55 protein-coding genes, 4 tRNA genes and 2 pseudogenes (1 of these 61 only partly in view) are annotated in these 54,606 nt (G+C 72.8%); 29 read left to right on the plus strand and 32 right to left on the minus strand.

What is annotated here, in order from left to right; all coding sequences use genetic code 11:
- The coding region (locus tag AB0881_RS27855) for a tetratricopeptide repeat protein (protein WP_366621449.1) at window positions 1-814 on the plus strand (814 nt) is incomplete at its 5' end.
- A 22-nt stretch (window positions 815-836) separates the two neighbouring features.
- A complete protein-coding gene (locus AB0881_RS27860; protein WP_366621451.1) occupies window positions 837-2,015 on the plus strand; it encodes a hypothetical protein in 1,179 nt (392 codons plus the stop codon).
- Between the two features lie 67 nt (window positions 2,016-2,082).
- Here AB0881_RS27860 and AB0881_RS27865 read toward each other — a convergent pair whose 3' ends face one another.
- Both AB0881_RS27865 and AB0881_RS27870 read right to left on the minus strand, forming a co-directional pair.
- Complete coding sequence (locus tag AB0881_RS27865; protein ID WP_366621453.1) at window positions 2,083-2,742, minus strand: TrkA family potassium uptake protein; 660 nt, start codon at window positions 2,740-2,742, stop codon at window positions 2,083-2,085.
- Window positions 2,742-3,407 (minus strand): TrkA family potassium uptake protein, encoded by a 666-nt coding sequence (locus AB0881_RS27870; RefSeq protein WP_366621455.1) that lies wholly within the window; start codon window positions 3,405-3,407, stop codon window positions 2,742-2,744. The genes AB0881_RS27865 and AB0881_RS27870 overlap by 1 nt, the downstream gene beginning before the upstream one ends.
- A 187-nt stretch (window positions 3,408-3,594) precedes the next feature.
- On the opposite strand from AB0881_RS27870, the gene AB0881_RS27875 reads away from it, so the two are divergent.
- The 4 genes from AB0881_RS27875 to AB0881_RS27890 all read left to right on the plus strand — a co-directional run bounded on the left by AB0881_RS27875 (window position 3,595) and on the right by AB0881_RS27890 (window position 8,264).
- Entirely contained in the window at window positions 3,595-5,631 is a 2,037-nt protein-coding gene (locus AB0881_RS27875) for an APC family permease (RefSeq protein ID WP_366621457.1), read from the plus strand.
- A complete protein-coding gene (locus AB0881_RS27880; RefSeq protein WP_366621459.1) occupies window positions 5,624-6,925 on the plus strand; it encodes a class I SAM-dependent RNA methyltransferase in 1,302 nt (433 codons plus the stop codon). Before AB0881_RS27875 ends, AB0881_RS27880 begins: the two co-directional genes overlap by 8 nt.
- 135 nt (window positions 6,926-7,060) lie before the next feature.
- Window positions 7,061-7,510 carry a DUF4352 domain-containing protein gene (locus tag AB0881_RS27885; protein ID WP_366621461.1) on the plus strand — a complete coding sequence of 150 codons (450 nt, stop codon included), beginning with the start codon at window positions 7,061-7,063 and terminating at the stop codon, window positions 7,508-7,510.
- A 280-nt stretch (window positions 7,511-7,790) separates the two neighbouring features.
- The gene (locus AB0881_RS27890; RefSeq protein ID WP_366621463.1) at window positions 7,791-8,264 is read left to right on the plus strand and encodes a DUF4352 domain-containing protein; all 474 of its coding nucleotides are present in this window, start codon (window positions 7,791-7,793) and stop codon (window positions 8,262-8,264) included.
- A gap of 22 nt (window positions 8,265-8,286) precedes the next feature.
- Here AB0881_RS27890 and AB0881_RS27895 read toward each other — a convergent pair whose 3' ends face one another.
- The 4 genes from AB0881_RS27895 to AB0881_RS27910 are packed head-to-tail and all read right to left on the minus strand — an operon-like array spanning window position 8,287 to window position 11,748.
- A complete protein-coding gene (locus AB0881_RS27895) occupies window positions 8,287-9,468 on the minus strand; it encodes an ABC transporter permease (RefSeq protein WP_366621465.1) in 1,182 nt (393 codons plus the stop codon).
- Window positions 9,465-10,145, minus strand: coding sequence for an ABC transporter ATP-binding protein (locus AB0881_RS27900; RefSeq protein ID WP_366621467.1), 681 nt, complete (start codon window positions 10,143-10,145; stop codon window positions 9,465-9,467). The genes AB0881_RS27895 and AB0881_RS27900 overlap by 4 nt, the downstream gene beginning before the upstream one ends.
- Window positions 10,142-11,206: a peptidoglycan-binding protein gene (locus AB0881_RS27905; RefSeq protein ID WP_366621469.1), complete on the minus strand. Its 1,065-nt coding sequence runs from the start codon at window positions 11,204-11,206 to the stop codon at window positions 10,142-10,144. The genes AB0881_RS27900 and AB0881_RS27905 overlap by 4 nt, the downstream gene beginning before the upstream one ends.
- On the minus strand, window positions 11,203-11,748 hold the full coding sequence (locus AB0881_RS27910) for a hypothetical protein (RefSeq protein ID WP_366621471.1): 546 nt from the start codon (window positions 11,746-11,748) through the stop codon (window positions 11,203-11,205). Before AB0881_RS27910 ends, AB0881_RS27905 begins: the two co-directional genes overlap by 4 nt.
- A 198-nt stretch (window positions 11,749-11,946) precedes the next feature.
- On the opposite strand from AB0881_RS27910, the gene AB0881_RS27915 reads away from it, so the two are divergent.
- Together AB0881_RS27915 and AB0881_RS27920 are read left to right on the plus strand one after the other, a co-directional pair.
- Window positions 11,947-12,603 (plus strand): response regulator transcription factor, encoded by a 657-nt coding sequence (locus AB0881_RS27915; protein WP_366621473.1) that lies wholly within the window; start codon window positions 11,947-11,949, stop codon window positions 12,601-12,603.
- A 5-nt stretch (window positions 12,604-12,608) separates the two neighbouring features.
- Window positions 12,609-13,814 carry a HAMP domain-containing sensor histidine kinase gene (locus AB0881_RS27920; protein WP_366621475.1) on the plus strand — a complete coding sequence of 402 codons (1,206 nt, stop codon included), beginning with the start codon at window positions 12,609-12,611 and terminating at the stop codon, window positions 13,812-13,814.
- On the opposite strand, the gene AB0881_RS27925 is transcribed toward AB0881_RS27920, so the two are convergent.
- A complete protein-coding gene (locus AB0881_RS27925; protein WP_366621477.1) occupies window positions 13,801-14,580 on the minus strand; it encodes a class I SAM-dependent methyltransferase in 780 nt (259 codons plus the stop codon). The two genes, AB0881_RS27920 and AB0881_RS27925, sit on opposite strands and share 14 nt — an antisense overlap.
- An 88-nt stretch (window positions 14,581-14,668) precedes the next feature.
- Between AB0881_RS27925 and AB0881_RS27930 the strand changes: the two genes are divergently transcribed.
- Window positions 14,669-15,232 (plus strand): MarR family transcriptional regulator, encoded by a 564-nt coding sequence (locus tag AB0881_RS27930; protein WP_366621479.1) that lies wholly within the window; start codon window positions 14,669-14,671, stop codon window positions 15,230-15,232.
- The gene (locus AB0881_RS27935) at window positions 15,232-16,059 is read left to right on the plus strand and encodes an EamA family transporter (protein WP_366621481.1); all 828 of its coding nucleotides are present in this window, start codon (window positions 15,232-15,234) and stop codon (window positions 16,057-16,059) included. Before AB0881_RS27930 ends, AB0881_RS27935 begins: the two co-directional genes overlap by 1 nt.
- Window positions 16,060-16,083: 24 nt before the next feature.
- Here AB0881_RS27935 and AB0881_RS27940 read toward each other — a convergent pair whose 3' ends face one another.
- A complete protein-coding gene (locus AB0881_RS27940; RefSeq protein WP_366621483.1) occupies window positions 16,084-16,671 on the minus strand; it encodes a DUF1906 domain-containing protein in 588 nt (195 codons plus the stop codon).
- Window positions 16,672-16,755: 84 nt separating this feature from the next.
- On the opposite strand from AB0881_RS27940, the gene AB0881_RS27945 reads away from it, so the two are divergent.
- On the plus strand, window positions 16,756-17,682 hold the full coding sequence (locus tag AB0881_RS27945; protein WP_366621485.1) for an LLM class F420-dependent oxidoreductase: 927 nt from the start codon (window positions 16,756-16,758) through the stop codon (window positions 17,680-17,682).
- A gap of 51 nt (window positions 17,683-17,733) precedes the next feature.
- Here AB0881_RS27945 and AB0881_RS27950 read toward each other — a convergent pair whose 3' ends face one another.
- Entirely contained in the window at window positions 17,734-19,446 is a 1,713-nt protein-coding gene (locus AB0881_RS27950; RefSeq protein WP_366621487.1) for an MFS transporter, read from the minus strand.
- 62 nt (window positions 19,447-19,508) lie between these two features.
- Here AB0881_RS27950 and AB0881_RS27955 point away from each other — a divergent pair, with 62 nt between their 5' ends.
- Window positions 19,509-20,306 carry a TetR/AcrR family transcriptional regulator C-terminal domain-containing protein gene (locus tag AB0881_RS27955; protein ID WP_366621489.1) on the plus strand — a complete coding sequence of 266 codons (798 nt, stop codon included), beginning with the start codon at window positions 19,509-19,511 and terminating at the stop codon, window positions 20,304-20,306.
- Here the strand turns inward: AB0881_RS27955 and AB0881_RS27960 are convergent.
- Window positions 20,296-21,129, minus strand: a complete 834-nt coding sequence (locus AB0881_RS27960) for a TIGR02452 family protein (RefSeq protein WP_366621491.1) — start codon at window positions 21,127-21,129, stop codon at window positions 20,296-20,298. The genes AB0881_RS27955 and AB0881_RS27960 overlap by 11 nt on opposite strands.
- Window positions 21,130-21,209: 80 nt before the next feature.
- On the opposite strand from AB0881_RS27960, the gene AB0881_RS27965 reads away from it, so the two are divergent.
- Both AB0881_RS27965 and AB0881_RS27970 read left to right on the plus strand, forming a co-directional pair.
- Window positions 21,210-22,679, plus strand: a complete 1,470-nt coding sequence (locus AB0881_RS27965; RefSeq protein WP_366621493.1) for a 3' terminal RNA ribose 2'-O-methyltransferase Hen1 — start codon at window positions 21,210-21,212, stop codon at window positions 22,677-22,679.
- Window positions 22,676-25,241: pseudogene (locus AB0881_RS27970) on the plus strand (polynucleotide kinase-phosphatase). Before AB0881_RS27965 ends, AB0881_RS27970 begins: the two are co-directional and overlap by 4 nt.
- Before the next feature lie 86 nt (window positions 25,242-25,327).
- Here AB0881_RS27970 and AB0881_RS27975 read toward each other — a convergent pair.
- From AB0881_RS27975 to rox, 5 genes are all read right to left on the minus strand, one after another.
- The gene (locus tag AB0881_RS27975; RefSeq protein WP_366621495.1) at window positions 25,328-25,603 is read right to left on the minus strand and encodes a zf-TFIIB domain-containing protein; all 276 of its coding nucleotides are present in this window, start codon (window positions 25,601-25,603) and stop codon (window positions 25,328-25,330) included.
- 67 nt (window positions 25,604-25,670) lie between these two features.
- Window positions 25,671-26,546: a phosphotransferase gene (locus tag AB0881_RS27980; protein ID WP_366621497.1), complete on the minus strand. Its 876-nt coding sequence runs from the start codon at window positions 26,544-26,546 to the stop codon at window positions 25,671-25,673.
- Window positions 26,547-26,611: 65 nt separating this feature from the next.
- On the minus strand, window positions 26,612-29,272 hold the full coding sequence (locus tag AB0881_RS27985) for a PQQ-dependent sugar dehydrogenase (RefSeq protein ID WP_366621499.1): 2,661 nt from the start codon (window positions 29,270-29,272) through the stop codon (window positions 26,612-26,614).
- A 202-nt stretch (window positions 29,273-29,474) separates the two neighbouring features.
- A complete protein-coding gene (locus AB0881_RS27990) occupies window positions 29,475-31,040 on the minus strand; it encodes a phospholipase D-like domain-containing protein (protein ID WP_366621500.1) in 1,566 nt (521 codons plus the stop codon).
- A 46-nt stretch (window positions 31,041-31,086) separates the two neighbouring features.
- The gene (rox, locus tag AB0881_RS27995; protein WP_366621501.1) at window positions 31,087-32,484 is read right to left on the minus strand and encodes a rifampin monooxygenase; all 1,398 of its coding nucleotides are present in this window, start codon (window positions 32,482-32,484) and stop codon (window positions 31,087-31,089) included.
- A 193-nt stretch (window positions 32,485-32,677) separates the two neighbouring features.
- Between rox and AB0881_RS28000 the strand changes: the two genes are divergently transcribed.
- Window positions 32,678-34,825: a hypothetical protein gene (locus tag AB0881_RS28000; RefSeq protein ID WP_366621503.1), complete on the plus strand. Its 2,148-nt coding sequence runs from the start codon at window positions 32,678-32,680 to the stop codon at window positions 34,823-34,825.
- Here the strand turns inward: AB0881_RS28000 and AB0881_RS28005 are convergent.
- A complete protein-coding gene (locus AB0881_RS28005) occupies window positions 34,822-35,472 on the minus strand; it encodes a phosphatase PAP2 family protein (RefSeq protein ID WP_366621505.1) in 651 nt (216 codons plus the stop codon). The genes AB0881_RS28000 and AB0881_RS28005 overlap by 4 nt on opposite strands.
- Before the next feature lie 34 nt (window positions 35,473-35,506).
- A complete protein-coding gene (locus AB0881_RS28010) occupies window positions 35,507-37,123 on the minus strand; it encodes an AMP-binding protein (protein ID WP_366621507.1) in 1,617 nt (538 codons plus the stop codon).
- Between the two features lie 161 nt (window positions 37,124-37,284).
- Here AB0881_RS28010 and AB0881_RS28015 point away from each other — a divergent pair, with 161 nt between their 5' ends.
- The gene (locus AB0881_RS28015) at window positions 37,285-37,827 is read left to right on the plus strand and encodes an NUDIX hydrolase (protein WP_366621508.1); all 543 of its coding nucleotides are present in this window, start codon (window positions 37,285-37,287) and stop codon (window positions 37,825-37,827) included.
- On the opposite strand, the gene AB0881_RS28020 is transcribed toward AB0881_RS28015, so the two are convergent.
- Entirely contained in the window at window positions 37,817-38,011 is a 195-nt protein-coding gene (locus AB0881_RS28020) for a hypothetical protein (RefSeq protein ID WP_366621510.1), read from the minus strand. The genes AB0881_RS28015 and AB0881_RS28020 overlap by 11 nt on opposite strands.
- 10 nt (window positions 38,012-38,021) lie before the next feature.
- The gene (locus AB0881_RS28025; protein WP_366621512.1) at window positions 38,022-38,201 is read right to left on the minus strand and encodes a hypothetical protein; all 180 of its coding nucleotides are present in this window, start codon (window positions 38,199-38,201) and stop codon (window positions 38,022-38,024) included.
- An 88-nt stretch (window positions 38,202-38,289) separates the two neighbouring features.
- Between AB0881_RS28025 and AB0881_RS28030 the strand changes: the two genes are divergently transcribed.
- Window positions 38,290-38,742: a MarR family transcriptional regulator gene (locus tag AB0881_RS28030; RefSeq protein ID WP_366621514.1), complete on the plus strand. Its 453-nt coding sequence runs from the start codon at window positions 38,290-38,292 to the stop codon at window positions 38,740-38,742.
- Window positions 38,743-38,757: 15 nt separating this feature from the next.
- On the opposite strand, the gene AB0881_RS28035 is transcribed toward AB0881_RS28030, so the two are convergent.
- The 3 genes from AB0881_RS28035 to AB0881_RS28045 form a co-directional block, all read right to left on the minus strand.
- Window positions 38,758-39,291: a hypothetical protein gene (locus tag AB0881_RS28035; RefSeq protein WP_366621516.1), complete on the minus strand. Its 534-nt coding sequence runs from the start codon at window positions 39,289-39,291 to the stop codon at window positions 38,758-38,760.
- A 67-nt stretch (window positions 39,292-39,358) separates the two neighbouring features.
- Window positions 39,359-39,553 carry a DUF397 domain-containing protein gene (locus tag AB0881_RS28040; RefSeq protein ID WP_366621518.1) on the minus strand — a complete coding sequence of 65 codons (195 nt, stop codon included), beginning with the start codon at window positions 39,551-39,553 and terminating at the stop codon, window positions 39,359-39,361.
- Window positions 39,550-40,377 carry a helix-turn-helix transcriptional regulator gene (locus AB0881_RS28045; RefSeq protein WP_366621520.1) on the minus strand — a complete coding sequence of 276 codons (828 nt, stop codon included), beginning with the start codon at window positions 40,375-40,377 and terminating at the stop codon, window positions 39,550-39,552. Before AB0881_RS28045 ends, AB0881_RS28040 begins: the two co-directional genes overlap by 4 nt.
- Window positions 40,378-40,532: 155 nt before the next feature.
- Between AB0881_RS28045 and AB0881_RS28050 the strand changes: the two genes are divergently transcribed.
- Window positions 40,533-40,937, plus strand: a complete 405-nt coding sequence (locus AB0881_RS28050; protein ID WP_366621522.1) for an ATP-binding protein — start codon at window positions 40,533-40,535, stop codon at window positions 40,935-40,937.
- A 288-nt stretch (window positions 40,938-41,225) separates the two neighbouring features.
- Here AB0881_RS28050 and AB0881_RS28055 read toward each other — a convergent pair whose 3' ends face one another.
- Complete coding sequence (locus AB0881_RS28055) at window positions 41,226-42,269, minus strand: saccharopine dehydrogenase NADP-binding domain-containing protein (protein WP_366621524.1); 1,044 nt, start codon at window positions 42,267-42,269, stop codon at window positions 41,226-41,228.
- Between the two features lie 88 nt (window positions 42,270-42,357).
- Between AB0881_RS28055 and AB0881_RS28060 the strand changes: the two genes are divergently transcribed.
- Entirely contained in the window at window positions 42,358-43,272 is a 915-nt protein-coding gene (locus tag AB0881_RS28060; RefSeq protein WP_366621526.1) for an AraC family transcriptional regulator, read from the plus strand.
- Window positions 43,273-43,438: 166 nt separating this feature from the next.
- Window positions 43,439-43,870, plus strand: a complete 432-nt coding sequence (locus AB0881_RS28065; protein WP_366621528.1) for a nuclear transport factor 2 family protein — start codon at window positions 43,439-43,441, stop codon at window positions 43,868-43,870.
- Between the two features lie 288 nt (window positions 43,871-44,158).
- On the opposite strand, the gene AB0881_RS28070 is transcribed toward AB0881_RS28065, so the two are convergent.
- The 4 genes and pseudogenes from AB0881_RS28070 to AB0881_RS28085 form a co-directional block, all read right to left on the minus strand.
- Window positions 44,159-44,461, minus strand: coding sequence for a DUF4259 domain-containing protein (locus AB0881_RS28070; protein WP_366621575.1), 303 nt, complete (start codon window positions 44,459-44,461; stop codon window positions 44,159-44,161).
- 14 nt (window positions 44,462-44,475) lie between these two features.
- Window positions 44,476-44,634: pseudogene (locus AB0881_RS28075) on the minus strand (DUF4259 domain-containing protein); the annotation flags it as partial.
- Window positions 44,631-44,948, minus strand: coding sequence for a hypothetical protein (locus tag AB0881_RS28080; protein WP_366621530.1), 318 nt, complete (start codon window positions 44,946-44,948; stop codon window positions 44,631-44,633). The gene AB0881_RS28080 and the pseudogene AB0881_RS28075, both read right to left, overlap by 4 nt.
- Window positions 44,949-45,361: 413 nt before the next feature.
- The gene (locus tag AB0881_RS28085) at window positions 45,362-46,372 is read right to left on the minus strand and encodes an NADP-dependent oxidoreductase (RefSeq protein WP_366621532.1); all 1,011 of its coding nucleotides are present in this window, start codon (window positions 46,370-46,372) and stop codon (window positions 45,362-45,364) included.
- Between the two features lie 111 nt (window positions 46,373-46,483).
- Here AB0881_RS28085 and AB0881_RS28090 point away from each other — a divergent pair, with 111 nt between their 5' ends.
- Window positions 46,484-47,080 carry a helix-turn-helix domain-containing protein gene (locus tag AB0881_RS28090; protein WP_366621534.1) on the plus strand — a complete coding sequence of 199 codons (597 nt, stop codon included), beginning with the start codon at window positions 46,484-46,486 and terminating at the stop codon, window positions 47,078-47,080.
- Here the strand turns inward: AB0881_RS28090 and AB0881_RS28095 are convergent.
- Entirely contained in the window at window positions 47,077-47,235 is a 159-nt protein-coding gene (locus tag AB0881_RS28095) for a hypothetical protein (RefSeq protein ID WP_366621536.1), read from the minus strand. The two genes, AB0881_RS28090 and AB0881_RS28095, sit on opposite strands and share 4 nt — an antisense overlap.
- Window positions 47,236-47,633: 398 nt before the next feature.
- Between AB0881_RS28095 and AB0881_RS28100 the strand changes: the two genes are divergently transcribed.
- Window positions 47,634-47,849, plus strand: a complete 216-nt coding sequence (locus tag AB0881_RS28100; protein ID WP_366621538.1) for a sigma factor-like helix-turn-helix DNA-binding protein — start codon at window positions 47,634-47,636, stop codon at window positions 47,847-47,849.
- Window positions 47,850-47,899: 50 nt separating this feature from the next.
- Here AB0881_RS28100 and AB0881_RS28105 read toward each other — a convergent pair whose 3' ends face one another.
- Window positions 47,900-49,432 (minus strand): M28 family metallopeptidase, encoded by a 1,533-nt coding sequence (locus AB0881_RS28105; protein ID WP_366621540.1) that lies wholly within the window; start codon window positions 49,430-49,432, stop codon window positions 47,900-47,902.
- Window positions 49,433-49,729: 297 nt separating this feature from the next.
- Here AB0881_RS28105 and AB0881_RS28110 point away from each other — a divergent pair.
- The 5 genes from AB0881_RS28110 (at window position 49,730) to AB0881_RS28130 (ending at window position 50,520) form a co-directional block, all read left to right on the plus strand.
- Window positions 49,730-49,814: transfer RNA gene (locus AB0881_RS28110), tRNA-Ser, on the plus strand.
- Between the two features lies 1 nt (window position 49,815).
- A tRNA-Met gene (locus tag AB0881_RS28115) sits at window positions 49,816-49,888 on the plus strand.
- Window position 49,889: 1 nt separating this feature from the next.
- A tRNA-Arg gene (locus AB0881_RS28120) sits at window positions 49,890-49,962 on the plus strand.
- Between the two features lie 2 nt (window positions 49,963-49,964).
- Window positions 49,965-50,037: transfer RNA gene (locus AB0881_RS28125), tRNA-His, on the plus strand.
- A gap of 57 nt (window positions 50,038-50,094) precedes the next feature.
- Window positions 50,095-50,520 (plus strand): hypothetical protein, encoded by a 426-nt coding sequence (locus AB0881_RS28130; protein ID WP_366621542.1) that lies wholly within the window; start codon window positions 50,095-50,097, stop codon window positions 50,518-50,520.
- Window positions 50,521-50,542: 22 nt separating this feature from the next.
- Here AB0881_RS28130 and AB0881_RS28135 read toward each other — a convergent pair whose 3' ends face one another.
- Genes AB0881_RS28135 through AB0881_RS28145 form a run of 3 tightly spaced genes read right to left on the minus strand, consistent with a single transcriptional unit; the run spans window position 50,543 to window position 52,734 of the window.
- Window positions 50,543-50,773 carry a DivIVA domain-containing protein gene (locus AB0881_RS28135; RefSeq protein WP_366621543.1) on the minus strand — a complete coding sequence of 77 codons (231 nt, stop codon included), beginning with the start codon at window positions 50,771-50,773 and terminating at the stop codon, window positions 50,543-50,545.
- A 36-nt stretch (window positions 50,774-50,809) separates the two neighbouring features.
- On the minus strand, window positions 50,810-51,544 hold the full coding sequence (locus tag AB0881_RS28140; RefSeq protein WP_366621545.1) for a class II aldolase/adducin family protein: 735 nt from the start codon (window positions 51,542-51,544) through the stop codon (window positions 50,810-50,812).
- Window positions 51,545-51,546: 2 nt separating this feature from the next.
- A complete protein-coding gene (locus AB0881_RS28145) occupies window positions 51,547-52,734 on the minus strand; it encodes an amidohydrolase family protein (protein WP_366621547.1) in 1,188 nt (395 codons plus the stop codon).
- 92 nt (window positions 52,735-52,826) lie between these two features.
- Here AB0881_RS28145 and AB0881_RS28150 point away from each other — a divergent pair, with 92 nt between their 5' ends.
- Window positions 52,827-53,543 carry a helix-turn-helix domain-containing protein gene (locus AB0881_RS28150; protein ID WP_366621549.1) on the plus strand — a complete coding sequence of 239 codons (717 nt, stop codon included), beginning with the start codon at window positions 52,827-52,829 and terminating at the stop codon, window positions 53,541-53,543.
- Between the two features lie 272 nt (window positions 53,544-53,815).
- A protein-coding gene (locus AB0881_RS28155; protein ID WP_366621551.1) for a PRC and DUF2382 domain-containing protein crosses the window boundary here: on the plus strand, window positions 53,816-54,606 show its 5' portion. It continues 160 nt past the right edge of the window; only the first 791 of its 951 coding nucleotides appear in the window; the start codon lies at window positions 53,816-53,818; its stop codon lies beyond the right edge, outside the window.

Below are 54,606 nucleotides of genomic sequence, written 5' to 3' on the forward strand. Positions count from 1 at the left end.
CTGGGACGCCGACGCCCTGCCCGTCCCCGCGCCCGGCCCCCCGGCCCCGGGCGCGGGGAGCACCGCGGCCGCGACGCTGCGGGCGGCCGCGGAAGGGCTCCGGCAGGGCGATCACGAGGCGGTGCGGCTGCTGCTGAACGGGCTGACCGGGGACTGGCGGTACGACTGGTACCGCGGGATCGGCGCGCTGCTGGCCGGTGAGGTCGACGCGGCGGAACGGCACTTCGACCGCGTCCAGGGCCTGGTGCCGGGGGAGGCGGCCCCGCGGCTGGCCCGCGGCCTGTGCGCCGAGCTGCGCGGCGAGCACGCCGCCGCCGCGCGCCTCCACGAGAGCGTGTGGCGGACCGATCCGGCCCAGGCCGGCGCCGCGTTCGGGCTGGCCAGGGCCAGGTTCGCGCTGGGGGAGCGGGACGCGGCGGTGGCGGCGCTGCTCTCCGTCCCCGAGTCGTCCGGCCATCACGCCGACGCGCAGGCCGCCGCGATCGTGGCCGCGCTGGCGGGCCGCGACCCCGCCGGGATCGCCCCCGGCGAGTTGGTCGCGGCCGGCGAGCGGCTGGAGCGGCTCGGCCTCACCGGCGTACCGCACCACCGGCTGAGCGTGCTGATCCTGCGGACCGCGCTGGAGTGGCTGCGCACCCCGCCCGTGGCCGGGACCGCCGGCATGGTCCTCCTCGGGCGGCCGCTGACCCGGCGGGGCGTCCGGTACGGCCTGGAACGCGGCTACCGCGCGCTCGCCCGGCTGTCGGACCGCCGCCGCGACCGCGTCGCCCTGGTCGAACTGGCCAACGACGTCCGCCCCAAGACCCTGCTCTGACAGCCAGGGAGGCGACAGACCCGTGACCACGCTCATGCCCGTGACCGGGCTCGGCATACCGGACCCCGTACCGCCGCGCCGCCGCTGGAGCACGCCCCTGCGGCTCAAGGCGCTGACCGTGCTGGCCGTCGTGCTCGCCGTCGCGTTCGGCGCGCTCGTCTCGGCCACCGCCGCCGATCTGCGCGGCGGCCTGCGCCGCGGGGGAGCCCGGGAGGCGCCGCGGTCGCTGGCCGCCGCGGACCTCCGGATCCGGCTCGGCGAGCTGGACTCCGTGCTGGCCCCGCCGGTCTCGGCGGGTGCCCGCGACCGGGACGAGAACGCCCGCGTCCAGGCCCGGGACCGGTTCCAGCGGGCGCTCTCCCGCGCCAACGCGGACCTGCGGGAGCTGGCCGCCGCGCGCGCCGCCGCGGACGAGACGCGCACGCTCATGGACGGTCTCGGCCGCTACCAGGTCCTCGCCGCGGCCGCCGCCGGCGAGGGACGGGCGGCGGACCGCGCGGCGCGGCACCGGGAAGCCGCCGCCCTGATGCGGGAGACGCTGCTTCCCGCGGCGCGGCGGCTGGCCGACTCCGCGCACCGCGACCTCGACCGCACGTACCGGGAGACGCGCCGCAGCGCGTCGGGCACCGCCACCGCGGCGAACTGGCTCGGGCTCGCCCTCCTGGCGGTCCTGGGCCCGCTGAACGTGGCCCTCACCCGCCGCCACCGCCGCTTGATCAATCCGGCGGCCGCCGCGGCGTCCGTGCTCGCCCTCGCCCTCGTCGCGCAGGCGTCCGGCATGATGCGGACCCAGGCGGACGGGCTGCGCACGATCAAGGCGGGCCCGTACGAGGCGGCGCGGGTGTTCTCCGAGGTCAGAGCATCCGAACGGACCGGCGAGCCCGCCGCGCCGGGCTCCCCGGACCGGGCGGCGCGGCTGAAGGAGGCCTCGCTGTACACGGCGACGATCGCGAAGGACGTATCGGCCGCGGACGAGGAGTTCCTGCGCGCCCGCCGCCAGGACGGGACCGCGCAGGCATGGGAGGCGTACGACCGGCTCCTGGCCACCCTGACGGACGTCAACCGGCGCGACCTGGACCGGCGGGTCGGCGCCGGGCTGCGCGAGGCCGAGCCCTGGGTGACGCTCCCGCTCGGGGGCGCGGTCCTGCTGTCGGCGCTGCTGATCGCCGGGGTCCGCCCCCGGCTCGCCGAATACCGCTGAGCACGGGCCCGGCATGCGAACGCGCCGCCCCCGGCGACGGCCGGGGACGGCGCGGCGCACGCGCTTCTCAGCGGGGGCTGAGCAGTTCGGCCAGTTCGTCCTCCACGTCCTGGCTGGCCACGAACATCAGCTCGTCGCCCGGCTCCAGCGTGTCGTCGTCGGCCGGCACCAGCACCCGGCCCTCCCGCAGGATCGCCACCAGCGCCGTGTCGCGCGGCCAGCTCACCGACCCGACCCGCTCGCCGCCCAGCGGGGCGTCCTCCGGCAGCGTCAGCTCGACCAGGTTCGCCTCGCCCTGCCGGAACGTCATCAGCCGGACCAGGTCGCCGACGCTGACGGCCTCCTCGACCAGCGCCGACAGCAGCCGCGGCGTGGACACCGCGACGTCCACGCCCCACGACTCGTTGAACAGCCACTCGTTCTTGGGGTGGTTGATCCGCGCGACCACCCGCGGCACCCCGTACTCGGTCTTGGCCAGCAGCGACACCACCAGGTTGACCTTGTCGTCGCCGGACGAGGCCACCACGACCTGGCAGCGCTCCAGCGCCGCGTCGTCCAGCGAGGCGATCTCGCAGGCGTCGGCCAGCAGCCACTCGGCCCGCGGCACCATCTCGACCTTGATGGCCTTGGGGCTCTTGTCGATCAGCAGCACCTCGTGGCCGTTCTCCAGCAGCTCCTGGGCGATGGAGCGGCCCACCGCGCCGGCCCCGGCGATCGCGACCCGCATCACGCGTCCTCCTCAGTGCGCACCGCGACCGCGGCGTTGACCCGTTCGAGATCGCCGGCGCGGGCGATGATGTGCACGATGTCGCCGTCCTGGATCACGGTGTCGGAGTGCGGGACGACCGCCTCGCCCATCCGGGTCAGGAACGCCACCCGGGTGCCCGCCGCCTCCTCCAGCGCGGCGACCTTGTCGCCCACCCAGATCGGCCCGGTGTCCAGCTCGGCCAGCACCACGTCGCCGGTCGGGTCGCGCCACAGCGGCTCGGCGCCCTCGGGCAGCAGCCGGCGGAGGATCTGGTCGGCGGTCCACCGCACCGTCGCCACGGTCGGGATGCCCAGCCGCTGGTAGACCTCGGCGCGCCGGGGGTCGTAGATGCGGGCCACCACGTTGTCGACGCCGAACGTCTCGCGCGCCACCCGGGCGGAGATGATGTTGGAGTTGTCGCCGCTGCTGACCGCGACGAACGCCGACGCCTGCTCGATCCCCGCCTCGGCGATCACATCGCGGTCGAACCCGAACCCGGTGACCCGGCGCCCCCGGAACCCGCTGCGCAGCCGGCGGAAGGCCTCGGGGTTCTGATCGATGATCGCCACCGAATGGCCCTTGTCCTCCAGGATGTGGGCGAGCGTCGACCCGACGCGGCCGCACCCCATGATCACGATATGCACGCCCGTTCCTTCCCCGTTACCGCGGGACCGATGATCCTTGCCGGGCTGCAAAACTACACATCCGCCCAGGCAAGTTACTACCCAGCGGACCTGCGGCCTGCCCCTCCGGGCCTCCGCCGGAGGGGCTTTCGGGCCAGGCGGTGATCCGTTCGGGAGGCCGCCGGTACCAGGGGCTAGAGTCGCCTCCGTGTCGAAGGCCTCGGACCTAGCCAAACGCGCGGTGCTCGGGCGCGCCCTGCGCAGTGCCCAGCAGCACGAGCAGCTGCTCCCCAAGCGGATCGCGCTCCCGGTGTTCGCCAGCGACGCCCTGTCGTCGGTGGCGTACGCCCCGCAGGAGATCCTCATCACCCTGGGCGTCGCCGGGATCGCCGCGTACCACTTCACCCCGTGGGTCGCGCTGGCGGTCGTGGTCGTGCTGCTCACGGTGGTGGCCTCGTACCGGCAGAACGTCCGCGCCTACACCAGCGGCGGCGGCGACTTCGAGGTCGCCACCGAGAACCTGGGCGGCAACTGGGGCGTCGTCGTCGCCAGCGCCCTGCTGGTCGACTACGTCCTCACGGTCGCGGTGTCGATCTCCTCGGCGGTCGACAACCTCGGCGCGTTCGTGGGGATCGTCCGCGAGCACCAGGTCGCGTCGGCGCTGGTGCTGGTCCTGGTGATCACCGTGCTGAACCTGCGCGGGATCCGGGAGTCGGGCATCGCCTTCGCCATCCCGACCTACCTGTTCATGTTCGCGATCTTCGCGATGCTGATCTGGGGCTTCGGCCGGCTGGCCATGGGCGCCGACCTCAAGGCCGAGACCGCCGGCCTGGAGGTGCACGGCGCCGAGATGGGGCTGGGCGGCTTCGCGCTGGTCTTCCTGCTCATGCGGGCGTTCGCGTCCGGCTGCGCCGCCCTCACCGGTGTGGAGGCGATCAGCAACGGGGTGCCGGCGTTCCGCAAGCCCAAGGGCCGCAACGCCGCCGCGACCCTGCTCGCCCTCGGCGTGATCGCGATCACGATGTTCTCCGGCGTGACCGCGCTGGCCTACATCACCGACGCCAAGTTCGCCGACCCGTCCCACCACAGCACCCTCGTCGACCCGGCCACCGGGCAGGCCGTCACCCAGCAGGACCCGGTCATCGCCCAGGTCGCCCACACCGTCTTCAGCAACTTCACCCCGATGTTCGGGTTCATCACGCTGATGACCGCGCTGATCCTGGTGCTGGCCGCCAACACCGCGTACAACGGGTTCCCCGTCCTCGGGTCCGTCCTCGCCCAGAACCGCTACCTGCCGCGCCAGCTGCACACCCGCGGCGACCGGCTGGCGTTCAGCAACGGCATCATCATCCTGGCCACCATGGCCGGGCTGCTGATCTTCGCGTACGGTGCCGACGTCTCCCGGCTGATCCAGCTCTACATCGTCGGCGTCTTCGTCTCGTTCACCGTCAGCCAGACCGGCATGGTCCGGCACTGGAACCGGCTGCTGCGCACCGAGGAGGACCCGGCCGCCCGCCGGCAGATGCGCCGGTCCCGCGCGATCAACGCGTTCGGCCTGCTGCTGACCGGCACCGTGCTGATCGTCGTGCTGGTCACCAAGTTCACCCACGGCGCCTACATCGTCTGCATCGCGATGCCGGTGCTGTTCCTGCTCATGCGCGGGATCCGGCGGCACTACGACCGCGTCGCCGACGAGCTGGTCCCCTCCGGCGAGGACGTCGCCCTGCCCGCCCGCAACCACGGCATCGTGCTGGTCTCCCAGATCCACAAGCCGACCCTGCGCGCCCTGGCGTACGCCCGCGCGACCCGCCCGTCCACGCTGGAGGCCGTCACCGTCGCCGTCGACGCCAAGGAGTCCCGGCGCCTCCAGGAGGAGTGGGACGACCTGGACGTGCCCGTCCCGCTGAAGATCCTCGACTCGCCGTTCCGGGAGATCACCCGGCCGGTGCTGAACTACGTCAAGAGCGTCCGCCGCAAGAGCCCCCGCGACGTGGTGACGGTGTTCATCCCCGAGTACGTCGTCGGCCACTGGTGGGAGCACCTGCTGCACAACCAGAGCGCGCTGCGCCTCAAGGGCCGGCTGCTGTTCGTGCCCGGCGTCATGGTCACCAGCGTCGCCTGGCAGCTGCGCTCGTCCGACCGGCTCAAGGGCCGTCCCGAGCCGGTCGCGCCCGGCGCGTCCCGCCGCCCGCCGCGGGCGCCTGAACAGCCCCCGTCCGGCGGTATCGTTTCCGAACGTGAGTGAACCCGAACTGCTCGACCTCGAGGTCGGCAATGTCGCCAACGGCGGATTCTGCGTGGCCCGGCACGAGGGCCGGGTGGTGTTCGTCCGCCACGCCCTGCCCGGCGAACGGGTTCGCGCCCGCGTGACCGCCACCACCAAGAACTTCCTCCGCGCCGACGCGGTGGAGATCGTCACCGCGTCCCCGGACCGCGTCGAGCCCCCGTGCCCGTTCGCCGGGCCCGGCCGGTGCGGCGGCTGCGACTGGCAGCACGCCTCCCTCGCCGCCCAGCGCCGCCTCAAGGCCGCCGTCGTCGAGGAGCAGCTCCAGCGGGTGGCGGGGATCACCCGGACGGTCACCGTCGAGGAGCTCGACAACCCCGGGTCGCCGCCCGGCCTGGGCTGGCGCACCCGCGTCGAGTTCACCGCCTCGCACGGCGCCATCGGCCTGCGCAGGCACCGCTCGCACGACATCGAGCCGATCGACGAGTGCCTGATCGCCCACCCCGGCGTCGAGGCGATGGGCATCGAGCGCAAGCCCTGGCCCGGCGCCACGTCCGTCGAGGGCATCGTCTCCGCGACCACCGGCGACCGCCTCGTCGCCCTCAAGGGCTCCCGCAAGGCCCGCGTGCCGCGCCTCGACGTCCCCGTACGGCTGGCGCGCAAGGGCGCCGAGAAGACCCCGTACGTCCGCGAGGAGGCCGGCGGCCGCCTCTACCAGATCAGCGGCAGCGGCTTCTGGCAGGTCCACCCCGGCGCCGCGTCCGTCCTCGCCGACGCCGTCCTGAAGGCCCTGGACCCCAGGCCCGGCGACATCGCCCTCGACCTCTACTGCGGCGTCGGGCTGTTCGCCGGCCTCCTCGGCGAGCGGGTCGGCTCCGACGGCCTCGTCGTGGGCGTCGAGTCCGACGCCCAGGCCGTCCGGGACGCCAAGTTCAACCTCCGCGACCTGCCGCACGTCGCCGTCGAGCGCGGCCAGGTCGAGGAGGTCCTGCCCGACCTGGAGTTCGGCGTCGCCGACGGGACGGGCCGTACGCAGACCAAGCGCGGCGGCGGCCACCACCGCGGCACCCGCGTCCGCGGCGCCGACATCGTCGTCCTGGACCCGCCCCGCGCCGGCGCCGACCGCGCGGTCGTCGACCAGGTCGCCAGGCTCGCCCGCCGCAAGATCGCCTACGTGTCCTGCGACCCCGCCACCCTGGCCCGCGACCTCGCGTACTTCAGCGAGCGCGGCTGGACCCTGGAGACCTTCCGCGCCTTCGACGCCTTCCCGATGACCCGGCACGTCGAGTGCCTCGCCACCCTGGTCAAGGGCTAGATTTTGCCCGCCGGGCCGGGCCTGCGGTCGTAGACTCGGCCGTAAGGACACATCCAGACCCGCAGCGCCGCACGGTCCCGGCCGGCCCGTCCCGCCGCCTCCCCGCCAGGTCATCACCGATGACGGGGGACACCCATGCGTACCATCCTGACCGGACTCGGCCTCCTCGGCGCCCTCACCTTCACCGGCTGCGCCGTGGAGACCGAGCCCACCGAAGTCCAGTCCGCGGGCGACGAGGCCAAGCCCGCGGAGAAGGTCCCGGTCAAGCTCACGGCCGAGAAGACGGCGTTCGAGCCGAGCGCCATGAGCGACGGCGGGGACTACACCTGCGCCAAGGTCACCGTGACGAACCGGACCACGAAGAACCTGGACGTCAACCCGCTCGACTTCGCGCTCACCGGCGCCGACGGCACCAAGCACGACATCGGCTCCGCCTTCGGCGTGCACGAGGACGAGATCGCGGCCGTCACCCTCGCCCCGGAGGAGAAGGCCACCGGCGCGGTCTGCGCCCCGGGCCACTTCACCCCGAAGACCGTGACCTTCGCTCCGGGCTTCGCCGAGAAGGCCCGGGCCGAGGTCGCCTGATCCCGCCCACGCGAGGCCCTCGCGTCCTGAACGAGGGCCTCGCGCCCGCACACGGCGGCGCACTGATCATCTAGTTTCACAGCCCAAATTTCTGTGAATCCAGTAAACCTACCTAGCTTCGGGTGCGTCTCACTCCTGTAGGCCTCGGGCTGCGCGTCCGAGGCGCCTGCGACCCCAGACTTGTTGATTGAGTTCACATCAACACCTAGGATGTGATGACTCGATCAACCATTGCTGTGCTGAGCGGGCTCGTGCACATTCATTCCCCACAGGAGAACCCATGCGTCTCATCACCGTCACCATCGGCCTGCTCGCCGGCATCGCGCTGACCGCCTGCGAGGTCCCGGCGGAGGAGCCGGTCGCCGTCCAGCCCGCGGACGAGAAGGGCGGCGGGACCAAGGGCGCCACGCCCGCGAAGAAGGTCCCGGTCAAGATCTCGGCCAAGCGGACCACCGCCAAGGCCAGCGTCCTCGGCGGTGGCGGCGCGCTGTCCTGCGTCAAGGTCACCGTCGTCAACCAGCGCAAGGGCAACCTGGAGGTCAACCCGCTGTACTTCTCCCTGGTCGACACCAAGGGGGAGAAGCACGATGTGACGGACGCGCTCGCCGAGTACGAGGGCCAGGTCCCCACCACCACGCTCGCCCCGGGCGAGAAGGCCAGGGGAACCGTCTGCGGCAAGGGCAGGTTCACCCCGAAGATCGTCGCGATGACCGACGAGCTGCTCCAGGAGCAGGCCCGCGCCGAGGTCTCCTGAATCGGCGGCACCGTCAAGCGGGTCACGGGGTGTTGAGGGCTTCGGTGGGGGAGAGGCGCGCGGCCCGCAGGGCCGGGTAGAGGCCCGCCAGCGCGCCGATGAGGAGGGTGGCCAGCAGGCCGCCCGCCATGGCCCACGGGGGGACCACCGTGGGCCACCCCTGGCTCACCGCGTACACGGCGGTGACCAGCGCGCCGAGCGCGACGCCGCCCATCCCTCCCAGCGCGGCCAGGAGCTGGGACTCGGTGAGGAACTGGAGCCGGATCTGGCCCCTCGTGGCGCCCAGCGAGCGCCGCAGCCCGATCTCCGAGCGGCGTTCGAGCACGGAGATGACCATGGTGTTGGCGACGCCCACGCCGCCGACCAGGAGGGCCACGCCGCCGAGGCCGAGGAGGAGGCCGGTGAACGCCTCGTCCGTCGCGTTCCGCGCGGCGAGGGCGTCCGAGGGGCGGCTCACCTCGATCTCGTTGGGCGACTCCGGGTTGGCGGTGGCCGCCAGGAGGCCGCGGACCTTCTCCACCGAGTCCTTCTCCGCGCGGGTGTACACGGTGGTCGGATGGCCGTCGAACGACAGCCGCGCGGTGGCCGCGTCCCAGCCGACGAGGGCGGCGGCGTCGAGTTCGGGCGCCAGCGCGCTGGGCGCCAGGACGCCGACGACGGTGAACCACTGGCCGCCCAGCCACACCTGGACGCCGGTGCCCGCGACGCCGAGCCGGTCGGCGGCGGACGTGCCCAGGACGACGGCCGGGTAGCGGCTCGTGCCCGGGTTGAGCCAGGCGCCCGCGGCGATCTCCAGCCCGACCGTGCGGGGAAGGTCGAGGCGCGCGGCCAGGACGGAGATGCCGCCGCTCTCCCCGGCCGGGATCCGGTCGTTGCGGTAGACCTTGGCGTCGAGCCTCCCGGTGGCGGACGCCGACTCGACCTCCGGGATCCGCGCGATCATGCCGGCGGACTCGGCGGGCAGGGACGTCGCGTCCCCGAACAGGTCACGGCCCGGCGCGACGGTCAGCAGGTTGGTGCCGAGCCGGTCCAGGGTCTCCTGGAGCTGGGCGCGGCTGGACGTGGAGATGCCGACGACGCCGATCATGGCGGCGATGCCGATCGCGATGCCGAGCGCGGACAGGAAGACGCGCAGCGGACGGGAGCGGAGTCCGGCGGCGCCGACGCGGAGGACGTCCCGCGGGGCGAGCCTGGCGGCGTTCACCGGGCGGCTCCCGCGTACGCCTCGACGATCCGGCCGTCGCGCATCCGCACCCGGCGGGGGAGCGTGGCGGCGATGTCGCGGTCATGGGTGATCACGATGACCGTGGTGCCGTGGTCCGCGAGCTCGCGCAGCAGGTCCAGGACGCCCGCGCCGGACGCCGAGTCCAGCGCCCCGGTCGGCTCGTCGGCCAGCAGCAGCGCGGGCGAGCCGGCGACGGCGCGGGCGATCGCGACGCGCTGCTTCTCGCCGCCCGACAGCTGGTGCGGCCGGTGGCCGAGGCGGTGGCCGAGGCCGACGCGTTCGAGGGCCTCCCGCGCGTGCCGGCGCCGCGCCGCCAGGGGCTCGCCCGCGTACAGCAGGCCGTCGGCGACGTTGTCCAGGGCCGGGACGCCGGCGGCGAGATGGAACTGCTGGAAGACGAACCCGATCCGGCGGGCGCGCAGCGCGGACAGGCGCCGGTCGGACAGCCGGGAGACGTCCTGCCCCTCGATGAGGACGGTGCCCGACGCGGGCCGGTCCAGCGTGCCGATCATGTGCAGCATCGTCGACTTCCCCGAGCCGGACGGGCCCACGATCGCGAGCGGCCCGCCGGGCTCGACGGTGAGCGAGACCGCATCCAGGGCCGTCACGCCGGGATAGGTCCGGGTGACCTCGCGGAGCTCCACGACCGGGGTCATGCCGGCACCCCCACCTTCATGCCCTCGGCGAGACCGGCCCCCGAGATCTCGACCCTGCCCTCGCTGAACGCGCCCGTCTCGACCGGAACGGTCCGGGCGCGCCCGTTCTCGACGACCTGGACGGAGTAGCCTCCGCCCGGCCGGGCCAGCAGCGCCGCGATCGGCACGGCGAGGACGTCCGCGTGCCGCCCGGCGGTCAGGTGGACCTCGACCGGCGCCTTGTCGTACGTGCCGAGCGCGCCCTGCCCGCGCACCGCGACGGTGACCGCGACGGTGGTCGGCTCGTCGCCCCGCCCTTCCTTGGCGACCCTGCCCACGCCGGTGATCGTGCCTTTGGTGGTCGCGCCGTCCGGCAGCTCGATCGTCACTCCGGCGCCCTCCTTGGCGAGCCGCTGGTACTGGACGTCGAGGTCCACGCTCACCTTGCGGGTCGTCCCGGTGTAGGTGAGGATCGCGCCGCCCGCCCGGTCGCCGACGGCGGCCTTGCGCTCGGCGACCCGGATCTCGCCGGGCACGACGAGCACCGAGCCGGGCGCGACCTTGCCGGTCTCCGGAAGCCCGAGGTCCTCCTGCCAGCGGCGTACGGCGGCGGCCGTGGCGGCGCCGTAGTCCTCGTCGACGGTGAAGCCCGTGTAGCCGAGGGCGCGGAGGTTGCGTTCGAACTGCCGCACGTCCGGTCCCTCGGTGCCGCCGGCGAGCGTGCGGTAGAGGGGCAGCGGCCCGTACAGCAGCGGCACCGGCCGGTTGTCGATCTTGTACGCCCACCGGCCGCGGGCGACGGCGGTGCCCGCCCGCGCCAGCCAGGTCACCGTGCCGCCGGTCCCGCTCACGGTACGGGCGGTGCCGTAGCCGAGCGTGCCGTCCACCGTCCGCGTCTCGACCAGCGTCGTCCGCTCGATCGGTGCGGTGGCGGGCGGCAGCGCGCCGCGGGCGGCGGGGGCCTCGCCGCCCCCGCCGAGCCCGGCGGTCGCCAGGCCCGCGCCGGCGGCCACCACGACGCCCGTCGCGGCGAACACGGTGGCCCGTGTCGTGGCCCGTGGTGTGGCCCGCGTCCGCCTCACTCGCCGCTCCTGCCGCTGAGGCCGGGGCCGTCGCCGTCGTCGTGCCTGGACTCCAGCCGGCCGCCGCCGTTCTTGTTGCAGATCTTGTCGGCCTTCCTGAACGTGGCGCTGCCGGGATCGAGGCCCCCGCCGCCCTTGCGCCCCTTGATCTGGATGCCGCCCGTCTCGGGATCGGGGTCGGGGAAGTCCGGGACGCCGTTCTCGCGCATGCACTTGGACATGGCGCGCGCCTCGGCCATCCGCTTCGCGTCCGGCTTGGGCAGCTTGCCGCCGTTGGGCATGAGCTTGCGGCACTTCTCCTCGGCGGCTTTCAGCCTGTCCTCGCCGGGCTTGCCGCCGGTCACCTTGACCTCGACGCGGCCGTCCGCCGACGGGTCCGGCATGTCCACGCCGTTCGCCCGCATGCACTTGGCGTACTCGCGCATCCTGGCGCCGTCGTCCGCGGCCTTCTTCGTACCCTCGCCGCCGCTGCCGCCGCCTCCGCAGGCCCCCAGGGCCAGCGCCGGGAGCAGCAGCAGCGCGATGAGCGCGTGTCGTCGCATGAACCGGTCTCCGTGTCCGCCACGCCGCCGGGACGGTCCCGGCGGGCGAGCAGAAGTCCAGCCGCCGGCCGGTAACCCCGGCGTAACCGCTCCGGGTTATGCGGGCGTTACGCCCCTTGGTCCAGGCTTGGGCGGCGGACGGCGAAAACGCGCCGGGAACGACGCGCGGGAACGACGCGCGGGGAACGGGGTGCGGGCATGCGGGTACTGGTCGCCGAGGACGAGCGGATGCTCGCCGACTCGGTCGCCGAGGGGCTGCGGGCCGAGGCGCTGGCGGTGGACGTGGCCTACGACGGCGACGCGGCCCTCGAACGGCTCGGCGTGAACGACTACGACGTGCTGGTCCTGGACCGCGACCTGCCGGTCGTGCACGGCGACGACGTGTGCCGCGCGGTCGTGGAGTCCGGCGCGCCGGTGCGGATCCTGATGCTCACCGCCGCCGGCACCGTGCCGGCCCGGGTGGACGGGCTGCGCCTGGGCGCGGACGACTACCTGACCAAGCCGTTCGCGTTCGAGGAGCTGGTGGCGCGGATCCACGCGCTGGGCCGCCGCGCCCGCCCCGCCGACCCGCCGCTGCTGGAGCGGGCCGGGATCCGCCTGGACCCCGCCCGCCGCGAGGTCTACCGGGACGGCCGGTACGTGCACCTGGCGCGCAAGGAGTTCGGGCTGCTGGCGGAGCTGCTGCGCGCGGGCGGCACCGTCGTCCCGGCCGAACGGCTGCTGGAGAAGGTGTGGGACGAGCACACCGACCCGTTCACCAACACCGTCCGCGTCACGCTGATGAAGCTGCGCCGCAAGCTCGGCGACCCGGCCGTCATCGAGACCGTCCCGGGAGCGGGGTACCGGATCCCGTGATCCCCATGATCAACGCCGAGCGGCTGCGCCCCACGATCCGGGTCCGGCTCACGCTGCTGTACGGGGGGCTGTTCATCGCCGCGGGCGTCGTCCTGCTGGCGCTGACCTACCTCCTGGTCCAGAACAACCTCCGCGACCACGGCGAGCCGGGGGCGTCGTTCACCCAGGTGGCCGGCGAGCCGCCGAAGGGCTCCCTGACCGCGCCGCCCCCTCCCGAGGACGAGATCAGCGCGGGGCAGGTGCGCGGCGTGCTCGTCGAGGGCCGCAAGAACTACCAGGAGGAGACGATGCGGTCGCTGCTGACGCAGGGCGGCATCGCGCTGGGCGTGGTGAGCGCGGCCGCGCTGGCGTTCGGCTGGCTGCTGGCCGACCGGGTGCTGCGCCCCGTGCACGCGATCACCGACACCGCCCGCCGGGTGGCGCACAGCCACGACCTCACCGAGCGGATCGCGTACGACGGGCCGCGCGACGACGTCAAGGAGCTGGCGGACACGTTCGACACCATGCTGGAACGGCTGGCGCGCGCGTTCGACGGCCAGCGCCGCTTCGTCGCGAACGCCTCGCACGAGCTGCGCACCCCGCTGGCGATCAACCGGACGCTGGTGGACGTCGCGGTCCGCCGCCCCGACGCGACCGAGGACGTCAAGCGGCTCGGGGAGTCCCTGCTGGTCGTGAACGGGCGGCACGAGCGGCTGATCGACGGGCTGCTGACCCTGGCCGGCGGCGAGAACGCCGTCGCCGACGCGGGCCCGCTCGACCTCGCCGACGTCGCGCGGCACGTCCTGGACCAGGCCGCGGCCGAGGCCGCCGCCCGTGACATCGCCGTCCACCGCGAGACCGGCTCCGCTCCCGCCACCGGCGATCCCGTCCTGGTCGAACGGCTCGTGCAGAACCTGGTGGAGAACGCGGTCCGCCACAACCACGACGGCGGCGAGGTCCGCGTCACCACCGGCACCCGGGACGGGTGGGCGGAGCTGGCGGTCGCCAACACCGGGCCGGTGGTGCCGCCGTACGAGGTGGAGACGATCTTCGAGCCGTTCCGCCGCCTCCGGCAGGACCGGGTGCGCTCCGACCGCGGCTCGGGGCTGGGCCTGTCGATCGTCCGCGCCGTCGCCACCGCCCACCACGGCCGGGTCACCGCCGAACCGCGCCCCGGCGGCGGGCTGGCGGTGACCGTCCGGCTGCCCGCCCGGGCGGCTAGCCCGCCGTGACGCGCAGCTTGGACTGCTTGTGCTTGTTGCCCCGCTCCCAGTCGTCCATGAACCGCGCCTCCAGCCCGTGCCGCTCGGCGAGCGCGACCAGCGTGGCGGTCCGGTAGTAGAAGTCCTCCCGCAGGACGTGGTGCTCCTGCCCCTCGGTGCGGTTGAACGTGAAGTCGAAGAACCCGCCCGGCGCCAGGATCCGCCCGACATGGGCCAGGCACTCGTCGACGACGGTGATCGGCGAGTGGGAGAAGACGCTGTGCGCGTGCACGACGTCGAAGTGCCGCTCCGGCAGGAAGTCGAGCCGCAGGTCCCGGACCGGAGTCAGGTGGGGGAGCCGGTCCTGGAGCTTGTACGCCGCGACCGTGTCCTCGGCGGCGAACAGGATGTCGGGCGAGATGTCCACGCCGTAGTAGTTGCCGGGGTCGAGATGCTCGATGAACAGCCGGCCCGCGCGCAGGTTGCCGCAGCCGATCTCCAGCATCCGGTGCGACGGCCGCAGCCCGTGCTCCACCAGGTAGTCGAACTGGAGCCGGCCGATCGCCGCCCACCGGTCGTGGTCGGCCGTGCCGACCGCCCCGTACGGGCTGCGCGCCGCGTCGGAGCGCATCACCGACCGGTAGTACGCCACATGGTCGCGGGCGCGGGCGCGCAGCCACGTGTCGCGGGCGAGGCGCCGCGCGTACGGGACGATCCGCTCCGGGTTCCGCGCCGCATACCGCAGCTGGTACGCCAGCCGGGCGCGGTCCCTGCTCATCCGGTTCTTGAGCTCCATCGTCCCAGTCAAGGTCGGCCGGGGGCCGCCCGCAAGACTCCGGACGATTCGGGCGTTTCGGCGCCGTTCTCTCGGTCATGCATGACTCATGCATTCCGACCGCACCGATCGCCCGCACCGCCCGCACCGCCCGGATCACCCGGACCGCACGGCCAACCTCCTCGGTGCCGCCGCCCTCGCCGTCACCGACCTCGTCCTCGCCGCCGCCCGCGCGCGGGGCGTCGGGCCGAGCGCCGCCGCGGCCCTGGTCGTCCTGTCCGCCGCGCCCGGGATCACGGTCACCGAGCTGGGCCGCCGCGTCGGCCTGTCGCAGTCCGCCGCCGTCCGGATGGTCGACGGCCTCGCCGCGGCCGGGCTGGCCGAGCGCGGCGGCGGGCCGGGCCGCTCCGTCGCCGTACGCCTCACCGCCGGGGGCCGCACGTCCGCGGCGGACCTGCTCGCCGCCCGCGAGGCCGTACTGTCCGACGCCCTCGCGGACCTGTCCGAGGAGGACCGCGAGGCCCTCACCGGACCGCTGTCGCGGCTGCTCGCGAGCCTGTACGGCCGGATCGGCGACACCGAGCTGATCTGCCGCCTCTGCGACCGCGGCCGCTGCACGACCGGCGCGCCCTGCCCCGTCGGCGCCGCCGCCCGCGCGGCCGGGGACCGCTGATGGGCGCCGCGCTCGCGCTGGCGTCGGCGGTCCTCTACGGGGCCGCGGACGTCGCCGGCGGGCTGCTGTCGCGGCGGGCCGCCGCCGTGGCCGTGGCGCTGTGCGGGCAGCTCGGCGGGCTGCTGTTCACGCTCGCCGCCGCGCCGCTGTTCTCCGCGGGCGCCCCGTCGGCGGCGGACCTCGCGTGGGGCGCCCTGTCGGGGGTCGGGACGGGGCTCGGCATGGTGTTCCTCTACCGCGGGCTGGCCCGGGGCGCGATGAGCCTGGTGGTGCCGGTCAGCGCGGTGAACGGGCTCGCGGTGCCCGTGCTGGCCGGGGTGGTGCTGCTCGGCGACCGGCCGTCGGCGGCGGCCTGGCTGGGGGTGGCCGCCGCGGTGCCCGCCCTCTGGCTGGTGTCGCGGGACGGGTCGGCCGGCGGGGACGCGACGCGCGCCGCGACCCTGGACGCGCTCGTCGCGGGCGCGGGCATCGGCGTGCAGTACCTCGCGCTCGCCCAGGTGGAGGCGGGCTCCGGCCTGTGGCCCGTCGTCGCGGGGCGGTGCTCGGCGGCGCTGGTCGTCCTTCCCCTGCTGCGCGGCGCGCGGTGGCCGCCCGCGCGGCTCCTGGCGCCGGCGGCGCTGACCGGCGCGCTGGCCGCGCTGGCGCTGGCCTGCTACATGCTGGCGGCGCGCATGCAGCTCGTCACCGTCGCGGTCGTGCTGTCGTCGCTGTACCCGGTGATCCCCGTCCTGCTCGGGATCACGATGCTGCGCGAACGGCTCGGCCGGGCGCAGGCCGCCGGGCTCGCGGGAGCCGCGGCCGCCGTCGTCCTGCTCACGGCGGGCTGACGCTCCTTCAGGCCGGCCGTAGGGTCAGTCGTTCAGGCGCCACTGGCCGTAGTCGTCCCGGGTGGCCCGGTTGTGGTCCACGGAGACGCCGCCGATCTCGTGGCCGTTGGAGTACTGCTGGATATGGGCGCGCTCGTCCCACTTCCCGTCTGACCAGGCGTAGGTCTGCCAGGCCCACTCCGCCTTCCCGGCATCCAGCACGCGCTTGGTGGGGCCGTATCCGGCGTACACCCCGACCCGGTCGCGGCCGAGGACCTCGGCGGCGCCGTCGAGGTAGGCGTCCACGGCCTCCTGGTGGTGGGGCTGGGCGTCGAAGTCGACGGCGAAGTAGACCGGGCGGTCGTCCGGCATCCCGATCTCCCCGGCCTGCCGCCCGGCGTGCCGGGCGTCGGCCGCGCCGCCGCCGCGGCCGGACAGGGCGCGGCGGGCGGTCGTCTCCCACACCACGACCAGCGCGATGCCGGCCGCCGACAGCTTCCCGGCCTCCTCGCGGGTGAGGTTCTTGCCGGTGGTGTCGTGCGACAGGTAGCGGCACACGAACGCGACGTCCTTCTCCTTCAGCGCGGCCGGATCGGGGCGGCCCCATGAGTAGTCGACACCGAAAATCGTCATGGCCCCATTCAAATCGTGATGACCTCGTCACGGTATGCACTTGGGCGATACTTGAGCGTGCGGCGGGCGTGGTTCGATGGTCCCATGCGTCTACGGATCTTCACCGAGCCCCAGCAGGGGGCCAGTTACGAGACATTGCTCAAGGTGGCCAAGGCCACGGAGGAGCTGGGCTTCGACGCCTTCTACCGCTCCGACCACTACCTCAAGATGGGGGACGTCTCGGGCGAGCCGGGCCCGACGGACGCCTGGATCACGCTGGGCGCGCTGGCCCGCGAGACCAGCCGGATCCGGCTCGGCACGCTGATGACGGCGGCCACGTTCCGGCTGCCCGGGCCGCTGGCGATCGCGGTCGCGCAGGTGGACCAGATGAGCGGCGGCCGGGTCGACTTCGGCGTCGGCACCGGCTGGTTCGACGCCGAGCACACCGCGTACGGGATCCCGTTCCCCAGCCTGAACGAGCGGTTCGAGCGGCTGGAGGAGCAGCTGGAGATCGTCACCGGGCTGTGGCGGACGCCGGCCGGGCAGACCTTCGACTACGACGGCCGGCACTACCGGCTGGCCGACTCGCCCGCGCTGCCCAAGCCCGTACGGCCGGAGGGGCCGCCGGTGCTGATCGGCGGGACCGGCGCCAAGCGCACCCCGCGGCTGGCCGCCGCGCACGCCGACGAGTACAACGTGCCGTTCAACCAGGTGGACGACACGGGCCGGGCGTTCGACCGGGTCCGCGCCGCCTGCCGCGAGGCGGGCCGCACCAAGCCGATGGTGTACTCGGCGGCGCAGGTGGTCTGCTGCGGGCGGGACGAGGCCGAGATCGCCCGGCGGGCGGACGCGATCGGCCGCGAGGTCTCCGAGCTGCGCGACAACGGGCTGGCCGGCACGCCGGCCGAGCTGCAGGACAAGATCGGCAGGTTCGCGGAGCTGGGCGCCGAGACGCTCTACCTCCAGGTCCTCGACCCGCACGACCTGGACCACCTGGAGCTGCTGGCCACCGAGGTGATGGCCAAGCTGTGACGCGCGCCGCCGCGGGCCGCCCCCGGACGGGACGGCCCGCGGCGCTCCGCGTCACGCCGAGGCCGGGTGCGGCTCGGCCGGAGCCTCCGCCGCCCCTTCCTCCTCGGGACGCGCATGGCGGGGGAGCAGGAAGGCCAGCACGAAGGTCAGGCCGAGCAGCCCCACCTCGACCCACAGCGTGATCTTCATGGCGGCGCCGAACCCGGTCGCCGCCGCGTCCCGCCCGGCGTTCTCCACCGCCTGCCGCACGGCGGCGGCCGAGGCGGCGGGCACGGCGGCCATGGCCGCGCCGGTCTCCCGTTCCGCCCTGGCGCAGGAGGCCGGGACGGCGGCGGGGTCCTCGGCGGTCGCGCGCTCGCGGGCGCAGTCGCCGAGGGCGCGCACCAGCCGGTCCTGGACGGGCGCCGCCACCCCGGCCGCGGTGAGCCGCTCGCGCAGTTCGGGTGCGGCGCGGTCGGCGGCGGTGCCGACCTGGCCGCCGAGCAGGCCGAACAGGATCGTGCCGAGCACGGCCGCGCCGAGCGCCGAGCCGAGCTGCTGGACGGCGGTGAGCGTGCCGCCCGCCGAGCCGGTCTCCTCCGGCTCGACGCCGCTCAGCACGATGTCGAAGAACGGGGCCATCAGCAGCCCCATGCCGAGCCCGGTACCGAGCAGCGCCGGGGTGAGCTGCCAGGGGCTCACCGCGTTCCCCGCGATCTCCAGGGTGAGCACCACCCCGGCGACCCCGGCGGCCATCGCGAGCGCGCCGATGTGGATCACCGTGCGGCCCAGCCGGGCCAGCGCCTGGGCGAGGCCGAACCCGAGGACGATGCCCACCGACCAGGGGATCTGCGCCAGCCCGGCCTTCAGCGGCGAGTACCCCAGGCCCATCTGCGTGTACAGGGACAGCACGAGGCCGAACCCGGCGAGCGCGCAGAAGAACGCCAGGCCCATGAGGAGCCCGCCGGTGAACGCCCGCTTGCGGAACAGCGCGGGCACCACGAGCGGGTCGCGGCCGGACCGGTGCCGGCGGATCTCGTACCGGGCGAACAGCCAGAAGACGGCGGCGGCCGCGGCCATCATCGCGAACGTCCACACCGGCCAGTCCAGCTCCCGGCCCTGGACGAGCGGGTAGACCAGCAGGGCGGCGCCGGCGGACGCGAGGGCGGCGCCGGTCAGGTCGAGCCGTTCGGCGCGCTCGGCCCGGCCCTCGGGGAGGAACCTCAGCCCGGCGAGCACGGCGGCGGCGCCGAGCGGCAGGTTGATCAGGAAGATCATCCGCCAGCCGGTGCCGAAGAGGTCGGCGTCCACCAGCCAGCCGGCCAGCACCGGGCCGCCGACCGAGGACAGTCCCATGACCGGCCCGAACAGCCCGAACGCGGCGGCCATCTCCTTCGGCGGGAACATCTGCTTGATCAGCCCGATGCCCTGCGGCAGCAGCAGCGCGCCGAACAGGCCCTGCAGCATCCGGGCCCCGACGAGCATCCCGGGGCTCACCGCGATGCCGCACAGCAGCGAGGCGAGCGTGAACCCGCCCGCGCCGATCAGGAACATCCGGCGGCGGCCGTACAGGTCGCCCAGCCGCCCGCCGGTGATCAGGCCGACCGCCATGGCGAGCGTGTAGCCGGCCGCCAGCCACTGCATGGTGCCGACCGAGCCGCCCAGCTCGGCGCGGATGGACGGGGCGGCGATGTTGGTGATCAGGGCGTCCAGCATGTCCATGACCTCGCCGGCCAGGATCACGAACAGCGCGGCCCAGCGCCATCGGTAAGGGGAGGTGGTCATTCGCGGCTCCAATGACGAACAGTGTTCGTTGACGAACAACGTTCTACGTAGGAACAGTGTTCGTGTCAAGTACGATGTTCGTCGACAGGACGGCCGAGAGCGGAGGAGGCGCGGTGGGCGACGCGAGCACGGAACTGCCGGTCCCGCCGTGGCGCAAGCCGCGCAAGAGCGGCCGGAGCGCGGCCGCCAGGCGCCCGCTGACCAGGGAGCTCATCGTCGAGGCCGCGCTCCGGGTGCTGGACGCCGAGGGCCTGGACGCGGTGACCATGCGCCGGGTCGCGCAGGAGCTCGGCACCGGCCCGGCCTCGCTGTACGCGCACTTCGCGAACAAGGACGAGCTGCTGGAGGAGATGCTCGACCTGATCGCGGCGGAGATCACCCTCCCCGAGCCGGACGCGGCCCGCTGGCAGGAGCAGGTCAAGGAGGTGGCGCGGGAGATCCGCGAGGTGTGGCGCGGCCACCGGGACATCGCCCGCGCCTCATTGGGGACGATCCCCACCGGGCCCAACCAGCTGCGCATCGCCGAGGGCCAGCTCGCGATCATGCGGGCCGGCGGGGTGCCGCCGCGGATCGCCGCGCTGGCGCTGGACTCGCTCGGCCTGTTCATCGACGCCGACGTGATCGAGGGCGCGATGATGGGCGAGAAGGGCGCCACGAACGAGGAGGCGCACGCGAACGTCGCCGTCTACCTCGACCAGGTCAGGCAGTACTTCACCGCGCTGCCGGCCGAGCGCTACCCCAACCTGGTCGCGATGGTGGACGAGCTGATGCGGGCCGGCGACGACGAGCGCTTCGAGTTCGGCCTGGACCTCTTCGTGCGCGGCATCGCCTCGCACGCCCGGGGGATCGTCAGCGGGTGAGGCCGGGGAACCCGGCGAAGACCTCCTCGAACGCGACCTGCCGGGGAGCGCCCGCGGCCGTGTCCCACACGGCGAAGACGACGTGCTCGAACACGCCCGCGTACTCGTCCCGCAGCGGCTCGGCGAACGCCTCGGCCACCTCGCGCGGGTCGTTGCGGAAGACGCCGCAGCCCCACGCGCCCAGCACCAGCCGCCGGTGGCCGTGCGCGAGCGCCGCCGCGAGCACCTTACGGGCGCGCCGCCGCAGCGCGTCCGGGAGCAGCTCCAGCTTCGTCGGGTCCTTGATCGCGCCGCGGTTGGGCGCCGCCGAGGTGAGGAAGGCGACCTCGTACGGCTCCTCCAGCAGCCGCCCCGCGTCGTCGCGGAACACCGGCACGCCCGGCGAGTAGATCATGTGGTCGCTGTAGAGCAGATCGCGCTGCTCGCGGTGGAAGTCGTAGAACGCGCGCGCCGACAGCAGCGAGGTGTACAGCCCGGACGAGCGGGCCAGCCCCTCCTCCTGCGCGTGCGCGCCATTGAGGAATCCGCCGCCGGGATTCTTCGCGGACGCGAAATTGAGCGCGAGCGGCACTTCGGCGCCGTCGCCGCCCAGCCGCCGCGCCGCCGCCAGCGTCGTCTCGCCGGTGACCTCGATCCGCGTCTCGCCGCGCTCGCCCGAGGGCGCGGACTCCAGCTCGGACGGGGTGTGAAGGACGGTCCCGCGCACCGCGCGGTCCAGCACCCCGGTGATGTCGACCGTACGGCCGGAGGGGGCGGTGTAGGTCCCGCGCTCCAGGATGGCCACGGTCTCCTGCGCGGTAGCGCGCCTCGGATGTCTGCTCATTTCCCGTGAATTGTGGCGGCCGCCGGCGGGCCGCGCCAAATCCTTTTCGGAAACGGTGCCCATTCCGCCACACTGTGGGCGTGCTTTTGACCATCACCACGACGGCGGCCCCCGCGGACGACCTCGGATTCCTGCTGCACAAGCATCCCGATCGCGTGCAGGCGTTCTCGCAGTCCTTCGGCACCGCCCACGTCTTCTATCCCGAGGCCGGCCGGGAGCGCTGCACGGCGGCGCTGCTGCTCGACGTCGACCCGGTGGCGCTGGTGCGCACGCGCGGCCGCAACACCCCCGACTTCTCCCTCGGCCAGTACGTCAACGACCGGCCGTACGCGGCGTCGTCCCTGCTCGCGTCCGCGATGGCGAACACGTTCCGGACGGCCATGCGGGGCCGCTGCGACGCCCGCCCCGAGCGGGCCGCCGCGCCGATCCCGCTGGAGATCACGCTGCCCGCGCTGCCCTGCCGGGGCGGCCCGGAGCAGGCGGAGCGCTTCTTCGCGCCGCTCGGCTGGCGGGTGGACGCGGCGCCCGTTCCGCTGGACGCGGGGTTCCCCGAGTGGGGCGCCTCGCGGTACGTGACGCTGCGGCTGGCCGGCGAGGTGCGGCTGGCGGACGCGCTCAACCAGCTGTACGTGCTGCTGCCCGTCCTGGACGATGCCAAGCACTACTGGATGGCGCCGGACGAGGTGGACAAGCTGATCCGCGCGGGGGAGGGCTGGCTGGCCGCGCATCCGGACCGGGCCGCGATCACCCGCCGGTACCTGGCGAACCGGCGCGGGCTGGTGCGCGCCGCGCTCGGCCGGCTCGCCGACTCCGACGACTCGCCCGAGGACGCCCTGGACCGGGACCCGCTGGAGGAGGAGCCGCCCCCGGCCGACCCGACCGCGGCCGAGCCGGGCGCCGCGCCCGAGCCCGAGCCGGGGACGGAGGCCGCGCCGCCGCCCGTGCCGCTGGCCGAGCGGCGGATCCAGGCCGTCCTGGAGGCGCTGCACGCGGCGGGCGCGGCACGCGTCGCCGACCTGGGCTGCGGCACCGGCAAGCTGGTCGCCCGGCTGAAGCAGGACCCCCGCTTCACGAAGATCACGGGGGTGGACGTGTCGTACCGGGCCGTCCAGATCGCGAACCGGCGCGGCCGGCCCGACCGGTACGGCCCCGACCGGGAGCCGCGGGTGGAGATCCTGCAGGGCGCGCTGACCTACACCGACGAGCGGTTCCGCGGGCACGACGCGGCGGTGCTCATGGAAGTGATCGAGCACATCGACCCGCCCCGGCTCGGCGCCGTCGAGCGCGTCGTGTTCGGCGACGCGCGGCCCCGCACCGTGGTCGTCACCACCCCGAACTCCGAGTACAACGTGCGCTACGACGGGCTCGCCCCCGGCGCGATGCGCCACCCCGACCACCGCTTCGAGTGGACCCGCGCCGAGTTCGCGGCGTGGGCGGAACGGGTCGCCGCCGGCTACGGCTACCAGGTCCGGTACGTCCCGGTCGGCGACGACGACCCCGAGGTCGGCGCCCCCACCCAGATGGGCGTCTTCGTGAAGGAGGCGGGATGACGGAGATCAAGGTTCCCGAGATGGGGCTCGTCGTCCTCGTGGGCGTGTCCGGCTCGGGCAAGTCGCACTTCGCGGCGAAGCACTTCGAGCCGACCCAGGTGGTGTCGTCCGACCACTGCCGCGGCATGGTCTCCGACGACGAGAACGACCAGTCGGCCACCGGCGACGCGTTCGACCTGCTGCACTACATCGTGCGCAAGCGGCTGCGGCGCGGCCTGCTGACCGTCGTGGACGCCACCAACGTCCAGCCGAGGTCGCGCGAGGCTCTCCTCCAGATCGCCAAGGACCACGACGTGCTGTCGGTCGCGATCGTCCTGGACGTCCCCGAGCACGTCGCCGCCGAGCGGAACGCCGCCCGGCCCGAGCGCCGCGAGCTGCCGCCGCACGTGATCCCGCGGCAGCGGCGCGAGCTGCGCCGGGGCATGCGGGCGCTCCAGCAGCGCGAGTTCAAGCGGTCGTACGTGCTGGAGGGCACCGAGGCGATCGACGCCGCGACCATCGTCCGCGACAAGGCGTGGAACGACAAGCGCGAGCTGACCGGCCCGTTCGACGTCATCGGCGACGTGCACGGCTGCCGCGCCGAGCTGGAGGACCTGCTCACCGAGCTGGGCTACGAGATCGAGCGCGACGCCCTCGGCCGCGCCGCCGGGGCGAACCACCCGGGCGGCCGCACGGCCGTGTTCGTCGGCGACCTGGTCGACCGCGGCCCCGACAGCCCCGGCGTGCTGCGCCTGGTCATGGGCATGGTCGCGGCCGGGCAGGCGCTGTGCGTGTCGGGCAACCACGAGGCCAAGCTCGTCCGCGCGCTGCGCGGCCGCAAGGTGCGGATCACGCACGGGCTGGCCGAGTCGCTGGAGCAGCTGGAGGCCGAGCCCGCGGACTTCCGGGACGAGGCGCTGCGCTTCATGGACGGTCTCATCAGCCACTACGTGCTGGACGGCGGCCGTCTCGTGGTCGCGCACGCCGGGCTGAAGGAGGACTACCACGGGCGCGCGTCCGGCCGCGTCCGCTCGTTCGCCCTGTACGGCGACACCACCGGCGAGACCGACGAGTACGGCCTGCCGGTCCGCTACCCGTGGGCGCGCGACTACCGCGGCAAGGCGATGGTCGTGTACGGGCACACGCCCATCCCCGTCCCCGAGTGGATCAACAACACGATCTGCCTGGACACCGGTGCGGTGTTCGGCGGCAAGCTGACCGCGCTGCGCTATCCCGAGCGGGAGCTGCACGCCGTGCCGGCCCGCCAGGTCTGGTACGAGCCGACCCGCCCGCTGGAGTCCGAACGTTCGGTCCCGGCCGCCGGCGGCCACCGCGAGAGCGACGTGCTGAAGATCGAGGACGTCCTCGGGACCGGCGGCGTGGAGACCCGGCTGATGGGGCGCGTCTCGGTGCGCGAGGAGAACGCGGTCGCGGCCCTGGAGGTCATGAGCCGCTTCGCCGTCGATCCGCGCTGGCTCGTGTACCTGCCACCGACGATGGCTCCCGCCGAGACCTCCTCGCTGGAGGGGTACCTGGAGCATCCGGCGGAGGCGTTCGCCGCTTACCGGGACCTGGGCCTGGACCGCGTGATCTGCGAGGAGAAGCACATGGGGTCGCGGGCCGTGGCCGTCGTGTGCCGGGACGCGGAGGTGGCGGCCGCGCGGTTCGGCGTGGACGACGGCACCGCGGGCGCGCTCTTCACCCGCACGGGACGGGCGTTCTTCCGCGACGAGGCCCGTACCGCCGCGGTCCTGGACCGCGTCCGCGCCGCGATCGGGACGGCCGGGCTCTGGGACGAGCTGGAGACCGGCTGGCTGGTCCTGGACTGCGAGCTGCTGCCGTGGTCGGCGAAGGCGATGGACCTGATCCGCACGCAGTACGCGGCGACGGGAGCGGCGGCGGGCGCCGCGCTGCCGGTGGCCGCGGACGCGCTGGCGCGGGCGGCCGGCCGGGGCCTGGACGTGGCGGGGCTGCGCGACCGGATCGACCGCCGCGCCGCCAACGCCCGCCTCTTCCGGGACGCGTACGCGCGCTACTGCTGGCCGGTCGACGGCCTGGACGGCATCAGGCTCGCGCCGTTCCAGATCCTGGCGGGGGAGGGCACCGCGTGGGGCGCGCTGCGCGGCCACGACTGGCACATGGAGGTGCTCGGCCGGCTCGTCGCCGCCGACGCCTCGGGCCTGCTCCAGCGTACGGAGTCGCACGTGGTCGAGCTGGGCGCGCCGGAGTCGGTGGACGCGGCCGTGCGGTGGTGGGACAAGCACACCGCCGAGGGCGGCGAGGGAATGGTGGTCAAGCCACTGACCCCCTCTCCCCGAGGAGAGGAAAGTACAGCCGGGCATCAAGTGCCGGGGCCGGGAGTACCTGCGGATCATCTACGGCCCGGACTACACCGAGTCGGCGCACCTGGACCGGCTGCGGCGGCGCTCGCTCGGCCGTAAGCGGTCACTGGCGATGCGCGAGCACGCGCTCGGCGAGGAGGCCCTGACCCGCCTCACCGGCGGCGAGCCGCTGTGGCGCGTCCACCAGGCGGTCTTCGCCGTGCTGGCGCTGGAGTCCGAGCCCGTGGACCCGCGCCTGTAGCCGCGCTCGCCCGCGCCCGCCCGGAGATGCGGAACGCCCGCGGGATCGGCCGATCCCGCGGGCCTTCGCCTCACCGCCCGAGCGGCTCAGGTGGAGAAGAGCATGTGGAACACGCCGCCGCCGTACGGCCGGTGGTGCCCGCCGTGATGGTGGTGGTGCACCTGGGCCGGTGCCGCCGGGGCGCCCCACGCGGGCGCGGCCGGCGCCGCCGGCGGGGCGGCCCGGTACTGGGCCTCCACCCTGCTCAGCGCCTCCAGCTCGCCGTAGTCGAGGAAGATCCCCCGGCAGTTGTCACATTGCTCGATGTGGACGCCGTTGCGGGTGTAGGTCCGCATCACGCCACGACACTTGGGACAGTGCATCGCCTTGTCGTCCTTCCGGTATGGATCCCCAGGTAGAGGCTAAATGTAAGGCAGGGTCGGCGCCACGTCATGCCGTGGACCCCACGCTGGAGATTCTGCTGCAGGTGTCGACGAGGGCCAGTTCGGCCCCGTCGAGCGGCCGGTCGCCCGCCCGCGCGGATTTGACGCACGTGGCGGCGATCTGGATCACCAGGGTTCGCGCGGGCACGTCCAGGACCTCCCACGGATCCCCCTCCGCCGGTACGGCCGGCCCGCGGAACGCCCGGTAGGCGCCCAGCAGGCGGGCCCAGTCGGCCGGGTCCAGCACGCCGGCGGAGTAGAGCGCCGCGGGCCGGGCCAGGTCCCAAACCGGGTCCCCGACCCCCAGATCCTCGACGTCGATGAGTCGCCACGTGTTTTGGACGCGCACCATCTGTCCCAGGTGCCAGTCCCCGTGAAGGAGAAATGTCCGCCCCATGTCCGGCGGGTGTCCGTCGCCCCGCACCCAGCCGGGCAGCGTGCCGTACGCCCGCCTGATCACCTCGGCCTCGGGCCCGCCGGCCAGCTCCCCGACCAGCCGCGCCACCCGGTCCGGCCGCCCCCAGCCGGGGGCCTCCTCCGGCGGCGGCACGGCGTGCAGCCTCGCCAGCAGCCGCCCCGCGTCCGCCCACGGCAGCTCGGCCGCCGGATCGACCGGTTCGCCGTACGGCCACAGCGTGACCACCCGGCCCGCGACCTCCAGCGGCGGGCCGAGCGAGCCGAGCAGCAGGTCCGGCAGCCCGTCGGCCACCCGCATCCGCCGCGCCAGCAGCGGCCCGCCGTCCCGGCCGTCCTGGTGCGCCTTGACGACCACGTCACCGACCCGGACCACCAGCACCCCGTGCCGGTCGTACAGCACCGACCCGGCGGCATCGGGCGCGCCCGCCCGTTCCCGCCCGATCGCGACAAGCCGCTCCAGAAGCACCCGAGTAGTCAACCACGGCCTCTCGCACGGGCCCCTCGGAGCACGGGCCTTTCCGGCCACGGGCTCTAGCGGTCGAAGACCTCCATCTCCCACAGCGAGTAGCCGTACGTCGTCGCCCGTTTGACGCCGTACATGCGGACCCAGCGCGCGTCGCGCGGCGTGAAGCGGACCTCGTCGAGCTGGCCGTCGCCGTTCGTGCGGGTGTGGACGGTCGTCCAGACGCCGCCTCCCGTGGACGTCTGGACGCGGTACTCCTTGCCGTAGGCGGCCTCCCAGCGCAGCAGCACGTACCCGACGCTGCGCACCGACCCGAGATCGACCTCGATCCACTGGGTGTCGCTGCGCGCGCTGGACCAGCGGGTGCCCGGCGGCGGGTTGGCCGGGATGCCGTCGACCGCCTTCGGCCCCTCCAGCCCGGCCTTCTCCACGCTGGACACCTTCGTCGGGCGGTTCAGCGCGAGGTTGGTCTTGGGCCGGAACCTCGCGGTCAGCGTGAGCGGCGACCCGGGCGCGGTGATGTTGTGCGTCGCGGCGCCGCCGTCCGACCAGCCCTCGAACTCGTACACCCTGTTGCCGACCAGCGTCGCCTGCGTCGGCGCGGACACCGACACGGTGGAGCCGTCGATGACCGTACTTGTGAACGGCGCCTGCTGCGTCCTCTCCAGGAGCGTCAGCGGCACCCCAGGCGGGTCGCTGGCGAGCGTCACCGTGGCGGTCTTCGGGTGCAGCTCCACGGACCGCGTGTCGGACAGCCCGTCGGAGTCGGTCGCGGTCAGCCGCAGCTCCAGCCACGACGGATGCTCGTGGTCGGGCGCGGTGAACTCGCCGCTCGCGCCGTCCTGCCCGGTCAGCGTGTGGGTGTGGCAGTCGCTCGGGCAGTGGTGCATGATCAGCTGCCATTTCAGCGCGGACCCGGTCAGCGCGCCGTCCTCGGCGTCGGCGGCCTGCCCGGAGAACGCGATCCGGTCGCCGACCTTCCACGTCAGGTCCGCGCCGGGCGACGTGATCGACGCCGTCGGCGGGGTCGAGCCGGCCGTGATGACCGTGCTCGCCGTGTCGCTCGCCCCGCGCGTGTCGGTCACCTTGAGCCCCACCGTGTGGCGGCCCCTGGTCGTGTACGTGTGGGACGGCCTGGCCTCGGCCGAGTCGTCGTACGCGCCGTCCCCGTCGAGGTCCCACGCGTACGTCAGCGGCACGTTCCCGTCGGCGTCGCTGGAGGTGCTCCCGTCGAACGCCACCGCCAGCGGGGTCGGGCCGCTCGTCACGTCCGACTTGATCGCGGCGACCGGCGGGTTGTTGACGCCGTTGTAGGTGTAGCGGACGACGCGGCCGTTGAGGACGTCCACGCCGAAGACGTCGCCGCCGGGCCCCTGCTGGAGCTCCACGATCCCGCCCGCGTTCGTGGCGAACGTCTCGATCCTGCCGCTGTCGGGCAGCCCGTCCGCGCCCGCCTTCATCACCCACACGCAGTCGCGGGCGTAGTCGGTGAAGAAGAGCCCGTTGCGGTACTGCGCCGGGTACGTGCTCCCGGCGTAGAACGCCAGCCCGCTGATCGACGAGCTGCCGGTGTCGCAGTCCTCGCCCGGCACGATCAGATCGCTGTGCTTGTACGTGTAGCGCGGCGCGGTCACCGCGCCGGAGCCGGCCGAGTAGAGGTTCTCGCAGATGTTCAGGTTGGCGGCGTCGTACCCGGCGGTACGGCCGTTCCCCTCGTAGCAGGGCCAGCCGAAGTTGCGCACCTCGGTGGTCGGCGACGCCACCCGGTCGATCTCCTCCCAGGTCGTGTAGCCGACGTCGCCGAGCCACGCCTCGTTCGTGCCGGGCCGCATCGTGAAGCGGTACGGGTTGCGCAGGCCGTACGCGACGATGCGCTTGGCGTTCTCGTCCCCGCTGGTCGTCGGGTTGCCCGCGGCGGCGCGGCCGGTGTCGGGGTCGAGGCGGACGATCGTGCCGTCCAGCGTCGTCGGGTCGGCGGGCGTCCGGCGGTCCTGCGAGCGCAGCGCGCCGCCCTCGGCCGCCGGTGCCGCCAGCGGCGTCCCGGCGGGCCGGTTCGGGTCGCCGCAGGCGTTGTTCTTCTGCCCGTAGTCGGCGTACTGGAAGCTGGCGCCGTCGCCGCCGCCCGCGTACAGCATGCCGTCGTCGCCGAACGCGATCGTGCCGACCGAGTGGCTGGAGAACTGCTGGCAGTAGTCCTCCAGCAGCACCTGCTCGCTCGGCGCCGCCCGTGCGGCCCGCAGCGCGCCGTTCGCCGGGACGGCCTGCGTCAGCACCGAGATCCGCCCGGCCACCACGCAGCCCTCGTTGTTCGGGCCGGGCGGGTCGGGGCACTGCTCGTTGCTGCCGTCGGCGGACGGCCAGCGCGGGAACGGCCCGCCCAGCACGCCGTTGTAGGTGTACATGACGTACACCCGCGGGTCGGTGGGGAAGTCCGGGTGCAGCGCCATGCCGAGCAGCCCGCGGTCCCAGCCGTTGAACGTCTGCGGCCGCAGGTCCGCGAACACCGTCGCGCTGGTGTCGGCGAGCGAGTCGAAGACCTTGATGATCCCGCTCTTCTCGGCCACGAACACCCGGCCGTCCGATGCGAACTCCACGTTCGTCGGCATCGTGAGGCCGGAGAAGACCGTCCGTTCCTGGAAATTGGCCGGCAGCGCCGCGTGCGCCTCGCGGGGGAACGCGGCGACCGAGATCAGCGTGGCGACGAGGACCGCGACGAGCGTGCCCGCCACGAAAGGACGGGACTGGTGAGCGACCACGGACGGAAACCCTTCTCTGCCCCTGAGGAGAACTGCCGTTCCCCTCGGGACGATGAACGATTTCCGGCGCTTTGGTAGTGATCGGACCGTACGTGGCCACCGTTCCAACCGCATGCGGTCACCGCGTCAACGCAACGGGTGCGAGGCGCGTCCCCACCCGCCGCCCCTGCCACCATCAGCGCCGCCGTCGGCGCCCGGCCCGTTCCCGGACCTCCACGCGCTCCGGATCGACGCCGAGCGCGCGCAGGTGGTCGCGCGGGCGCTCCGAGCGGCGCGGCAGCCGGCCGTCCCGGTGCGGGTACGGGAGCACCCGCACCTCGCTCACGACCGGGACGGGCGCGCGCAGCCCGTCCAGCCTGGCCTGCGCGCGCTCCCGCCACAGGCCCAGCCAGCCGCCGCCGGGACGCTCGGCGAGCGCGCCCTCCGGCAGCCCGAGATGCTCGGCCCACAGGTCACGGCGCAGCCGCCCCGCCCCGTCCCCGGCCGCGGTGATGTTGACCTCCGACGCGCGCGCCTGCCGCGGATCGCCGCGCAGCGACGCCGCGCCCAGCGGCCGCCCGAGCCGGATCAGCGCGGGCCGGCGCAGCTCGTGCTGGCTGTGGCTCAGCGACAGCCCGTCGAGGTTCGCCGAGCCGGCCGTCAGCCAGTCGTCGTCGACGATCGCGACCTTGGAGTGCACATGGTCGCGCAGGATCCGGGTACGCCCGCCGTCCTGCCCATGGCTCTCGTGGCTCTCGTGGCTCCAGAGCGTGAAGACGCCCACCCGCTCGCGCCCCGCCGCGCCCACACCCGTCAGCAGCCGCTCCAGCGCCTCGCGCTGCCAGCCGACGTAGTACGGCACGTCCGGCTTGATGTTGAGCAGCAGGATCAGCTCCAGCTCCGGCGCGCGCCGCACCGCCCCGACCAGCGCGTCCACGATCTCGGGGCAGGTCAGGTACTGGTTCTCCAGGTAGACCAGGCGCTCGGCGGACGACAGGGCGCGCAGGTACGAGTCCCGGATCCCGGTCTCGCCGCCGGGCCGCCCGGCGAAGCGGCCGTTCCCCGCCAGCGTCCGCGTGACCTGCGCCGTCGTCGTCCCCGCGGGCTCTGGTGAGGGCCGCGGCCACGCACCGCCGGGCCTGCCCAGGGACGGCTCGGCGTGCTCCCAGTGCAGGCGTACGGCGTCGTCCAGGTCGGCGACCGCGGGCCCCTCCACCCGGACGCTCACATCGTGCACCGGCACCCCGAGCGCCCCGCGCCATCGCGGCGCGCCCCGGCGCGGGTCCTCGATCAGATGCCGCCGCCCGTCGAAGTACTCCTGGGCGAACACCGAGCCGATCAGGTACCCGACCCGGTCGTCGATCACGATCACCTTGGCGTGGATCGGCAGCGTCTGCGGGGTGCGCAGCCGCCGGACCCGCACCCGCCCCTCGGGATCGTGCCGCCGGAAGAAGCGTTCGACGGGCCAGGTCGTGTTCGCCGGCGAGAACGCGGGCGTGACGTGGTTGAGCACCAGCCGCACGTCCGCCCCGCGCCGCGCCGCCTCCAGCAGCAGCACCTCCGGCCGCACCGCCCCGGGCGGATCCCGCTCGAACGCCAGCCGGACGTACGGGGCGTCCAGCATGAACACCATCGCCCGCACCGACGACCGCGCCCCCGCGATGTCCGCGGCGAGCCGCCCCCAGGCCGCCTCGTTGTCCACCAGGAACTCCAGCGCGTTCCCCTCGGTGGGCCCGGGAACCCGCTGCTCGCTCGACGGCATGGCGCCGAGAATAACCGGCTCGCGGTGGTTCGGGCCGCGCCCGCGGTCAACCGGCGGCGGCGCCGAACCAGGTGGGGAGGTGGGCGCGGAGATCCTGCTGGTCCTCGCCCGTCCACGCCACGTGGCCGTCGGGGCGGAGGAGGACGGCGGGGACGTCCAGTTCCTCGCTGGCGTCGGCGACGCGGTCGACGCGGTCCGACCAGCCCTCGACCGAGAGGCGGCCGGTCTGGTCGAGGAGCAGGCCGCGCCCGTGGTGCATGTGCTCGTACAGGCGGCCCCGCTTGAGTGCCACGTCCCGCAGGCGGCGGCCGAGGAGGGGGTGGCCCTCGCCGAAGTCGTAGCGGATCCCGATCGCCGTGATCTTCTCGATCAGGTGGCGCCGCACGTCCTCGACGTCCATCAGCTCCGAAAGCAGCCAGCGGATCGCCTGGGGGCCCGGCTCGGAGGACATCAGCGCGGCCTGCGCGCGGGTGAGGTCCAGCACGGCCGCTGCCACCGGGCGGCGCTCGGCCTCGTAGCTGTCCAGCAGCCCCTCCGGGGCGTGGCCGCCGATCTCGGCGGCCAGCTTCCAGCCGAGGTTGAACGCGTCCTGGACGCCGAGGTTGAGGCCCTGCCCGCCGATCGGCGGATGGATGTGCGCCGCGTCGCCCGCCAGCAGCACCCGGCCGGACCGGTAGCGCTCGGCCAGCCGGGTGCCGTCGCCGAAGCGGGTGACGAAGCGCGGCGAGTGCACGCCGAAGTCGGTGCCGGCGACCTCCCGCAGCCGCCGCTTGAACCCCTCGAACGTCGTCGGGGCGGAACGGTCCTCGGCCACCTCCTCGGTGCGCATGACGAAGCGGTACACGCCCTCCTCGTGGGGCGCGGGGCCCGCCACGGTGTCCAGGTTCTCCCGCGGGTCGGCCACCTCCATCTCGCCCAGCAGCCACTCCATCGTGGCGGGCTCGCCGGGGAAGCCGACGCCGAGCAGCCCGCGCACCGTGCTGCGCCCGCCGTCGCAGCCGACGAGGTAGCGCGCGCGGAGCCGGGTGCCGTCGGCCAGTTCGGCGGTCACCCCGTCGCCGTCCTGGCTCAGCCCGGCCAGTTCGCTACCGCGCCGGATCTCGGCGCCGAGCCCGGTGGCGTGCTCGGTCAGCAGGCGCTCGGTGATGGTCTGCGGGATGCCGAGGAGGTACGAGTGCGCGGTGTCCAGCCCGTCCGGCGGCGGCTTGGAGATGCCGGCGAAATGGCCCCCGAGCGGGTACTGCCGGCCGTGCTCGAGGAACCGCTCCAGCAGGCCGCGCTGGTCCATCACCTCGATGCTGCGCGCGTGCAGGCCGAGCGCCCGGACCTGCCGGGTCGGCTCGGCCTCCTTCTCCAGCACGACCACGCGCACCCCGTGCAGCCGCAGCTCGGCGGCCAGCATCATGCCGGTCGGCCCGCCACCGGTGATGATCACATCGAACATGGAATCCCCCATTGCCGTTCGCTTTTTCCGCGGTTTCCGGCGCCGGCTGGAGATTCTGCAACGCGACCAGGGCCTTGCCGCAAGCCCCCCGGTGCGCTATAGATTGAAAATGGCAGGGAACGCATATCCTCCCTGCCATTCTTCTTCGTGCCGGGCCCCGGCCATTCCCCCGGCTGGCTATCATCCGGTGATCATGAGCGGTAGGTGGCGCAGGATCGCGCCGTGGGCGCTGATGGTCCCGCTGACGGCGGCCCTCGCCGCGGCCTGGTGGGCCGGGCTGCTCGACGTCCTCGACAAGACGGCCGGCCCGGTCGCGGTGCTGCTCCAGCTCGCCATCTTCCTCAGCGGCTGGGCGGTGGCCGGCCGGCCCGGCACCGAGGGCGGCGCGGGCGGCGACGGCCTGGACGACGGCGCCGCCAAGCTCGCCGACGCGGTCGAGGCGTTCTGGGCGGACGAGCTGGCCAAGCGCGGCCTCGTCCGCGAGCACGACCTGCTCCCGGTCGATCTGCTGCCGCTCGACCCGACCGGCCGTCCGGGCGGGCCGCACGCCCCGGTGACGCTCGACTCGGTGCGCTCCGCCGTCGACGCCTACTCGGCGGTCGGCTCCCGCTGCTGGGTGATCCTCGGCGGGCCGGGCAGCGGGAAGACGCTGCTGGCCGCGCTCATCACGGTCGGGCTGGTCCGGCAGTGGAAGCGGCGCGCCCGCGAGGAGGACGGCGTCCCGCGCGCGCCCGTCCCCGTCTACGTCTCGCTGGCCGGCTGGGAGCCCTCGGAGCGCAGCACGCTCGTGGACTGGATCGTGGCGCGGCTGGAGGAGGGCCACGCGTACCTGACCGGCGCCCGGGCGCTGCTGGAGGCCGGCCGCGTCCGCCCCGTCCTGGACGGCCTGGACGAGATCGGCGTCCCCCGCGACCGGCCGGGGAGCGAGGACGAGACGCGCCGGCTGCGGTCCGAGGCGCTCGCGCAGATCGCCGACTGGACCGCCCGCTGGGACCGGGAGGACCCCGAGCGTCCCGGCGTCGTCCTCACCGGCCTGACCGGCGCGTACCGCAGCGCCGTGTCGCGGACGCGCACCGGCCGGCAGCGCGCCGCGATCCCCGGTGCGCGGGTGGACGAGGTCCGCCCGCTCGGCCTCGACCGGCTGCGGGAGCACGCCGCCCGGATGGTGTCGCCGACGCAGCGGGACCGCTGGGCGTCGGTGCTGCGGCACCTGGAGCAGCCGGTGCCCGCCGCCGGCGTGCTCGCCAACCCGCTGATGGCGACGCTGGCGTTCGAGGTCTACGACGACGACCGCCGCGACCCGCACGACCTGCTCGCGTACGCCGACACCGCCTCCCTCGAACGGCATCTGCTCAGCTCGCTCGTCGACCACGCCTACCCGGAGGACGAGGGCGCGGCCGGCGACGGCGGGGACGCGCGGCCGCGCGACTGGCTCGCCCACCTGGCCCGGCGCGTGCGGGACGAGGACCGCAACGACATCAGGTGGTGGGAGCTGACCGGCCGGTGGGAGCGGATCCTCGCGGCCCTCGTCACCGTGCTCTGCGTCGGGCCCGCCGCCGGCCTCGGCTTCGGCCTGCTGTTCTTCGAGTGGCTGCACGTCTACCGGTGGGCCGATCCGGTGTGGGGCGCCGCGGCCGGCGGGCTGCTCGGCGCCGGATGGGGGCTCGGCCTCGGCGCGGCGGCCGCGCGCGGGCAGCCGCCGCCGTCCCAGCTGCGGTTCCGCGGCGCGCGGCGGCGGCTGCCGCAGATGTTCCGGGCGGGCGCGCTGACCGCGATCTTCGGCGGGGCCGCGGGCTGGGCGTTCACCCGGGACTGGGCGGGCCTCGCGGCCGGCGTCGCGTTCGTCCTCCCGATCGCCCTGGTCTACTCCGCCGCCTCGCCCGACGCCACCGTCCGGGTCGCGGACCCGCAGCGGCTGCTGCGCACCGACCGGACGGTCGCGGCGGTGTTCGGGGCGGCGTACGGGGCGCCGATCACGCTGCTGACCGCGTTCACCGTGGACCCGCTGATCGGGGTGGTCCTCGGCCTCTTCTGCGCGGCCGCGGGCGCGTTCACCTACGGCGCGCCGTGGGTGGCCGCGATGCCGAGCGGCCAGGCCGGCGCCGTCGCGATCGTCCGGCTGTGGCTGGCGCGGGTGGTGAGCCGGGGGCGCCTGCCGAGGGACGTGCTGGGCGCGCTGGACGACGCGTACCGCCGCAACGTGCTCCGCCGGGTCGGGCCGGTGTACGAGTTCCGGCACGCGTGGCTGCGCGACGTGCTCGCGGGCCCGCTCCCGGCCGGGGACGGCGACCGCCGTGCGGACCCGGACCCCGACCCGGACCCGGTCGGCGGGGCCGTCTAGGCGGACGCCCGGACCGGGCCGCGGCGCGCGCGCCGGGCGGCGAGCAGCGGCTCGGCGCGGCGCGCGGCCAGGCAGGCGGTGCCCGCCACGGCCAGCCCGGCCAGCAGGTCGGCGAGGTAGTGCTGGTGGACCAGCAGCGTGGACGCCATGATCAGCACGCACCAGGCGGCGGCGTACCGGCCCGCCCGGTGCCCCGACCACAGCCAGTGCAGCCCGATCACCACCGAGAACCCGGTGTGCAGGCTGGGGAAGCAGTTGTACGCCTGGTCGCTGCCGTAGACCAGCCGCAGCAGCGCCGAGAACGGGTCATCCCCGGTGATCTCCGGCCGTTCCATCCGCGTCTGCGCGAAGACGTAGAAGAGGAAAGCCGTCACCAGCAGCATGATCCCGGCCAGCAGCGCCGAATGGGCCAGCCGGGGCCGCTTCACCGCGAAGTACACCAGCGTCGCGGGGCCGAGCAGCAGCGCCGAGACGTACGGCACCACCATCGGCTCCCACAGCGGGATGTGCGCGTCCAGCGGCATGCGCGGGCTCCACCGGGCCGGGCCGTGGTTGAGCACCGGATACAGCGAGAACAGCGCCACCAGTACCGCGGTGAGGACCACGGTCGTGACCGTCTCGCGGCGGCGCTGGTCGGCGGTGGTCATGCGGCCCCTCCGGCGATGATCGTTTTCGCCCACCCTAGAGCCCGTGCGCGGCCCGCCGGGAGCCCTCCTCCCGCAGCACCCGCCGCACGACCTTGCCGAGCAGGTTGCGGGGGAGGTCCCGCCGGGGCCGGAACTCCGCCGGGACCTTGTAGTGCGCCAGGCTCCGCTCGCAGTGGCGGCGCAGCTCGTCGGCCGAGAACGGGTACGCCGGATGCTCCACCACATGCCCGATCACGCGCTCGCCCCGCCGCTCGTCCGGCTCGCCCGTGATCGCGCAGTCGAACACGGCCGGATGGCGGCGCAGCACCTCCTCGACCTCCGACGGGAAGACGCTGAAGCCGCTCACCTTCACCACGTCCTTGCGGCGCTCCAGCATGGTGAGGAAACCGTCCCGGTCCATCACGGCGATGTCGCCCGTGCGCAGCCAGCCCTTGGACAGCACCTCGGCCGTCGCGAGGGGGGCGTTCCAGTAGCCGGCGAACACCTGCGGCCCCCTGACGACCAGCTCGCCGGGCCGTCCCGGCGGCAGCGCGCGCGTCGGCTCGTCCGGGTCGACGACGACCGCGTCGGTGCCCGGCAGCGGCACGCCCACGGTCAGGTTGCGGGCGCGCGGCCCGATCGGGTTGGCGGTCACCGCCGGGGACGCCTCAGTGAGCCCGTAGCACTGGATCAGCCGGCCCGGGCACACCTCCTCGATCAGCCCGATCGTCCGCTCGGTCAGCCCGGCCGCGCCGGAGATCAGGATCCGCACCCGGCGCAGGTCCCGGCGGCGCAGCCGCGGATGCACCAGGACCTGGTCGTACAGCGTGGGGACGCCCGGGAAGATCGTCGGCCGGTGCCGCCGGATCGCCCTGACCATCTGCGCGCAGTCCAGCCGCGGCAGCAGCACCACCGCGCCCGCCTTCATCACCGGCGAGACCAGGCAGCTGATCAGCCCGAACGAGTGGAACAGCGGCAGCACCCCCAGCGTCACCTCGCGGCCGTCCTCGGCCCCGGTGTCCCAGGCGTGCTGCTGGCAGGAGTTGGCGACCAGGTTCCGGTGCGTGAGCATCACGCCCTTGGGGCGCCCCTCCGTACCGCCGGTGTAGCAGATGGCGGCCAGGTGCCGGGACGGATCCAGCGGGTACTGGCGCACGTGCCGGTGCGGCGGCCTGCGCATCTCGTCCCACCGCACCACGCGCGCCTCGTCCGGGACCTCAGCGACCAGGCTGCTCCGCCGCCGCTGCGCCTCGACCACCGGCAGCCGCAGCGCCGCCCGCAGCCACCACGGCAGGTAGTCGACCAGCGAGGCGACGACGACGCGTTCCAGGGGGAGGTCGCGGACCGCCGCGTACGACAGGTCCAGGACCACGGCCACCCGCGCGCCGCAGTCGGTGATCTGCTGCGCCAGCTCCTCCCCGGTGTAGAGCGGGTTGTGCGGCACCGCGATCGCGCCGCGCCGCAGCACGCCGAAGAACGCGATGACCTGCTGCGGGCAGTTGGGCATGACCAGCGCCACCCGGTCGCCGGGCTGCACCCCGAGCGGGTGCAGCCCCGACGCGAACCGGTCCACGGCCTCCTTCAGCCGCCGGTACGTGAGCGTCCTGCCGTAGAAGTGCAGCGCGGGGCGCCGCGGATGGCGTTCGGCGGCGCCGTCCAGCAGCGCGATCACCGAGACGTCCGGGACATCCGGCTCGGTGGGGACGCCCGCCTCGTACCACCGAAACCACGGTTTTTGTGACGATGGCCACATATCCGTGGATTAAAACATCATTCCTCTGCGCGTGTCGGCGTCCTGTGACAATGAGGGAGGATCGATCCACGGAGGTGTCCATGATCCGCAAGCTCTCGTCCCGCGTCGTCTACGAGAACCGCTGGATGACCGTGCGCGAGGACGAGATCGAGCGGCTCGACGGCTCGCGCGGCATCTACGGCGTCGTGGACAAGAGCGACTTCGCCCTCGTCATCCCCGCCGAGAACGGCGGCTTCCACATGGTCGAGGAGTACCGCTACCCGATCGGCCGCCGCACCTGGAACTTCCCGCAGGGCTCGTACCCGGACGGCCGTACCGGCGACCCCGAGGACCTGGCCCGGCGCGAGCTGGCCGAGGAGACCGGGTTCCGCGCCGGCACGATGACCCGCCTCGGCTACCTCAACTGCTCCCACGGCACCAGCTCCCAGGGCTTCCACGTCTACCTGGCCACCGACCTGACCCCCGGCGAGACGGCCCGCGAGCTCGAAGAGCAGGACATGGCGCAGGGCTTCATCACCCGGGACGAGTTCGCGTCACTGATCCGCTCGGGCGCCATCACCGACGACTCCACCGTCGCCGCGTACACCCTGCTCCGCCTCCACGAGGACGCGCTCAGAACCTGACGACCGCGAACACGATCCCGCCCACGACATGGGCGGCCACGGTCAGCCACAGCGCCACGACGAAGACGTTCTTCGCCGTGGGGTGATCGAACTGCGACCCCGGCGTCCGCGCCGCGGACCGGCTCTGCGCCTGGTCCTCCAGCTCGTCCAGCGAGGGCAGGAACGACGGCCTCCTGATGGGCATCCGGGCCTCCTCAGTGCAGGTAGACGGCGAGCACGATCCCGCCGACGACATGGGCGGCGACGGTCACCACCAGCGAGACGACGAACAGGTTCTTGGCGACGGGGTGGTCGAACTGGCTGCGCGGGTCGCGCGGCGGCAACTCGGCCTGGCGCCGCGCGATGCGCTCCTCCAGCGACTGCTTCCGGAACATCCGTCCTCCGTTGCCCGGCCAACGATTGGCGTACAAAGTATTGTCGTACTAACTTTTATAGCCCATGACACCCGCACTTGGAGGACCGGTGGCCGGTGATCTGACCGACATCCAGGACCCGCTGGCACTGGAGAACCAGGTCTGCTTCGCCCTGGTGGTGGCCTCGCGCAGCGTCCTCTCGCTCTACCGCCCCATCCTGGAGCCGATGGGCCTCACGCACCCGCAGTACCTGGTGATGCTCGCCCTCTGGGAGCACCAGCGGCTCTCAGTCAAGGAACTCAGCCGCCTCCTCCAGCTCGACCCGGGAACCCTCTCCCCGCTCCTCAAGCGCCTGGAGGCCGCCGACCTGATCACCCGCCGGCGGGACACCCGGGACGAACGCCTCCTCGCCGTCACCGTCACCCCCGCCGGCCAGGCCCTCCGCGCCGAGGCCGAGAAGATCCCCGCCACCATCATGAGCCGCCTGAACATGAACGTGGACGAGCTCAAAGCCCTCCACGCCACCCTCACCCAGGTCATCAAGGCCGCCACCCCCACATGACCCCGCCGGGACCGGTCAGGGGCCGTAGGCGAGCGGCTCGTCCGAGGGCCAGGACGGCGGGAGCGGCCGCGCGGCGAGCTCGTTCCTGGCGAGGGCGAGCAGGACCTCGACGGCCGAGCGCGGATGGAACTCCCAGGCTTCCCCCTCGACCAGGTGGAAGGCGACCGTCCAGCGCTCCGGCGCGACCCCGCGTTCGGCGATCCACAGAAGCTGCGGGCCGTCCTCCGTGCACCCCCAGTCCAGGACGGTGGAATCACGCTTCCGCAGGGGAACGGGCACGGCCTCGGGACTGCCTTCCCATTCCTCCTTGAGATAGGCGTCCCAGAACAGCCCCTGCGCCTTCAAGTTGAAGGCCTGCACGCTTTCCTCGGGGCCGTAAATCTGAATGTAGTCGTTGAAGGCCCCCGCGCCGTACAGCTCGATGAGCCGCTTGTAGTCGGCGGGAACATCGAACCCGAGGGCACTTCTCACATCCGCCCAGTCGGGAACGGGCCCTGAGATCCGTTCCATCCGGGTCAGCCGCGCGAGTTCGTCGAGTCCGCCGCCCACCGTGCCCCCGCGATCGTTTCCGGCCCTGGCGGTAAATGAAACCACAGAGCCGTTCCGACCTCGGCCGTCAGCCGGCGCGGACCCACCCCACCAGCCTGGCGAACGCGGCGGGGGACAGCGTGAGCCTGGGCCCATCGGGGTCTTTGGAGTCGCGTACGGCAATGGCGCCGGCCAGATCGGCCAGTTCGACGCACTGGCCGCCTTGACCACTGCTGCGGCTGCTCTTCCTCCAGTGAACGTTGGACGGGTCCAGCGTGGTCATCTGAAGTCCTCCAGAGCTCGCAGGATCATTTCCCGAGACTCGTTCGCCGGAAGAGCCTCGCCCATCAGCAGATCGAATCGTACGCCAGAATCGTCGACGAGTCCCGCGTCGTCGATCAGCTGCCCGAAGCCCGGTCCTTCCTGGTAGAGCAGCTCACCGCCGTCCTTCAGGTGGAGCACGGTGAACGAACCGTCGAGACCCGCATAGGTGACCGAGGCGAACGACAGAATGCGCACCTGAATGTGCTGCGCGTCGACGAATCGCGCGAGCATATCCAGCTGCTCGCTCATCACCTCGGGGCCGCCGACCGGCCGATGAAGGGTCGACTCGTCGAGGATGAACAGGGCCTTCGGCGGCTTCTCGCGGCGCAGGATCGCCTGCTCCTCCATTCTCGCCGCGACCCAGTCCTCCAGCGCGGCCGGTGTACGGCCCGCGCTGCTGATGGCCCGCGCGTAGTTCTCGCTCTGGAGCAGCCCTGGAACGAGTTGCGCGCTGAAGGAACGGATCGAGGTGGCTTGAGCCTCCGCTTCGAGGTAGGCGGGGAAGCCGGGGAGGAGTACGCGGCGGCGCTTCTCCTTCTTGTGGTCGTTCCAGATCCGGTGGAAGCGGCCGTCGGTCCCGAAGAACGTGTCGACGTCCATGGCGAACTTCTCCGACGGCGGTTTCTTGGCCAGCTCGACCTGATTGATCCACTGCGCGGTGTACCCGAGCTTTTCCGCGAGCCTCTGCAGGGACAGCTGAGCCTTCGTCCGGTGGTGGCGCAGCTCCGTACCGAAGTGGGTGAGCAGAGAGCCCGGTTCGTACTCGCACTGGGCAAGAGGCATGGAAGGCGCCTCCTCTATGTCCACCGGCTCCGTGGTTGACGATGCCGGGAGGGGGGTTGACGTGGGGAAGTGCACTGTTCGTTGCTGAGAGTAATCCAATCGCTATAGGCTTGGCGGCACATTCGGCAGAACAACGTACAGGCGGCGATGACACGATGACGGCGCAGGTGAAGGAGCCCTTCGTCTTCACGCTGGCGCTCCGCGCGCGGGCGGGCGCGGTGGTGCTGGCACGGGACCTGGTCACGATGGCGTTCGAGCAGTGGGGCCTCGAACGCCTCGACTACAACGGCCGGCTCATCATGAGCGAGCTGACGACCAACGCGGTGCGAGCCTGCGAGGAGGACGCCGAGATCACCGTACGGGTCTGGCGCGCGGACGGCGGGGATCCGGTCCTTGAGGTGAGCGACCCCAGCCCCCTGCTGCCGGTGTACGGGAACGCCGACCTCGAAGCGGAGCGAGGGCGCGGGCTGTTCATCGTGAACCTCCTGGCGAAGGACCTGATCGTCCTCCGCCGGACCGGGACCGAAAAGACGGTACGGGCGGTCATGGACGCCACGTGAGGCGACCATGTCACTGAGACCCCAGGGCCCCAGCACCAACGACGTCGTTCCCAAGACACCGAATATCAACGCGATCCGCACAGACGGGCTGCGGGTGCGCCGTTATCTGGGACGCAATCGACGCCTTATGTTCCGGTCGGCATGCTGGCTTCATGACGCCTGAGAACGCGACGCGCGCGGCTGTTCCACCTGCGGGTGCGCGGCCGGCGATGCCGGGTCCTGGATGTCAGGGCGGCGCCGTCGGCGGTCGGTGCGGATGAACGGACCGTGCCCAGCGCTCGTTCGTGATCAGGACGGGGGAGTGATGGTCCAGGTCAGGCCGTGCGGGGCGAGGGCGTCGAGGAAGTCGGTCGGGTCATAGGCCTGTGCGGGGGCCAGGACGCCGGGGGCGGCAGGTGCGGTGATGAGGCGGGTGGCGGCCTCTGCGGCGATCGCGGCGGTGATGCCGTACGTGTCGCGTCCGCGTACGACGGCTCGGGCATCTTCGCCGGTGGCGGTGCGGGCGTCGAGTACGTAGGTGAAGCGCTGGCCGTCGCGGGCGTCCTCGGCGGGGCCTTCGGGCAGGCCGTCGATGATCTCCGGGGTGGGTGCGGTGTTCAGGCGGGCGCTGAGCGCGGCCTCGACCGCGCCTTCCAGGGCGCGGACGGTGATGTGCCGGGGAATCGTCACCACTTCTGGCAGCGGGGCGCGCATGACGGGCGTCGGACGCGGGTCGCCGGGGAGGGTGATCTCGGTGCGCAGGGGCGCCGTGCCGGTGCGCCAGTCACCGTTCTCGTAGGCCAGGCCGCCGGTTCGGAAGTGGTCGACGGTCTCGGCGAGCGAGCGGAGCGAGCCGCGGGACATGCCGCCGCCTCCGGCGATCACATGGGTGCTGGTCAGGGTGTCGAGGGGGCCGTACCGCTCGGCGAGCAGGTGCGCGAGGAGGTCGGTGGGCGCGCAGCCGTCGTTGGCGGCCGGGACGACGGTGACTCCGGCGCGCCGGGCGTCCTGCCCGAAGGCGTCGAAGACCTCCTTGACGAACACCTGCTCGCCCGCGGTGTCGACGTAGTGGCAGCCGGCGGAGATGGCCGCGCGCACGACCGCGGCGCCGGTGAGGGTGAACGGCCCGGCGCAGTTGACGACCGCGTCGCAGTCGGCCAGGGCGGCGGCGAGCGACTCGTCCGGCAGGGCCACCCGGATGTCGGCGTCCGGCATACCGACGGCCGCCGCGGCCTTCTCCAAGCGCCCGGCGTCCCGTCCGGCCGGCACCGGTCGGACGCCCCGACGCGCCGCCAACTCGGCGAGGACGAGTTTTCCTTGGTAGCCGCTGGCGCCATAAACAGCAATTCTCATGCCATGGACGCTAAAGCGCGCACCATGGACGCTGGAATACGTGATCAGCGCCCATGTTTGCGCGATCGTCTTGCCCTAGGGTGAGCGCGTGGACGTTCTCTCGGACGTGATCAGCGCGGCACGCCTGGGACGGCCGCATTCCTCCCGCGTCACCAGGACCGCGCCGTTCGGGGAGTCGTTCCCGGAGGCGCGGGCCGCCGGATTCCATATCGTCCTGCAAGGGACCTGCACGTTCGTCGGGCCGGCGGGGGAGCCCGTCACCCTGGGGCAGGGCGACCTGGTGTTCCTGCCTCGCGGGGCCGCCCACGGGCTGGCCGACAGCCCGTCCACGCCGTTGCGGCGGGCGCCCGCGGCCCCGGGCGAGGACGGGGACGTCGTCCTGCTGTGCAGGGCGTACCTGCTGGACGCGGCCGGGCACCCCATGCTGGACGCCCTCCCCGATGTCATCCGCCTGCCCGCCCGCGTCGGCCGGTACCCCGAACTGCGCGCCGCCGTAGACCTGCTCGGCGCCGAACTCGCCCAGGCGGCTCGGCCGGGCGCCGACGCGGCTCTGCCCACGCTGCTCGACCTCCTGCTCCTCTACATCCTGCGGGCCTGGTTCGCCGAGAACCGCGACACCGAGGAGGACGGCTGGGGCGCCGCCCTGCACGACCCGGCGGTGTCGGCGGCGCTGCGCGCCGTTCACGGCGACCCCGCGCACCCGTGGACGGTCGAGGAACTCGCCGCACAGGCGGGGCTGTCCCGGGCGGCCTTCGCACGGCGCTTCACCCGCCTGGTCGGCCGACCGCCGCTGACGTACCTGACCTGGTGGCGCATGACGACGGCCGCGCGGCTGCTCCGCTCGTCGGACGCGTCCGTCCAGTCGGTCGCCCGGCGGACCGGCTACACCTCGCAGTACGCCTTCAGCCACGCCTTCAAGCGCCACTACGGCGCGCCACCAGGCGTCTACCGCCAACGCCCCGAGCAGCCCCTCACCCCGGCGCCCCGCGCCCCCGCGCCCTAGAACGCGTCACCGTACGAGTGCTCCACTCCGGAAGCACGTACGTCCCACCGGACACGGCCCGAAACCGATCCCACCGGCCGGGGACCGCCTGGCGACCGCCGGCCACGGGTCGTCGTTACCTGGGACGTAATGGACGCCGTTATGCGATGGTCGGCATGCTGGACGTGTGACCACTGAGAATGCGACACGTACGGCCGTTCAGGATTTTCTTCGGGTAATGGCGGCCGGGGAGGACCTCGGACCGCTCTTCGCCGAGTCCGTCGATTGGAAGCTGGACTGGCCCGACGAAGGGCACCCGGACGTGCCGTGGATCCGGTCCCGGACGACCCGGGAAGAGGCCGCCGCGCATTTCCGCGAGCTTCGCGAGTATCACGTTCCGGAGAAGAACGCCTCGCAGGTGCACCAGATCCTCGTGGACGGCACGGACGCGGTCGTCCTCGCGACGATCGCCCAGACCGTACGGGCCACCGGCCACGAGTACACGGCCCGCTGCGCCCTCCACCTGACCTTCGAGAACGGCCTGATCACGCGCTACCACGTCTACGAGGACAGCCTCTCGGTCGCGAACGCCCTGTCCCGTGGTGCTGTGGCTGCTTAGCTTGCGGCGCATGTCCACTTCTGACGAGTTGATCCGGCTCTCGCCAGACGAGGGCTTTGGTGCTGTACGACTTCGCTCACCGCCTGGTCCCCGACATCAGCGCCAAGACTGCGCGACCCCGTCTACCTGCTGGCCCTTGGCGAGACACCGGAGGCCCGCAGGAAAGGTGACCCAAGCTGAGGACACCTGGTCGATGGGATTGCTGTACAGCACGGAAGTACAGCAATGGCCTCCATACAGCGGCTCACACAAGCTACCGATGGCACACGGCATAAGCAGCACGCGGGCTCATGTGTCGGTGGGAGTCAAAACCGCCTTGAGTTTGGCGACCTCGTCGTGCCATGGGTGGTCGTCAGTCGTCTCGTCCCAGAGTTCTCGGATCTTGGAGCCGGGAGCGATGATGCGATCGAGGGCGTCAGCTGCCAAGGTCACCAGTTCCATGGGCAACGGCGGGATGGGCTGCTCGGGGGCGTAGACGCTATCGAGCGGCGTTCCTTCTGGCTGCTGAGCGGCAACCAGCGCGGCCGCAGCGATGGCTGGGCAAGCGACACGGCTGGTGGTCTGGCCTCTGGGCCCCAGGACCGCGGACAGCGTTCGCGAATCAGGTCGGCGCGCCGGCCGGGCTCGGTACGGTCGAAGCCGGCGACGAAGTCCGCAGCGTGGTCATTGTCGAATGGTCCGACACCCCAGGTGCCCATCTTCGCTCGCCTTCGCTTCTGCTTCCGTCGAGTGGTGTGTTCGTCCTGCCGTCTCGTTCGCCTCATGCAGCCGCTGCCACATGCACACAGCCAGGGGCGGACGCTGAGCGGCGATGATCGGGCAGTTCCTCGCCGACCGGATCACCTGAGAACCAGCTCAGTAGGAAGTCGGTGACCGTGTCGCCGACCACGCGGTGATCATCGCTGTGGCGTGGCCAGAGGGCGACGGGCCATCGGTCAGGCTCACCCTGGGTGAGCCAGCGCAGGTGGTCGCCGTTCACGGAGTTTCCCCATGACAGGAAGCCACCCGGCTCCGGCCAGGCCGCGAACGGGTGGTCCTCCGGCCGCTGTGAGCGGAAGGAGCGGTACTGATCGCCCATCGTCCGCGCCTCCGCGTCTTGGAGAAGCCGTGCCCGTCCCGCCGGGGATCGCCCACGCCCAGCCACTCGGAGAAGTCACTCGACCCATAGGTATCGATGAGCGCCACATAGTCCGGCGGCAGGCTCGTGCCCAAGGAAGTGAACAGCTCCTCCCAGTCACCCAGCGCGAACAACCGGTCCGGCGGTGGAGACACAAGAGTGACGAGCCGTTCCAATGCACTTTGACCTTCACCTACGGGCCGACTGTAGCGGGCAGGCCCGACAGGAGCCTTCGCTAGAGCGTCGGCCACCAAGCTTCCCCGCACCGTCGATGTCATGCCGCACTCACGCACCGAACTCGCTGCTCCCCTTTAGCGAGGAGCGGAACGCCCCCTCAGACGAGGTTGGAGGCGGCCTGCGAAAACGGCTCGTTCCTAAGCGACCGTGAGCACGATCTTGCCTTGGATATGTCCTCGGGAGGCGCGTTCGTGCGCGGCCCAGGCGTCCGCGAGCGGGAACGTGCTGTCGATCGCGACGCGGACCGTACCGGCGTCGAGGAGGCTTCCCAGTTCGGCGAGCTGCGCACCGTTCGAGCGGACCTGGGCGGCCGACACCGTCACGCCCAGCTTCGCGCTCTCCTCATCCTTGAAGTCGGCGAAGAACACCGGAAACAGCGCGCCGCCGCGCTTGAGCGTGCGCAGGAACCGGCTGCTGGCGCTGCCCCCGACGGTGTCGAGGACGAGGTCGGCGCCGCGCACGAGTTCCTCGGGACGGCTCTTGGTGTAGTCGATGAACCGGTCGGCGCCGAGCTTGCGCAGGAACGACTCGTGCCCGCCCGAGGCCACCGCAATGACACGTGCACCCCTCCATTTCGCCAGTTGCAGCCCGAAATGGCCCACGCCGCCCGCGGCGCCGTTGATGAGCACCGTCGTGTCGGCGCCCAGGGGCACCGGGCGATGCCGCGCCTCCTGGAAGGGCGACGGGTGGTCGTGCCCGAGCTCGATCAGGAACTGCCACGCCGTCAGCCCGGCCATGGGCACCCCCGCGGCGTGTACGTGATCGATGCCGGTCGGCTTGCGTGCGAGGTCCGACGCGGGCGCGGTCACGTACTCGGCGTACGCGCCGCCGTCGAAACTCGGGAAGCGAAGGAGACCGAAGACCTCATCACCGGGAGAGAAGCCGTCCACGTCCGCTGCCACGGCCTCGATGACGCCGGACACGTCCGTACCCGGGATCACGGGCAGCCTGAACTTCGGCCGCGTCTCCGGAGGCAGGTTGGTCAGTCCGTCGCGCAGGTACCAGTCCGGAGGGTTGACACCGACCGCGTGCACGCGGACGAGCACCTCACCCGGCCCGGCCTCGGGAACCGGCACCTGGTCGCAACGCAGAACCTCGGGACCGCCGTGCTCATACAGCCGGATCGCCCTCATCGTGTGTGTCGGCATCGTCATCTCCTGCCCCTGCCTGGGGATACGCTGAACGGATCAGTGATCCGTATCATCCGGACCACTGATCCGAATATATGGATCACTGATCCGGATAGTCAAGGAGAAGCGATGCGGGCCGACGCCAGGAAGAACCACGACCACCTGCTCGCGGTCGCGGGCGCCGTCATCACCGAGGAGGGCATCGATGCCTCCCTGCGCGACATCGCACGCAGAGCGGGCGTGGGCCTGGCCACCCTGCTCCGCCACTTCCCTACGCGCGAGGCGCTTCTCGATGCCCTGCTCCGCACGAGCTTCGACGAACTGACAGCGAAGGCGAGCGAGCTCGAAACCTCGAAAACGCCCGACCATGCACTGCGGTCGTGGCTACGCGACTTCGTCGCCTGCGCGCACAACTATCGAGGCGTCGTGGCGCTGATGGCGGCCGCCATCGAGGACACCGAATCCGCACTCCATGCTTCCTGCGTCACGATGCGCGCGTCCGGCACGCGGCTACTCGCCCGCGCTCAGGCCGAGGGCATGGCGCGTACCGACATCGACGGCACCGACCTGTACGCGCTGGCCGGCTCACTCGCCTGGCTCAGTGACCAGCCCTCGCTCGCGGCCCGCGCCGACCACCTGTTCGACGTTGTCACAAGCGCGCTCCTGACGAACGCCGACACCAGCGACGCGAAGGCCGACCAGCAGGGGACCGAAGAGGCGGATTAGCCGCTGGCATTCCCTGACTCGCTCGCGTCCAGGATGACCATGGAGGCTGCCCAGATGAGGCCGCCCGCGGTGAACGGGACGAGGCGCGCCGTGATGTCCGACTCGCCGTGAGCGTGCACCGGCTCGTACGCGATGACGGCGGTGACTGCTGCCATGGCTAGGGCTGTGGTGACGCCTGTGAGGCGATCAGCCATGGCGTAGCTCCTCGTGCCGGGTGAGGGCGAAGGGGCGTTTGGGGCGTGGGTGGACTCGCGTTCGGCGAGGGGCATGGATGTCTGCTGGAGGGGAGCCATGGGAGGGCGAGAGGGGAGCCAAACGTATGTCGATCTTGGGCGGCGTGCCGGACTCGACTGTGGCTTTCGCGTTGGGTTTGTGCAGGTGGGGGGCTCTCCGGATGACTTCGTCGGGCGGGGCCGGGCGGGGTGGCGCGGGCCGTCTCTCAACGGTTCCTTAAGGACGGCATAAACGGGTGGGCGTGGAGGGGTGGTGGTGCGAGGTTCGGGGCGTGGCACTGCGATCCGGCAAAGACGGTGATTCGTACGCTCCCGGCGTGATGGGGGAGCGTGTGCGTCCGGTGAGCGTCGCCCGGGCGTTCCGGGCGCTGCCGACGGCGCACCGAGAGATCCTGAACGAGACGGTCTTCCGCGAGCGGTCGGTGAACGAGGCGGCCGTGTCGCTGGGGGTGCCGGTGGACGAGGTCAAGGCGCGGGTCTACCACGCGCTGAGGGCGCTGCGGGTGGCGCTCGACACTCCGGAGCCGGGGCGCTAGCGCCGCGAGGGCGGGCGGCCGGGGTGACCGTCCGCCCTCGCGGGCCGGGATCAGCGTGCCGAGTTGCCCGCGCCGGCGGACCGCGCGGTGGTCTTGCGGGTGCGGTCGGGGATGGACGAGAGGTTGAACGCGTAGCGCGCGGTGGAGTCGGCGATGGCGTCCGAGTTGACGTCCAGGGCCGTGCGGTTGGCGTTGGCGAGGGTGTCGCAGGCCAGGTGGTAGCAGACGTCGTACGCGACGCCGGCGGTGCCGCCGAACATGGCGGCCTCGGCCGGGGTCTTGATGCCCTCGGCGCCGGTGAAGATGCCGCCGGCGGGGATGCCGACCGCGATGAACGGGCCGTAGTCGGAGCGGCCGTCGAAGTCGGTGCCCACGTGGCCGAGGCGGCGGCCGTCGAAGAAGCGCGCCAGCTGGGCCTCGATCTGGGCCGATCCGGGCGGGCCGGCCGGGGAGCCGGTCGCGTCGGAGTCGTCGCCGTCGTACAGCTTGTACGCGTAGTTCGGCGAGGCGACCATGTCGAAGTTCAGGTAGACGCGGATCCGGTCGCGCTGCGCCTCGGAGAGGCCGGCGACGTACTGGTCCGAGCCGAGCAGGCCGATCTCCTCGGCGGCCCAGAACGCGAACCGCACCTTGTTGCGCACCGGGAACTTGCGCATCTGGAGCGCGGTCTCCAGGATGGCGCCGCTGCCCGAGGCGTTGTCGTTGATGCCGGGCCCTTCGTGCACGCTGTCGAGGTGGGCGCCGACCATCACGACGTTGCCGGGGTCGCCGCCGCGGGTCTCGGCGATGACGTTGTGGTTGGTGCCGAGGACGAGGTTGGAATCGACCTTGAGGCGTACGGTCGCGCCCGGGGTGGAGGCCAGCTCGTTGCCGACGGCGAAGCTGGAGAAGACCATCGGGATGCCGGCCCGCCACTCGCCGACGTCGAGCGGGAACGGGTCGGTGCGGCCGGGCTGGCCCTCGTTGAAGACGATGATGCCGGACGCGCCGGCCGCCTTGGCGTTCTGGATCTTGTTGACGAACGCGCAGGTGCCGCGCTGGATCAGGGCGATGCGGCCCGCGACGAAGCCCTCGAAGTCGGACGCCTCGCAGCCGCTGGTGGAGCTCGGCTCCGGGGTCGGCGGCAGCGTCAGGTCCACGGCCTGGACCTGGGCGGTCACGTCGCCGGCGGGGGAGGGCTGGAACGTGACGAAGTCGGTGCCGTGCGTGTACGGCTTCGGTGTCGGCGACTGCATCGCCAGGACCGGGGTGGAGTTCTCGCTCCACTCCTTCACGAAGTTGATCGGGTTCAGCTGGACCTTGTATCCGGCGCGCCGCAGCTTGTCCGCGACGTAGTCGCGGGAGGCGTCGTAGCCCGGCGTCCCGGCGGCCCGGTTGCCGCCGTTGGCGTCGGCGATCGACTGGAACGCCCGCAGGTGCTTGTCGACGTTCTTGCCGGAGACCTGCTTGGTCAGCAGGCGGGAGAAGACCTCGTCCAGGGAGCGGGTCCTCGCCTCGGCGGGACCGGACACGGCGAGCGGCACGGCGACGGCCAGGGCCAGCGCCCCGGCCATGGCCGCGCGCCGGCGACGGTGCATGCGCATACGACTCCTTTGTCAGTACCGAAACGTGTACACGCCCCCGACACGCGCTGTCAGGACCGTAACTCCCAAGACCGTCCCGCGCCTCGGTCATGACCGGTCACGGCCACCGGTCCCGGGCGTGGAAAAAGGGTTTGCCGGGGCCGGGGGCATGCGGCACAGTGAAGGCCGAACGAGACGGAAGGAGCGGAGAGAATGCGAAGCCATCGAATGCGCAGCCGCAGTTTCTTCGCGTGCCGGCGGACGTGAAGCGTCCGTTCCGAACCGCCCGCGGAGAATCGCGGGCGGTTTTTCATTTCCGGAGGGTTGGCCGAGCGGTAAGGCAGCGGCTTGCTAAGCCGTCGTCAGGTTCACCCCTGCGCGAGTTCGATTCTCGCACCCTCCGCGGCGGGTAGGAACGCTGGTGCGTTCGGTGGCCTCATAAACCACTTCAGGTGGGTTCGATTCCCACACCCGCTACGTCTCCGTGGCGCGGTGGAGAGCGCGTCTGGTCGCGGACCAGGAGGTCGCGGGTTCGAGTCCCGCCGGAGACGCGGCGACCGTGGTGTGGTGGTCTGCACACCAGGTTGTGGCCCTGGAGGTCCTCGGTTCGATCCCGGGCGGTCGCCCTCGTGTGTCCGTGTCGATCTCGGGTACCTCCCCCGCTCAGGGGGAGGGAGTACGAGATGAGGCTGCGGACCGTTCCGGGGCGCCTGACGACGGGCGCCTTCATCGTGCACAGCGGGCTGGAGAAATGGAAGGGCGGGGAGGAGAAGGCCGCCGCGATCCACGGGATGGCGGCGGGGGCCTTTCCGTTCCTGAACGAGGTGCCGCCCCGGAAACTGCTGCGCGCGCTCGCCGCCGGGGAGATCGCGACGGGGACGGTGCTGCTGGCGCCGTTCGTTCCGGCGGCGCTGGCGGGGGCGGCGCTGTCGGTGTTCTCGGGCGGCCTGGTCGCCTTTTATCTGCGGACGCCGGGCATGCGGAAACCCGGCAGTATCTGGCCGACCGACCAGGGTCTGGGCGTCAGCAAGGACGTCTGGATGCTGGGCATCGGGCTGGGGCTGCTGGCCGAATGCTCGGAGAACCGATCGCGGCGCCTGGAGAAATGACGCGGACCCCCTGGCGGGGCCGTCAGGGGGTCGCGGTGCCGTGCGTCATCTCGGCGATGAGGGCGTTCACCTGCGCCGGGTCGTATCCGCGCATGACCAGGCGGAATCCGGCCGGGGGCGGGGCGGCGCCGGATTCGAGGAGGGCGAGGTAGGCGTCCACCGCCTTCGGGTCGTAGCCGCGCATCACCTTGGTGAGGTTCCACTTGTTGGAGCCGCGGGACGAGCGGGATGAGCCCGAACTTTTACGGATCATCCCGACAGCATGCCGGGACCGGAGGGAAAGCGGTAGTCACCCGAGGAGCGACGGGTCCGCGCGCAGTTCCTGGCGGACCATGGCCTCCCAGAACCCGGCGAAGTTCTCGCCGCTGCTGCGCCGCATCTTGTCGGCCCACCACTGCGGGAGGGGCGAGTCGAGCGCCCCGCCGGCGGCGCGGATGTACCAGGCGCGCTGGCAGCGCTGCTCGAGCGCGACGGCCCGCTGGTGGACGGCCCGGGCCGAGTTCCCCACGACGAAGACGCCGTGCCCGGCGAGGAGTGCGAGGTCGGCGTCCCCCATGCGGGCCACGGCCGAGCGGGCGGACTCCAGGCTGTTGACCGGCTCGTCGTACTCGTCGATCACGGTCAGGTCGCCGCCGCCCAGCGCGCTGCTCTGGTCCATGGCGGGCGGGGCCTCGCGCATGTCGGCCCAGACGGTCCCGTAGAGGGGGTGGTTGTGCATCGCCCAGCGGACGTCGGGACGCCGTTCGTGCAGCGCCAGGTGCAGGGGGATGCCCAGCGGCACGGGCCAGTCCCCCTCCACCACGTTGCCGGCCAGGTCGATCCGGATGACCTGGTGGGGACGCAGCTCGTCCCAGGTGATGAGCCACGGGTTGCACAGGAGGGTGCCGTCGCCCAGGGCGCAGGTGATGTGGCCGGCGAGGTGGTCATTGTAGCCCTCGCGCCACAGGCAGCGGGCCAGGAGGACGAGCTCCTCGCGCGGGGACAGGTCGGGGATGAGCTTGTCCGGGGTGGGTTCGAACGCCATGGTCAGTCCCGGGGGAGAACGGTCGCGGGCAGCGGGTGGCGGTAGAGGGCGGCGGCGTTCTCCGAGCACATGGCGCGGAGTTCGGCGGCCGGGATGTGGCCCCAGGCCTTCTCGATGACGTCCTGGGTGTCGGGCCAGGTGCTGTCGCCGTGCGGGTAGTCGGTCTCCAGCATGATGTTCTCGACGCCGATCCGGTGCCGGGTGTCGATCGTGGACGGGTCGTCGATGGTGCAGAACCAGAAGTTGCGCTTGAGGACCTCGGCGGGGCGAATGTCCCAGCCCTGGCCGTACCCGGAGCGGTCCACGATGTTGTCGAGCCGGTCGAGCAGCATCGCGACCCAGCCGATCCCGCCCTCGCTCATGGCGATCTTGAGGTCGGGGTGCCGCAGCGGGTGCTCCGACCACAGCCATTCGGCGCACGAGCGCAGCGACTGCTGGCCGAAGAGGGTGGCGCCGAGCTGGAGGCGGGGCGCGCCCTCGGGGTGCTGGGCGAGGCCGGAGCTGCCCACGTGCAGGGAGACGACCGTGCCGGTCTCGACGCACGCCTCGATGATCGGGTCCCAGTGGTCGCGGTCCCACAGCGACGGCAGGCCGATGGCGTGCGGCCGCTCGGGGAAGGTGACCGAGGTGAAGCCGCGGGCGGCGTTGCGGTGGATCTCCTCGACGGCCAGCTCCGGGTTCGTCAGGTGGGTGATGCCGAGCGGCACGATCCGGTCGGGGTACTTGGAGTGCCACTCCTCGTACAGCCAGTCGTTCCAGGCGCGGACGCAGGCGTGCCCGAGCTCCTGGTCGTGGGTGGCGAAGAAGACCCGCCCGCAGAAGCCGGTGATCTGGGACGGGAAGTTGACCGACGCCCAGACGCCGTTGACGTCCATGTCCTTGATCCGCGCCTCGATGTCGTAGCAGCCGGGGCGCATCTGGTCGAAGCGGAACGGCTCGAACGTCACCGTCTCGGGGCGGCGGCCGGCGACGGCGTTCATGCCGACCTGGGTGTAGCGGTCGCCCTCGAACTCCCAGACCTGGTGGCCCTCGGGCGTGTCCACGATGCGCGGCGCGCGGGCCTGGAGCCGGGCGGGGAGGCGGCCCTCGAAGGTGTCCGGCGGCTCCACGACATGGTCGTCCACCGAGATGATCGTGTATTTGGCCTCGCGCGGGGCGGGCTCGGGCAGGAACAGGTCCTCCGGCGTCACGGCGGCCTCCAGACGGCTCGTCTGTGTTGCTGTGGTGCGTGGCCGTGTTACTATGTAACACGCTTGTGTTACTTTGATACTAGGTTGGTGGGATGAGCACGGTCAAGCAGGTCCGGTCGGTGCTCAACGCCTGCGCGCTGGTCGAGGCGATCGCCGCCGGGCAGCCGGTGGGCGTGAGCGAGCTGGCGCGCCGTACGGGGCTGGACAAGAGCGCCGCGCACCGGATCGCGGTGACGCTGCACGAGGCGGGCTGGATCAGGCCAGCCGCCGGGCCGGCGACCCGGTGGGAGCTGGCGCCCGCGTTCGTCGGGCTGGCCCGTACCGGCGGCGCCGCCAGCCTGGCCGCGGCGGTGCGGCCGCTGATGGAGCGGCTGCGCGACGACAGCGGCGAGACCGTGCTGCTGGCCGTCCGGGAGGGGGACCGGCTGGTCGTCGCCGAGGCGGCCGAGAGCCGGCGGCCGGTACGCCTGAGCATGGCCCCCGGCGCCGGCATGCCCGTTCCCGGGAGCGCGGCGGCGCGGGCGATCGCGGCGCACCTGCCGGCCGGGGAGGTGGCCCGGTGGCGCGCCGTCCACCCGGGGTTCGACGGCGACCCCGCGCTGGAACGGGTACGCGAGCAGGGCTGGTCCACCAACGACGAGGAGGTCCAGGAGGGCGCCAGGGCGGTGTCCGCCGCGCTGCTCGGGCGCGACGGCTACCCGCTCGGGGCGCTCGTCGTGTGCGGTCCGAGCGACCGCATGCCGCCCGCGCGGATGCGCGAGTGCGGCGGGCTGGCGGCCGCCGCGGCGGCCGGATTCACCCCCGAATGACGCCCGCAATGCCGTGTTTACCCTGGTCACGATCGGAAACACAGGTAGTAATCAGACAACTCCGGTGCTTCGGTATCCGGGGTACGGGTACGGGGGAAGCCCCGCTCAGTGGGGGTACGCGCCGCGGCACGCCGCCGCGGCTCCGGCCTGGGGAGCCCTGACCCGTCGCGCACGGCGCCGGACCGGTCCATGCCGACGGCAACACGTCCGACCGCGCGCGGACGGGGTCCGCCCGCCCACAGTCACGTTCAGTGGAAGCAGGGGTGTTTCGCGTGCAGACGCAGACGAACGTCAAGGAGCTGATGGACTGCGATGTGACCGACAGTTCGGGTCACAAGTGCGGGACCGTCAAGCAGGTCTATCTCAACGACGTCACCGGCGAGCCGGAATGGGTCCGGGTGCACACCGGGTGGTTCGGTACGAGGGAGAGCTTCGTCCCGCTGTCCGACGCGCGCCGTACCCGCGACGGGCTCCAGATCCCGTACGACAAGGACAAGGTCAAGCACGCCCCCAACGTCGACGCCGACCAGCACCTGTCGCGGGAGCAGGTCACCGACCTGTACCGCTACTACGGGCTGCGGCCGCCGACGGGGCGGCAGCCGAACGTGCCGGGGCAGCAGGCGCGCAAGGAGACGCTGCGCGGCGGGCAGGCGCCCGGTGAGCAGACCGCCCGCGAGCAGCGGACCCGCACCACGCCCACCGCGGGGACCACGTCCAAGACCGACCGGATGCAGACCTCGCAGGGCAAGGTGGCGGGGGAGCGGACCACGGTCGGCGACCGGGCGACGGCCGACGAGGGCATGGTCGAGATGACCCTCTCGGAGGAGCGGCTGCGGGTCGGCACCGAGCGGCACGAGGCCGAGCGGGTGCGGCTGCGCAAGCGGGTCGAGGTCGAGCGGATCGAGCGGACCGTCCCGGTCTACCGCGAGGAGCTGCGGATCGAGCGCGAGCCGATCGCCGAGGGGGAGCTGGGCGCCGACGCCGCCGGCCGGTTCCGGATCGGCGAGGACGAGCGGGAGTTCATCCTGCACGAGGAGCGCCCGATGATCACCAAGGAGACGGT

It is taken from the genome of Spirillospora sp. NPDC029432 (genome assembly GCF_040703975.1).
Classification (GTDB): domain Bacteria; phylum Actinomycetota; class Actinomycetes; order Streptosporangiales; family Streptosporangiaceae; genus Spirillospora.

Coding starts and splice junctions, on each gene's coding strand:
- AB0881_RS28040 (WP_366621518.1), bottom strand. CDS start 39,553: ATGACCACGCTGGACCCGTCCAACGTTCACTGGAGGAAGAGCAGCCGC.
- AB0881_RS27925 (WP_366621477.1), bottom strand. CDS start 14,580: ATGGAGCTCAAGAACCGGATGAGCAGGGACCGCGCCCGGCTGGCGTAC.
- AB0881_RS28085 (WP_366621532.1), bottom strand. CDS start 46,372: ATGCCGACACACACGATGAGGGCGATCCGGCTGTATGAGCACGGCGGT.
- AB0881_RS28105 (WP_366621540.1), bottom strand. CDS start 49,432: ATGCGCATGCACCGTCGCCGGCGCGCGGCCATGGCCGGGGCGCTGGCC.
- AB0881_RS27950 (WP_366621487.1), bottom strand. CDS start 19,446: ATGACCACCTCCCCTTACCGATGGCGCTGGGCCGCGCTGTTCGTGATC.
- AB0881_RS27960 (WP_366621491.1), bottom strand. CDS start 21,129: ATGAGCAGACATCCGAGGCGCGCTACCGCGCAGGAGACCGTGGCCATC.
- AB0881_RS27920 (WP_366621475.1), top strand. CDS start 12,609: ATGATCAACGCCGAGCGGCTGCGCCCCACGATCCGGGTCCGGCTCACG.
- AB0881_RS28130 (WP_366621542.1), top strand. CDS start 50,095: ATGAGGCTGCGGACCGTTCCGGGGCGCCTGACGACGGGCGCCTTCATC.
- AB0881_RS27910 (WP_366621471.1), bottom strand. CDS start 11,748: ATGCGACGACACGCGCTCATCGCGCTGCTGCTGCTCCCGGCGCTGGCC.
- AB0881_RS27940 (WP_366621483.1), bottom strand. CDS start 16,671: ATGACGATTTTCGGTGTCGACTACTCATGGGGCCGCCCCGATCCGGCC.
- AB0881_RS27885 (WP_366621461.1), top strand. CDS start 7,061: ATGCGTACCATCCTGACCGGACTCGGCCTCCTCGGCGCCCTCACCTTC.
- AB0881_RS27975 (WP_366621495.1), bottom strand. CDS start 25,603: ATGCACTGTCCCAAGTGTCGTGGCGTGATGCGGACCTACACCCGCAAC.
- AB0881_RS28050 (WP_366621522.1), top strand. CDS start 40,533: ATGACGGCGCAGGTGAAGGAGCCCTTCGTCTTCACGCTGGCGCTCCGC.
- AB0881_RS28140 (WP_366621545.1), bottom strand. CDS start 51,544: ATGGCGTTCGAACCCACCCCGGACAAGCTCATCCCCGACCTGTCCCCG.
- rox (WP_366621501.1), bottom strand. CDS start 32,484: ATGTTCGATGTGATCATCACCGGTGGCGGGCCGACCGGCATGATGCTG.
- AB0881_RS28150 (WP_366621549.1), top strand. CDS start 52,827: ATGAGCACGGTCAAGCAGGTCCGGTCGGTGCTCAACGCCTGCGCGCTG.
- AB0881_RS28055 (WP_366621524.1), bottom strand. CDS start 42,269: ATGAGAATTGCTGTTTATGGCGCCAGCGGCTACCAAGGAAAACTCGTC.
- AB0881_RS28135 (WP_366621543.1), bottom strand. CDS start 50,773: ATGATCCGTAAAAGTTCGGGCTCATCCCGCTCGTCCCGCGGCTCCAAC.
- AB0881_RS28025 (WP_366621512.1), bottom strand. CDS start 38,201: ATGTTCCGGAAGCAGTCGCTGGAGGAGCGCATCGCGCGGCGCCAGGCC.
- AB0881_RS28005 (WP_366621505.1), bottom strand. CDS start 35,472: ATGACCACCGCCGACCAGCGCCGCCGCGAGACGGTCACGACCGTGGTC.
- AB0881_RS27865 (WP_366621453.1), bottom strand. CDS start 2,742: ATGCGGGTCGCGATCGCCGGGGCCGGCGCGGTGGGCCGCTCCATCGCC.
- AB0881_RS28080 (WP_366621530.1), bottom strand. CDS start 44,948: ATGGGCGATCAGTACCGCTCCTTCCGCTCACAGCGGCCGGAGGACCAC.
- AB0881_RS27990 (WP_366621500.1), bottom strand. CDS start 31,040: ATGCCGTCGAGCGAGCAGCGGGTTCCCGGGCCCACCGAGGGGAACGCG.
- AB0881_RS28045 (WP_366621520.1), bottom strand. CDS start 40,377: ATGCCTCTTGCCCAGTGCGAGTACGAACCGGGCTCTCTGCTCACCCAC.
- AB0881_RS27945 (WP_366621485.1), top strand. CDS start 16,756: ATGCGTCTACGGATCTTCACCGAGCCCCAGCAGGGGGCCAGTTACGAG.
- AB0881_RS27890 (WP_366621463.1), top strand. CDS start 7,791: ATGCGTCTCATCACCGTCACCATCGGCCTGCTCGCCGGCATCGCGCTG.
- AB0881_RS27900 (WP_366621467.1), bottom strand. CDS start 10,145: ATGACCCCGGTCGTGGAGCTCCGCGAGGTCACCCGGACCTATCCCGGC.
- AB0881_RS27930 (WP_366621479.1), top strand. CDS start 14,669: ATGCATTCCGACCGCACCGATCGCCCGCACCGCCCGCACCGCCCGGAT.
- AB0881_RS27915 (WP_366621473.1), top strand. CDS start 11,947: ATGCGGGTACTGGTCGCCGAGGACGAGCGGATGCTCGCCGACTCGGTC.
- AB0881_RS28095 (WP_366621536.1), bottom strand. CDS start 47,235: ATGGCAGCAGTCACCGCCGTCATCGCGTACGAGCCGGTGCACGCTCAC.
- AB0881_RS28100 (WP_366621538.1), top strand. CDS start 47,634: ATGGGGGAGCGTGTGCGTCCGGTGAGCGTCGCCCGGGCGTTCCGGGCG.
- AB0881_RS28020 (WP_366621510.1), bottom strand. CDS start 38,011: ATGCCCATCAGGAGGCCGTCGTTCCTGCCCTCGCTGGACGAGCTGGAG.
- AB0881_RS28090 (WP_366621534.1), top strand. CDS start 46,484: ATGCGGGCCGACGCCAGGAAGAACCACGACCACCTGCTCGCGGTCGCG.
- AB0881_RS28000 (WP_366621503.1), top strand. CDS start 32,678: ATGAGCGGTAGGTGGCGCAGGATCGCGCCGTGGGCGCTGATGGTCCCG.
- AB0881_RS28015 (WP_366621508.1), top strand. CDS start 37,285: ATGATCCGCAAGCTCTCGTCCCGCGTCGTCTACGAGAACCGCTGGATG.
- AB0881_RS27935 (WP_366621481.1), top strand. CDS start 15,232: ATGGGCGCCGCGCTCGCGCTGGCGTCGGCGGTCCTCTACGGGGCCGCG.